Consider the following 57,671-nt stretch of genomic DNA (forward strand, 5'->3'; position numbering starts at 1 on the left):
CAATCAATTTTAGCGATCGCAACACCTGTCTAGTTTCTCATTTTTCATATCTAGCAAGCTTTTCGCCGTTTTCTATCCGTCGAACTCACGTTAAACTTGCTAATTTGGCATGAATGAAGAGAGAATCTATCAGTCAAGTCAAACTAACTCTCCAAAACGCAATAGTGGATGTTACCGAATTAGTCAAAGTTTCAATTATTCTCTTGGTTCTGGCTACAGGAGTAGCTTTGCTATCCCGGCGGTTGGGAATTCCTTATGTTACGGGTTTAGTATTAGCAGGTTTGCCAATTACTGAGTTATTGTCTCGTCGGATTGGTTTAAATCCAACCCTTGTTTTGAATCTTTTCTTGCCAATTCTGATCTTTGAAGCTGGTATTAATACAGATGTCAGCCGCCTACGCAGCACCTTTAAACCAATTGCCCTACTAGCTGGGCCAGGGGCTGTGATTTCCAGTGCGATTATTGCCGTCCTGTTGAAATTTGTCTTGGGACTGAGTTGGATACCTGCATTATTTGTCGGAGTAATTCTGGCAAACACTGATACTGTTTCCATGATTGCTGTATTTAAGGATATACCAGTGCCCTCCCGGCTTTCCACTATCGTTGAAGGGGAAACCCTATTCAATGATGCCGCTGCTCTGGTTTCCTTCAACCTGATTGTGCAAGTATATTCAACAGGCTCACTCACATTTGTAGAGGGAATCCAACAACTGCTATTTATCTCTCTAGGAGGCTGCGTTATAGGGTTAGTCTTGGGCTACTTGAGTATACCTGTATTCGCCCGTTTAGATGATGCTCTGAGCAGTCTTTTGCTGACAGTTGCAGTTGCATTAGGAACTTTTCAGGTTGGGCAATTTCTTGGTGTATCAGGCCCTGTGGCCGTAGTTGTCGCTGGATTGATTTTCGGGAATTTTGGGCTTTCTCGCAATACTTCTGCTTCTAGCCGCATTACCTTGTTGAGTTTCTGGGAATATGCCAGTTTTACTGTCAACACCTTTATTTTTCTGTTGATTGGTGTAGAAATAAATTTGATAACGCTCTGGAAAACTTTACCTGCAATTCTACTTGCAGTTTTGGCTTATCAAATCGGGCGAGTTCTTACGGTGTATCCGTTACTAGCAGGGATTCGTTGGATTGACCGCCCAATTCCGCTGCGCTGGCAACATTTACTGTTTTTAGGCAACATTAAAGGTTCACTCTCAATGGCTCTGGCATTGAGTTTACCTACAACACTGCCAGGGCGAGAAGTTTTGATAGCTATAGTCTTCGGCTGTGTGCTGGTGTCGTTAGTGGGACAGGGTTTAAGTTTGCCTTGGGTGGTAAAACGCTTAAAATTATCTAAATTTTCTGAAGTTCAACAACAGGTTGAAGAGTTGCAAGCCCAGCTGATGACGGGTAAGGCGGCACAAGATGAATTAGATAGCCTGTTAAAATCAGGGGTATTACCAAAAGCCGTTTATGAGGAGATGCGTTCAGCTTATCAGGTACGAATTGCCGGTGCAGAAAAAACACTGCGGGAACTATATAATCGTCGCCCTGATGAGGTGGAAGGTAGAAGTGGCAAGAGCAGTAAACTTGAAGCTATTCGCCGACGTTTACTGCTGGCAGAAAAAGGAGCGCTCAATGAGGCAATGCGAAAGCGAATTCTCTCAGAAGAAATTGTGCGCGGGCGGATACAAACTCTTGATGAACAATTACTGAAATTAGAAGATGATTAAGTAGTTGTTGGATATGGGGCATCCTTGGGCAATTATAGCGTGAACATTTACTCCTGTTTTAAAGGTGGTGAATTTAAGAAACCACTATTGACGAAATATGATAAGTATTTCTCTAGGAGTTTAGCATCCATTGGTGGACAAACAATTGCAGAATCTGCCAATCCATTGAGGGTATTCTGATAGTCATAATCAACTGTGTTTTGATATAACTCCATGATTGTCAAAGAATTTTGATAGACTTTTTCAGACATCATCGGTAAAAGCGGATGTAAAACATTTTCCTGAGAGTGCCTGAAATTTGCAATTAGCTCATCTTTCCACTGAGTATATGGTAACTTCTTGAGTTGATAACCATAAGAACAAATAAATTCAAAAAGCTCCATGATTCCAATATTTTGGTCTGGTGGCGGTACTATATGGAAAGCCCTTCCTAGAGATTCTTGTTTTTTGGATAAATGGACAATTGCTCTGCTGGCGTAATCCACAGGAATCAATTCTTCTTTTTGATCTATGAGTTCTGGATAACTACCAAGCTGTATGCATCCTTTAATAATTCTCGGCACAAAAGCATCTTTTGTATGAGCAATAGCTGTACTGCTATGTCCCATGAGAAATCCTGTTCTGTAAATGCTAACAGGTATTCCCCTAGACTTGGCAACCCATACAAGATTTTCAGCTACCCATTTGGTTTGAGCATAGCCAAGATCCAGAGCAACATAGTCTTTACAAGACTCGATGTTATCATCTTCATAAACTACTTTTTGTCCTGTAAAATGGCTGATTGCACCAAAAACAGCAATAGTAGAAATGTAATGCATTGGTTTAATTTTGCCCATACAAGCTAATCTGAGAACTTCTTGAGTTCCAAGAACATTGGATTCTTTGATTACAGAGTATGGTTTAGCAAAATTGACTTGGGCAGCACTGTGATAAATAGCATCAATTTGCAGAGCCAGTTTTTCAAACTGTTTGTTAGGAAGACCCAAGTATGGCTGTTCTAAGTCTCCCGGAATTGCAATCACATGAGAGCTAAAGTTTGGGTGATGAAGGGAATATTTTTCTAAGTTTTGTTGAATCTTTTTTAATCCTTCATGCTCGTTCGGAGAGCGCACTAGGCAGTATATTTTTGCTTGAGTTTGATGTAGCAATTCATCAAGTAAAAAAGCCCCCAAAAAGCCTGTAGCTCCTGTAAGAAAAACATGACGCAATTCATCGATCTTAGCAACAGGTCTTCCTTGAGCATCGATCGCGGGATCGAGTACTACCTCAGATTTTAGATCGATCGCACTGGTTAAAGCAGAAGCGCCATCTCGACGCACTGTCTCTATTACCTGAGCCAGCGCTTCTATAGTGGATTTTTCAAACAAGCTTTTTAGAGGTAAATCTACTTGAAAGGTTTCTCTCACAAAAAAAATCAACTGAGATGCTAGCAGAGAATTACCGCCAAGCTCAAAGAAATTATCGCGAATCCCAACTTCTGCGATCGCTAGAACTCTGCTCCAAATTTCAGCCATTTGTGACTCAATCAAAGTACGAGGTGCGACAAATGCTGCTTCCAAATCGCTTCTACCTATTTCAGGCTCTGGTAGACTGCGAATATCTATATTGCCGTTGTATACTCGCTTAGTTTGCCGATCGCCAGGGAATGTTAACAGAGGTAAGTTGGAAATTGTCTGGTCTGGGTTAAAGACAATACTCTGTAATAGAGTAGAAAAATTTTCCACCATCAGAGCGATCGTCTCAGCTTTAAATAGGTCAGTATTATATTCCAAGTTGCCCGATATCCCTGCTGCTGTCTCACACAGTTCGAGATATAAATCGAACTTGGATGTCCCGTTATCAATTTCCAGACGGTTCATTGTCAATCCGGGAACAGTCAGCTTAGGTCTTGGGGTATTCTGAAGATGAAACATCACTGAAATCAGTGGATTCTGGTTCAAGTCCCGCTCAATCTGTAGAGCATTAACTAGCTTCTCAAACGGTAAATCTTGGTGAGTATAACCCGATAAAGCTACTTCCCGCACTCGGCCTAACAACTGTCGGAAACTTGGGGAGCCGGACAAGTTGGTTCGCAATACCAAAGTATTGAGCAAAAACCCAATTAGTCCTTCTAATTCAGAACGGTGGCGGTTGCTAATCGGAGCACCTACTAAAATGTCTTCTTGCCCTGTGTAGCGAAATAGGAGTGTCTGAAATGTTGCCAACAAGGTCATAAACAAGGTAGTACTCTCTTGGCGCGAGAGAACATTGAGGGCATCTGTTAGGGATTTGGGGATAACAACCGATTGACGCGCCCCCTGATATGTTGGCTCTAATGGTCGTGGATAATCGGTGGGCAATTCTAATATGGGTAGACTACCACTCAAATGTTGCTGCCAATAAGCAAGCTTATTATTTAAAATTTCACCTTGCAGCGACTGGCGTTGCCAAGCTGCAAAGTCAGCATACTGAATAGCTAAGTCAGGAAGAGGAGAGGGGTTGCCAGTGGAAAAAGCTTGATACAGAGTTGACAGTTCCTCGAACAAAACACTTAAAGACCAATCATCACAAAGAATATGGTGTAGGTTGAGGAGGAATATATGTTCCTCTGAACTCAATTGCAGCAATGTTGTTCGCAGCAATGGCCCTTGAACTAAATCGAAAGGACGTTGGGCTTCTTCAAGGATGAGCTGGCGGACTTGAGATTCCCGATCGTCTGGAGACAGCCCTTGGAGGTTCACCACTAAGAGTTTGATGGGAAAAGTTGAGTGGATAACCTGTATGGGTTGTCCGTTCAAACTGGAATAGGTAGTTCGGAGGATTTTATGGCGGTTGATAATTTCATTCAAACTCTGTTCTAATATTGTGGCGTTGAGTACACCTTTGAGGCGAAAGGCTTCGGGAATATTGTAAAAAGCATGATTGGGTACTAACTGGTCAAGAAACCACAACCGTTCTTGCCCAAAGGAAAGTGGTAAATCGCCATCGCGCCCAATGGATTGTATTGGCACAGAACATCCTATGTCTTCCTGTTGTGCTTGTCTAATGCTGTCAGCTATTTCAGAGATGGTGGGCGCTTCAAAGAAATGCCGCATTGGTAGCTCAACTTGAAAGATATCGCGGATACGGCAGAGGATCTGAAAGGCTAGTAAGGAATGTCCTCCCAACGCTAAGAAATTGTCATGGACGCCAATGTTTTTTAGACCCAATACATTAGACCAAATTTCTGCTACTCGTTCCTCAATAGGAGTGCGAGGAGCGACAAACTTCTCATTTGCATTCAAAGTTTGAACGGGTGCTGGAAGCGCCTTACGATCGACTTTTCCGTTAGCTGTTAAAGGTAAAGCACTCAATTGCACAAAGCGAGAAGGGATCGCGTAGTCGGGCAATTTCTGTTTGAGAAAACGGCGTAAATTACCAACATTCGTATCTGATGATTCTGGCTTGATAACTATGTAAGCTACTAGGCGTTGGTCGCCAGGGGAAAATTCTTTAGCAATCACTACAACTTCTTGCACATCAGGATGTTGCCACAGTGCAGTTTCAATTTCTCCTAGCTCAATACGGAAGCCGCGAATCTTTACTTGTTGGTCAATGCGCCCAATATACTCAATGTTGCCGTCTGGTAAGTAACGAGCTAAATCGCCTGTTTTGTAGAGGCGTTGTTTGTTAACCATTTGCTTGGTGTCTCCACCAGGCTCAGTAATAAATGGGCTGGGGATAAATCGCTGATTTGTCAGTTCTGGACGGTTGAGATAGCCTCTGGCTAGTCCCTCGCCGCCAATGTATAGTTCTCCAGACGCACCTGTGGGTACTATCTGCATTTGTTCGTCCAACAGAAGACAGTATGTGTTGGCGATCGCACGACCAATGGTTACAATGCTGTCACCTTTCTTCACCAAGGCAAATGTGGAATAGGTTGTATCTTCCGTAGGTCCGTATAAATTAAAGACTTTTTGAATATTGTCCAACGTATATATCTGCTGCACCAAACGATTTTGCAGAGGTTCACCTGCTAAGTTAACGATGCGAACAGAAGCGGGTATACCTTGAATTCTCAGTAACTCTGCGATCGCAGATGGCACTGTATTGATTAGAGTGACTTCTTGAGCGGCAGGTAAGGTAGGTAAATACAAGGCATTTTCTGCCAAAATCACCTTACCACCCAAACTGAGGGGAACAAATATTTCAAAAACTGAGAGATCGAAGCAAATAGATGTTGCGGCCAGTACTCCAGCTAGATCCTCTGTTGTAAAAACTTCTCTGGCCCAATGCAACAGAGCGACTGTGCTGTGATGTTCAATAGCTACCCCTTTCGGTTTACCAGTCGAACCGGAGGTGTAAATTACATAAGACAGGTTTTTATCTGTCACTAGACAGGTTAAATTCTCCTGACTTTGTTGAGTAATTGCCTCTTTATCGCTATCTAGACAAACTATATGGGCCTGATGCTCTGGAAGCTTTGAAAGTAAATTTTGTTGTGTCAGCAGTATCGATAACTGTGAGTCCTCTAGCATTAAAGCTAAGCGTTCTGAGGGATAGGCTGGATCTAAGGGGACATAAGCTCCGCCTGCTTTGAGGATGGCTAATAGTCCAACAATCATTTCTAGCGATCGCTCCAGGCAAATGCCAACTAGAACCTCTGGTTTGACATTTAAGGTCTGTATATAGTGCGCTAGTTGATTAGCTCGCTGGTTAAGTTCTTGATAAGAAACTTGTTTGTCTTCAAAAATGACCGCAATTTGCTCAGGTGTTTTTTCTACTTGATATTCAAACAACTGATGGATGCATATATCATTTACATAAACTGCTGGATTTTGATGCCATTCCAGAAGCAGCTGGTCTACTTCTATCTTGGGTAGACTGAGGTCTTGTTGAGAACTTTCAGTAGAATTTTTCATGACAAAATAGTGGTTTTTGATAGCACTACTTTATTCACAAATACCTAAATTGGCTAGTCACAATGAAAAGTTTCTACTTGGTATGAGTTTAGAGGAATGAAAGCAGAGTAGGCATTTCGTAAGAATGAATTGTTCAATAGACCTGTCTTGAAAATAAGGCAGGAGGAAAAGACATTTTCATTAGACCTCTTGCAAAAATATATTTTTGCACTCTTAGGGAAAAGGGACTCATGTTAAAGGGGGAAGGGGAAAATACAAAACCTTTCCCCCTTCCCCCTTACCCTTTTCCCGACTTCTGCAAGAAGTCTAATAGATAGGGAGAACAATCTCAAATTCAGTTCCCTCAGTGGGCTGAGAACGCACAGTTAAAGTACCGCAATGTTGTTGGATAATAGAGTAGCTAACAAATAACCCCAAACCTTGACCACGACCAACGGGTTTTGTAGTGAAAAATGGTTCAAAAATCCGCTCATGCAGACTTACAGGAATCGTACTATCTGTATTAGCGATCGCAATTCGTAACCATTGACGATCTATCACTCCAGTACGAATCCGAATTTCTGGATGTTCGCTGCTTTGGGCATTATCTCGAATCGCATCAATGGCATTGTTAATAATATTCAGGAAGACTTGATTCAACTGACTAGGATAGCAAGTCACCAGAGGTAGATCGCCATACTCCTTAATGACGCGCACTTCGGGTTGATTTTCAGAAGCTTGTAAGCGATGTTGCAAAATTAACAGCGTGCTTTCAATACCACTGTGTAAATCTACAGCTTTGATTTCGGCTTCATCTAAGCGAACAAAGTTGCGTAAACTCTGGACAATTTTGCTGATGCGATCGCTACCAACCTTCATAGATTCTAAGGTTTGATTGGCATCCTCAAACATAAAATCAAGCTCAATTTCCTCCTTCATCGCTTGAATAGCTGCATTAGGTTGGGGATATTCCTGCTGATAAAGCATCAGCAAACTCATCATGTCTGCAAGATAATTTTCCGTATGGATGAGATTACCCTTGATAAAATTCACTGGATTGTTAATTTCGTGAGCAATACCAGCTACCAATTGACCGAGGGATGACATTTTCTCGCTATGAATTAATTGTCCTTGAGTTTGCTGCAATTTTTTCAAGGTCTGCTCTAAATCTTGGGCTTTTTGGTTGAGAGCTTGGGTTTTGTGTTCTACCTCTGCTTCTAGGGTGTAAGAATAGTTTTCGGTTTGTTGATACAGACGGGCATTTTCCACAGAGATGGCGGCTTGACTAGTTAGGAGTTGGAGAATCTCGATGCGATCGCTGGTAAAAGCGCCTAAAGTTAAGTTGTTCTCTAAGTACAAAATACCGCTGAGTTTACCTTGGCGACTAATGGGAGTACATAAAACAGATTTGGGTTGGTGAGTGATAATGTAGCGATCGCTAGCAAATTGCACTGCTGTACTCAAGTTTTCAAACACAGCCGTCTCTTGAGTTCTTGCGACTGCATAAATCAAACTTTGGGGAATTTCTGGGTATTGTTCCAGGGGAATTTCTAAGGTTTTTACCAGTTCTCGATCGGCTTGAGCTACAACTAACCATTGTTCCTCTTGGCAAAGAACTAAATGACCGATTTGGGCGCCAGCATTGGCGATCGCGATCTGCATCAAGGTCGCCAACAGTTTCTCTAATTCAATTTCTTGAGATATGGCTTGTGCGGCTTTCATTACCGCTTGCAAATCTAAGTATAAATTTTGGTTGCTAGAGCTTTTAGTTACACTTCTCATCAAAGTTAAGGGGATGGTTGCCGTAGATGTGATGGCAAGATTAGGCGATTGGAGAATGGCTGTTAGTAGTTGCGGATATTGTTCTTCTAAATGGGCGACTTTCGCCTTTGCACCCCAATGGGCGTAGCAGTAGTAGGCTTCTTGGATATAGTCTGCGGCCACCTTCTCTTTACCCCAAGCAAGGTAGAATTTGGCAGCTAGCTCATTGCTGAGTGCTTCTTCTTGGATATAGCCGTTTTCTTTTGCCCCCTGAATGGCTTTGTCATAGTAGGTCATTGCATCTAAATGACCCAAAATTTTTGCCCGCTCTGCTTCGACTAAATCGTATTTGTGTTGATGATTGGCGGGAGCGTGGAACGCCCACTGACTCATCAATTTCTGGTTTTCTGCAACTTTTTCTAGTGCCCATTGTTGCTCTGCCTCATTGCCATTTGAACAGGTAGCCAGGAGTGCGAGGGAGTAGTAGAAATTATGTTCCGCAAACTGCAAGAAGCCAACCATGTTTCCCCGATATTTTTCGGCTTCTTTAGCATGGATGAGTGCCTGCTCATAGTCCATAAAGATGAACAGAAGAATGGTCTTTGCCAGATGGAGCAGGAACAGAAGAGTTCCGTTTTGAGTTTCAATAAAAATCGGCAGTATTTTTCGCTCGTCGAAACTTTCCCCAACGAGTATTAGGGAATCTTCTGCTGCTCCCATCAAATTCAACACGAGCTGACGACAAATCTGCCCGAAGTAAATTTGATACTCTTGTTTGAATTTCAACAACAGATCGATGTATTTTTGCTGTTGCAGATTCACCTGCTCCAGTGTTTCACCGACGAAGAAAAGATAGTTACAGTAGGAGGCGGCGTTGTAGCAGGCATACTCTACATCACCCATTTCTAATCCAACCTGAATAGCTTCACGTAGGGGAGCGATCGTTTTACGAGCGGGTTCCCGCCAGTGCCGCACAAACACATCAAAAATGTTAATTACTTTTGCATATAATTTCCTGTCATTGAAGCGCTCCAGCAATTTTAATCCTAATTGTCCAAACCGATAGCCTCTTTCAATTCCGGTTGGGCTACCACATAAAACCAGACCATAAAAGGTGTAGCCAAATGCCGAAAATGACGAGTTACCAAATTGAATCGATAGGTTCACTAGTGTGTAAGCAATCGGTGGTAACAAATCTGGTTTAGCATTCAGGCTGGGAGTGACCATTGCGATCGCAATTCGCATGGCTGCCAACTTGTGCGGATCGAGCATCTCTGGCAGGTTCATTAAATCCTCGATCGCTAACTCCTGTGGGGGTTCTTTAAACAGCGGTTCACCCAAAAACTCCAGCACTTGTAGACAGATGTCGATTGCTGCCAGCATTTGATTTTGAGCAATGTAGAAATAGATTTTGATTTCATACATCTTCACCTTTTCCAGCAAATCCTGGGCGTGCTGAAGAACAATTCCTGAAAGCTGTTCTGCCTGCTCGAAATGGGCAGTCAGGTACTCAATTTCAGCTGCTTCTGTATAAAGGGCAAGGGTCAGGTCGTAACTATTTTCCCAACCGTTTTCTGGGAGCGCTGCCAGCCCTGCTGTGAAGTATTTACTTGCGGTTTCATAGGCGGTTGCAGCCTTAGCTTTTTGTCCTGCTTGCAGGTTCAGTTGAGCCAGTTCATGGCGTTGAGCTAGATCCAATTCTTGCAGCCTAGAGATTTCGTCACCATTTTGTGCATTCAACAATCCGGGAGAAGTTTTTTGAGTCGTCAATCTCAGACCGTAATTTAATTGATTGACAATTTCAAAAATTTTCCCTTCCCGTTCTGCTTCAGGCGTATTTGCCCACAGTTGTTGCCCGATTTTGAAGTGGGTAGACTGTTTTTGATCTTCTGGAATCAGACTGTAGGCAGCTTGTTGGACGCGATCGTGCAAGAATTTATAAGAAACGACAATCTCACCACCGCGATCGATGTTGTCTGAGTTATTTGATTGGAAGAACTTGTAGGTTTCACTAATGGGGAGAATCAGCCCTTCTTGTAACACCGTCCATAGGTTGGTCGCCATATCAACAAGTGATGTTTCAGAGATCCTTGCCAAGGTCTTCAAATCAAATTGGTTGCCAATACAAGCCGCCAGTTTCAAAACCTCTTGTGTGTCCACCGGAAGTTTCTGCAACTGCAATGCCATGAACTCTACCACTCCATCGGTCAATGCCAACTGCCGCACCGAAGCCAAGTCACATTGCCAGTAACCCAGTTCTGGCTGGAACTGAATCCAACCTTCCTCGTGCAGTGCTTTGAGAAACTGGGTTGTAAAAAATGGATTCCCTTGGGTTTTCTGATATATCAATTGTGTCAGGGGTTGAGCCAGTTCCTTGGGACAACTTAAGGTATCTGCCACCAACTGATTCACCGTTATTTCTACCAAGGGTTCCAGGGTAATCGTATTGACGGTAGCTTGGGCTTGCTGAATCTGCTCCAGCGTCAGTATCAAGGGATGAGTCGGAAAAACTTCATTATCTCGATACGCACCCAGAATGAGTAAATATCCAGAACTGGCTTCACTCATCAATAATTGCAGTAAGTTCAAAGAAGCTGAATCTGCCCATTGCAAGTCATCTAGAAACATCACCAGCGGATGCTCAGGGGTGGTGAAAACCTGGATAAATTTCTGAAAGAGCAAATTGAAACGATTTTGGACAGCACTGCCAGATAGTTCTGGGAGTGGCGGCTGTTGACCGATAATTCGCTCTAGTTCAGGAATCACATCAACGATCGCTTGTCCGTTTTCACCCACAGCCGCCAAAATTTTCGCTTTCCATGCCGCCAATTGGACATTACTCTCACTCAGCAATTGTCCCATCAGATCGCGAAAGGCTTGCATAAAGGCACTGAAGGGAATATTACGCTGCAACTGATCGTATTTGCCTTTGATGAAGTAACCGCGTTGTCTGACAATCGGTTTATGGACTTCATTGATCGCCGCAGTTTTACCAATCCCCGAAAATCCTGCTACTAGCATCATTTCTGAACTGCCATTAGCGACGCGCTCAAAAGCTTTGAGCAAGGTTGCAACTTCTGTTTCTCGCCCATAGAGTTTTTCGGGGATAATGAAGCGATCGCACACATCGCGTTGTCCCAGGACAAAGGTTTCTATTCTACTCGTTGCTTTCCATTGATCGAGACAGCATTCTAAGTCATGCTTCAAACCCAAGGCGCTCTGATACCGATCTTCGGCATTTTTCGCCATCAACTTCAATACTATCTCTGAGACGATCGCGGGAATTTCTGGATTAATGCTGTGTGGAGCGAGTGGGAGCTTGGCTAAATGACAGTGCAATAACTCCATCGGGTCATTGGACTCAAAGGGTAATTGTCCAGTCAAAAGTTCGTACAATGTCACCCCGAAAGCATAGAAATCACTGCGGTAATCAATGCCGCGATTCATTCGTCCGGTTTGCTCTGGGGAAAGATAGGCAAGGGTTCCTTCCAACACATTGAGATTTTGGATTTCCTGGGTTTCGCGGGGGAGGAGAGAGGCAATACTGAAGTCAATCAGCTTGACTTGTTGCGATTCTGGATGAATCAGAATGTTGGCAGGTTTAATATCTTTGTGGATGACTCGATGCTGGCAGATATCATGGAGAATATCGGCAATTTGTCTGGCTATTTCTAAGATTTCCTGTAACGACAGCGAATAATTTTGGGTATAATCTCGTAGGGAAATGCCGCCAAAGTCTTCCATCACCAAGGCATAGCTGTTACCGTAGGCTTCTAGGCTGTAGGGGTGGGCGATGCCAGAAATGTTGAGATTTTTGGTAATTGTATACTGGTTACGAAACTGTAATAATTCGCTAAAGGTAGGGTAGTCTTGCTGTAATAGTTTAATCACCACTGGACGCTGACTTGACTTCTGCACTGCTCGATAAACTCTTGTCTGAGAACCTCCATAGAGTTGCTCAACAATGGCATAACCAGGGATGTGCGGCAATGAATTTGAGTAGGGGATTGCTGCCAATGTCATAGTGTCAAGTTAAAATGTCTAGAAGAAGGTTACAAAGCTAATATTTCCCAAGAATTTAGCAGACTAAACATTCCGTAACTTGTATACATAATTATCTGTCTCGCCTGTCTCTGCTTCCTAAATATTAGACTTGAATCCTTACGTAAATGCTTCCTTCTTACTGCCTTTAATTTAGGACTTAACTTTTTTAATTACCCTACCAGGACTGATAAAAGAAATTCCTTGTTGAAAGTCAGTGCCAATCATGACTGCTTCCACTATCGGTTCGGATATTTCTGTTTGGGCTACCCACTCGACAATAAAGTTTGCGCCTAAACCTCCACTGGTATCATTTCTATTGATAAAAAAATCTGTAGAAGCCAGCGCATCAAGTTGAATAGGGCGCTCCAAATACTGCTTAATTAGTTTTCCTTCTGAGTTGTAGTAGCGCACAGAAGTAATAATAATCGGATTGGTCAAATCTGTATTCCGAATACTAAGCGTAGCTGCTAACTCAAAAATCTCTTGGCGATTGTGATGATAGATATGAGAGTAGACCGGAACATATAGAGTTTGACCGCTGGCTATCTTAAAATTCTGATCCAGCGTCACTGTTTTTTGCAATGGGGTTGCTGGAATGGCATTGGGTTGTGACTTGGGTGTTGATTCACAAGATGCAAGAATAATAACAGCGATCGCTAAATAAATATATCTATACAGCTTCATCAAAACTCACCAATTTTTTTATATGTGTAGCTAACCCTACCTAATAAACAGTTTAGGTAGGAACCGCGCTCAACATTTTTGTTCAATAAAATCAATGACTTGATGTAAGCATCTTGGTTTAGTCACAATCAGCACAGTTGAATGAGGTTCCAGTATTGTACTGCCGTTAGGAATCATCAAATCTTCGTGGGGATGAGATTGATAGCCAATAATTAGCGAACCAGTAGGAAATTGAGAATCCTGAGCAATTTCGGCAACGCTACGACCGGCAACATAGCAATTGTTGGGGATGGAAAGTTTCAGAACCTCAATCTGTCCCTGCTCAAAATGCATCATTGATTCTACTTGTGGATACTCAATGGCATTCACCATTGTTGAAACTGATAGTTCAACAGTACTGATAATATGGTTAGCTCCAGCTATCCGCAGTGGTTCGGCAAAATCGGGGTGGCGCATCCGACTCAAAATATGGGTGACGCCGTAGTGTTTTGCAAGAGTTACCATTGCTAAGTTTAAGGCATCACTTCTGAGGACTGCTGCCAAGGAACCGGCTTTGCGAATCCCCGCTTCTAACAATACTTCTGTACTCACAGCACTGCCTTCAAAAGCCATTGCTCCTACTTGTTCGCGGGCGTAGCGGCAAGCGATAGGGTCAATGTCAATTACAGCAACAGTATGTCCTAGTTCTACCAGTTTTTGCGCTAAACTTAAGCCGACTAAGCCTGCTCCACCGATGAGTACGTACATGATTCCTGATATTTTTTGAATTTTTACTTCAGTTTACAGGTTAACAAATAGTCATTCGTCATTTGTCATTAGTTATTGGGTATTAATTCTACTTCTACAGCGATTGGAGGTTTTTTAATTGTAATTTTTGAATTGGTATTTTTCGAGCAACTCTTTAACTTGAGCGGACACCAAAGGATGTGGATCTTTTTGTAACTGGGGGAGAATTTGCAGAAGAACGCGATATGAAACCATATTTAAATATGCGATCGCAGCTTCTCTGACAAAGCCGGTGGGATGACGCAAACTCACTAATATCTCAGAACTGGTTAGTCGGATGCGTGTCACTTGAGCATAATGAAAGCAGCAAGCTAGACACCAGTCAGAAAGGAAATTACCCAACATCAGCAATCTGTGGAGGCGATCGCTAACTATCATATTCTCATATTCTACGATCTTGGCTTCGACAAGATATTGCAATTTTTCTGCCTGTGGTCGGTTATCTAAAATATTCAGCAATAAAGATTTTGAAGACAAAGTTACGGTATGCTCTAAGATTTCTAAGCCCCGCGCTAAGTTTACCACTGAAAGCGATCGCAGATTGAAGGATGCTGCCTGCATCTTTTCTGGCGAGTAAAGCAGTTTCAGTAATAGTAGCAGCCGCTCTTTCACATCCAATTCCAATTCTAGAAGGGCGCGTTGCAATAATTCAGAGACAATTACAATCCTTTGATTGGATTGATGATTTTCTTTTTGGTCTAGTGTTTGGAAATCAATATATGCAGCGTAAATTTCACCTAAAAATTTTAATTCCTGCTTAATTAAATTTTCTACCCGACTTTCATAAAATCGATCTACTAAACCTTTAATTCCTGGTTGTTTGTGGATTTTTAGTAAGCTGCGGAGAATATGATCCCTAGTAGTACCCCAGGATATTTCCAAGTTTTCCCATAAAGTCTCTAATGCTTGCTGAGTACCGACTTGAGCAATGGTACGCCAAGCATACATCCGCACTACTTCTGGTTTGTAAATATTGGTAGCCAACCGCAACAGCATTTCTAAAGCTTCATTTTCTAGCCGCACTAGGGCTGACATGGCTGTGCTGCGGGTTGATTTGTAATAAAGTGCTGCAATTAGTGCCGAATAGTACTCTTCTAAATGGGTGGCTGAAATCATTTCTAATACGGCACAGCGCACCCGTAATGACTCATCTTGTAATAAATTCGGGATATGAATCCGCAATGCCTGCAAATAAACTGCTTCTCTCAGCGCTCTGACTCCATTCACCCGTTCCCGTTCTTGCTTATGAGTTAGCATCCGGCGCATGGTTTGAGTAGCTGCTACCTTTTGCATAGGCGTTCCCTGGCGTAAGACTAAAGCAGCGGCGGTAGCGCGGATGAGTGAGTTTTGGCGCGGGTGTAAATATCCTTCTAAAAGACTTAAATTAGGGTTTGGTTCAGCCAGCCAAACGTAGCGTAGTGCTAAAGCAAAAACTTCGGGGTTTGTTTCTTGAGATTCTTCTAACAAAGGACGGATGGCGGCTAAATAAACCGGATTTACACCTCCCATCAGCATCACTTCCAAACTTTGGCGCTGCAAATCTGGGGTTAACTTCACTAGTAGCGGGGCTAAAACTTCTGCCGCGCCTTGGGAGTCAATTTGGGCTAAAAGTTCAATGCAAGAGCGTTTATCAGCCTCACTGCCTTTTTCTGCTAAAGCTTTGACTACACCTTGTTTGAAAAATCGTAAGCCGACATTGGTTGCGCTCAAGTGACCCCGCGCCACACTCAAGACTAACAGTTCCACATAGCGCGATCGCAATTCCCAAACTACTGTTAAACAAGTGCCAGTTATCAGCATGGTTTCTGCTACCAACACCCATTTTTGTAGTGGTTCGGGTACAAACCGTCCACAAAACAAGATAGTTACAAAAATTAGCGCTCCTGTCAAACCTGTGGCGATCGCTTCGGCGGTTCCACCAGATAAAGTCTGCATCCGGCTGCGAATTCCCTCTGGAATCGGTTGGTACAGGATGGGACCGCTACTCATCACAAAGGTGTAGCGCAGAAGTTCATCAAAGAATTTGACAATTATCAAACCCCAGAAAAAGCTTTGCGATTGCATGGCTGGAATTAAATGCAGTAATATCAGCACTCCTGGGAGTGAAAAGCCGACGGTGATTGGTAAAAGTGTTGCAGTGAAAAATACCCCCATCCGTTCGATGAGTCGGCTGGAAAAAAACCACTGCAACAACAACTCACACAGTCCCAACATCCCACCAAACAGACCCAAAAAGCTTGCAAGTTCTCGGTCGCTCAAATTGGATTGGAGTTCGCGCAGATACTGAAAATCTATTAACAACCCAATAACTTGCAACAGTCCCACAAAAGCAAACAACTGCCAGACGTACCGCTTTAGCGGACTTTTAATGAAACGCTCTCGTGAAGCTTGTTGTTCAGGAACTAGTCTTTGTGGGGTTTCAGGGAAAGCTGCTCGATAGTGATGAGTTAAATAGAATAGAATCGCCGATCCTAATAAAATCACGATACAGGCGATGAGGATGATCTTATTCAACGTGGTGTATTGCACTAGCCAAGGCAAACTAAAGCCACTGATCACATCTGCTACTAAAAGACCACTACTCACGAGTGGGTAAGTCCGTTTAATCTCCCGAATATTAAATATTTGGTTGGCGACAATGGAAGTGTTGAGGTCATTGACCACATAAAGTGCATCTACCCACAGCCGCAGCAGAAATGCCGAAATCACTGCCAGGTAGGAAAAATGATATCCCCAACGTAATACAACTAATAAAACTAATGGCATCAACATGCAAGGTGCGATCGCCACAATTACCCGACGTAAGGGAAAAATCTTTTGCAGCCAAGAGTATAAAAAAACCAGTCCGGCACTCATCACCGCACTAGCAATATACATCCACGGCAGCAGGTGCGTTCCATATTCATCCAAAAACAGCGCCACCGTACTGTCTTCTGCCCACCGCAATCCTACACAGACAATTGTGTAAAAAAGAAACATTATCTGGGTTCGTTCGCTCTCCTCTGGCCGGAGATTCACCCACTGTAGTAGTCGTGGTAAAGCAACTTTATTTGCAGCCAACCAGTGATTTTTCAGTTCCATGCAGTTTTATTTTCTGGTAGTATCACCGCGCAATGGGAAGCGGAGGCAGGGGAGCAGGGTGCAAGCTTGCCGTGAGCGTAGCCGAACGGGGGCAGAGGGGAAAGAAATATATCTCCTTGTCCCTCCATGCCCTGGAAATAGCAAAAGTCCTGAGCAACTGAGTATTATGTTTCCCACTCAGCGTTCAGGACTATCGATTTTAGATAAATTTAAACGCTTTCGTAGGAGTACATAGCTAACTGTGCGCTCAAACCGTCTATTGCATCCAAATGAAAGATGAAAAAATCCCCCGACTTCTAGCCAGGGGATTTTCAAACTTGGTCTATTAAACAGTTAGAGAATTATTTTTTAGGCGAAATGAGCATCATCATGTTTCGTCCTTCTTTTTTAGGCGCTTGTTGAAGCTCACCAAAAGGCTCCAAATCCGTTGCCATTCGCTTGAGCAAATCTTCTGCTAGGTCGCTGTGTTGAATTTCTCGACCCCGGAACATCACAGTTGCTTTGACTTTATCGCCATCTTTCAAAAAGCGCTCTGCTTGCTTAACACGCACGTTGTAGTCGTGTTCTTCTATTTTGTAGCGCATCTTAACTTCTTTGACATCAGCCGTGTGCTGCTTTTTCCGGGCTTCCCGCGCCTTTTTTTCCTGTTCAAACTTGTATTTCCCGTAATCCATAATCCGACAAACCGGCGGGTCAGCTTTATCGCTGATTAGCACCAAATCTAGCTCTTTTTCTTCTGCTAGTTGTAGTGCTTCCAGTGGGGGCATAATTCCCAGTTGGGCACCGTCAGTGTCAATGACCCGAATTTTCGGGAAGCGAATTCGTTCGTTAATTTGGGGCAGATCGCGAGTTCTTTTCTTCTCAATCACAGCCATTATGATTAGTGGGAGCTCTTAAATGAAGGATTTGGTGTAGTCTAAATTGGTATGCCTCAGAGGCAAAATACAGAAGTAACTCAGGACTGAAAACATAGTCTCCAGTTCTAGGGTAACTAATCTATAAAATAGTTGCCTCGTTGTATTTGTCATTTTACTCAGTCTGAGAGAATTTCTCTGCAATAGTTAATCTAAATTACACAACCTAGACTCATATTAAATATTATTACAATTATTTAGCAAGACTTTTTGCGATGGCGTAACCGCCCACCATAGGCGACCGCATTGAGCAACATCATCAGGAGTAGCCCTTTCAAGGTGTTGTGTGATGGACTGATTTGTAGTTTGGTAACTTGTACAACGAGAATATAGTTGGATACTCAGAGTGGCTAAAAGCCCTAATTTTCCATTTGATACCGAACAGGCTTGAAAAAATAAAGTTGGAAACTCTAATCCAATTTGTCTTCTATCTGACCTTCGCTGCAAATAATAAAGTTGGAAACTGCCACATAAGTATAAGTACTCATCTGTGTCAGGCAATTGAGCTTTTAGCTGAGAAGATAAAGCGCGATCGCACTCCAATACTTGTCGGTTAAGGGGAAAAGGGTAAAGGGGAAAGGGGAAAGAAAAAACCTTTACCCTTTACCCTTTAACCTTTTCCCCAAACCCAATGCCGAGTTAAAAATACTTAACCGAGCAGTATTGGATCGCACTCACTCTATATCTACAATAGAAAATTCCTTGCCATTACTATCATCTGGTTCAGATTCTCAAAGCTCACCAGCTGAACAATTCAATGCCTTGGCAATCTCGTTTAACTGTTCTGGTGTTAATCTTGGCATTTAGTCAAACTTATACCAATTCTTTATGAAGCTGCGCTAAATAAAGCTTCAAGGATAAAGTCGTAAGAAGTGAGAGAGGCAATCATTTCAGGTGTAATTTCTTTGAGAACATCAGTTAACTTGTGCTGTAGTTGTGTGAGGTTTTTACAATTTTCAAGCTTGGAGTTTAGATTTGAGAAATTCCCAAAACCGCTCAATTAGGTTGAGTTCAGGAGAGTGGGGAGGTTGAAAAATCGGGATAATGTTATCTGGATAATCGAGAGCTTTCGCTTTGTGAAAAGATCCTTGGTCGAATTGGATAACTGCGATATCATTAGCAAGGTCAACAGATAGCAACTCTAAAAAGTTTTGAAAACAATGACCATTGAGGTAGGGGAACTCATAGAAAAAGCTGTATCCACTTAGGGGTTCTACAACTCCGTATAAATAAAAGTTTTCACGTTGCCATTGAGTTAAACCTGTGGGTTTAACTCCTCTAGCCGTAATTAAACGTCCTGCAATTGTCTTTAATCCTAAACGTGTTTCATCCTGGCACAAATACCTCAATTTTTTCCCCTCTCCAAATTCCTCCTGCAAAAATTTGAATGCTAGAGGAAGTTTTTTACGAATCAGCTCTAAAGAAAAATTGAGTGTTTGAAACCCACGGAGGTGGGTAAAGTCTCCTGTAGATGCGATTTATAACCGCCGTTTTAACTATAAAGCCTTCAAATGACGACTTCGCACCCGTTCAGCACTACCAGTAGGAATCGCAGCAATTAATTTTTGCGTGTATTCTTCTTTGGGTTCTTGGTAAATGCTTTCGGCTGTACCTTCTTCAACAATTTGACCGCGATTCATCACTAAAATGCGATCGCTCATAAATTTCACTACACTTAAATCGTGAGAAATAAAAATATAGGTCAGCTGAAAGTCTGACTGTAACTCTTTAAGAAGATTTAATACCTGCGCCTGTACAGAAACATCCAGCGCTGAAACTGATTCATCGCAGATGATAAACTTAGGATTCAATGCCAAAGAACGGGCTATGCAAATCCGTTGGCGTTGACCGCCAGAAAACTGATGAGGATAGCGGTTAATCGCATCTGCACTCAACCCCACTCGTTCTAAGAGTTCGACTACTCGCTGGCGTCGTTGTTGCTTGCTTTTGCCAACAGCGTGAATTAACAATGGTTCCATCACCGCATCACCAACCTTCATCCGGGGGTCGAGGGAACTGAAAGGGTTTTGAAAGACTATTTGCATTTCTCGCCGCAGTTTTTGCAACGCTTCTCCTTTGAGGCTAGTAATATCTTGTTTCTCAAAGATAATCTGACCACTCATCGGCTCAATTAATCGCAGCAAGGTTCTGCCAAGGGTGGTTTTACCGCAACCAGATTCTCCTACCAAACCTAGTGTTTCCCCTGGTTTGACATCAAAGGAAATGCCATTAACTGCCATATTGTAGCGTTTTGTACCACCAAACACCCCGCGCACTGGAAAACCAACTTTCAGGTTGCGGATTTGCAGCAAAGGTTCCTTTTCATTAAAGTTTGCCAATCTTGCCGCAATCTCTTCGGTGGTGACTTCTATGGGTTGTGCAGGTTCTTTCGCTTGAATTACTACTTGTCCCGTCGCTGTCTCTTCTGCACTCATGTAGTCAGAAACGGTGAGTAATTTTTGGGGACGACGGTTGAGTGTGGGGCGACAAGCTATCAAACCTTTAGTATATGGATGCTGGGGAGTGCTAAAAATTTGCCGAGAAGTACCAGATTCGACAACTTTGCCTTTATACATCACCGCTACTCGATCGGCAATTTCTGAAATTAGCCCCAAGTCGTGGGTGATGAAAATCATTGCCATGTCACGACTTTGCTGCAATTCTCGTAACAAGTCCAAAATTGTGGCTTGCACCGTCACATCCAAGGCTGTGGTTGGTTCATCGGCAATTAAAATTAATGGGTTACAAGAAATGGCCATTGCAATCATTACTCGTTGCAACTGACCCCCAGAAAGTTCATGGGGGTAGCGTTCCAGCATGGCTTCTTTGTGTTCTTTAACCAACTGTGACAACTTTGATGGTTCTAGTTTCGATGAAGTTTCGGTATACTGCTGTTGGATCTCCTCATCGCTAGGTAGAAGTTTAACCTCTTGCAGACCTGCGATCGCAATTTGGCGTGCTTGGGCTGCTGACACATTTTGATGTCGCACAATCGCTTCTGTTAGCTGAAACCCAATGTTATAAACTGGATTGAGCGAACTCATCGGTTCTTGAAAAATCATGGCAATATCGCCACCCCGATGTAGCTGCATTTGCTCAGGAGGCAATTTTACCAAATCGATGGGGTTGCCATTCTCCTGCGGACGAAACCAAATTTCACCGCCAGTAACTATACCGGGAGTCTGCAACAAACCCATCACAGCTAGGGCTGTCACCGACTTACCGCTTCCCGATTCTCCTACTATTCCTAGAGTTTCACCTCGATTCAGCCCAAAGGAAATACCATCCAAAGCTCTGACGACATTGCCATCACCGGGAAATTCAACTTGGAGATTGCGAATCTCTAGGACAGTTTCTCTCATAAGAGTTAGGTATGAATATTAACTTAAAATTATTTGGATTTTAACAATAGTTTCGATGTATATGTAAGTAAATTTGGTTTTTACACTCATTGGCGGTTTCTCACATACTTCCACAATATACACGCATTTGCGATGTAGAACTGCTTGCGATCTCTGCAAATTGCGATCGGCTCTTGCTATCTTCGCTTTTGAGAGTTCCAGTTTTTACAAACAGCATAAGCACAGAAAGTTGCCACCACGAACAAAACAGCCAGGAGAGCAAATCCGTAAATTGGTTAAGGAGCGATCGCTAATCGCTGCTTCTGTCCTCCAAAAATATTTGCCGCCGCTGTGCCACATCATATTTTTGCCAAAATTGACCAAATGTAAGAAGCCGAGGCAATGGAAATAGAGATTAAAATAGAGTTAGTAAAGGTAGGATTTACTTGATTAGGAGGTTCTATAGATGACTTTACAAGAAATTATTAATTCTATTGAAAGTTTGCCCACAGAAGATCGAGAGTATTTATTTGAGTTTCTTCGCCAGCAACGAATTGAGAATCGGCGGGTTGAAATTTTGGCTAATGCTCAGGAAGTAATGCAGGCTTTTAAGGATGGTACAGCAAAGAAAGGAAGCGTTGATGATTTGATCGCTGATTTACTCGGAGATGATGGAAGTTGTCTGGAGTAGTGGATTTAAGCGCTCTTTTAGGAAGATTACAAAGAAAAACCCGCAATTAAAAAATCAAATTGTTAATGTATTAAGGCTTTTGGCAGATGCTCCCTTTACACCGTCTTTGAAGTCTCATAAGTGAACAGGAAATTTAGCTCTTTTGTGGTCTTATTCTGTTGCTTATGATTGTAGAATTATCTTTAATTTCTCTGAGGATGATAAGTTGTTAGAAATGGTTATTTTATTGATTGATATTGGTAGCCATGATGAAGTTTATTAAGATGCAAAATAGAGGCTTAAACTTAGAATTTAGAGATTAAAATTATCCATTCCTAACTGTTCGATAGCTAAAGCGATGTGTCACGACAAGACGAAAAGCGTCAACACAGACAAAAAAAATAGCACATCCTCAAGGATGGCTATTTGTGAAGATTGTCTAATCGTAATGTTAGTTAGCAAATTGAATGCACGCTCAACTACCAAATTTAAAAGGGAATATCATCTGGATCTGGTTCTTGCTCTTTTACTGCTGGATAAGTGGTTCGCTCATAATTTGTGGGTTGGGGTACGGGTTCGTAAGTTTTCGCTTGGGGAGCAACACCAACAGGATTTGTAGCTGGGGTAGGCGCTGGACGTGTTGACTCGTAAGTGCTAGCGTCTTTTTGTGCAGGACGAGATGCTGAAGATGGTTGTCGTGGAGTAGTTTCAGTGAATGATGGAGTTACGGTTGCTGAGGGTAATGGATCGGTATCAAAACTACCTCCAACAGATTGAATTTGCTGCACTGTCAATTCAGCGCGTTTTTCTTTAAAACCTTCCATCGCAACAGTATTCATCGTTAAACGTCCTACCAAGATGACGCGATCGCCTTGGTGGTAGTTTTGCTGAATTTCTGTCGCTAAATTTCCCCAGCCGACAACTTTCAGCGTGGCTGGCGGATCTTCTGGTTTCTGGGAATTGGGAAACTGTACCAACATTTCCGTGACTCCCAAACTATCCGCTGTATAGCGCAGTTGCGGTTCGTTAATAATTTCCGCCATTAAAACGCAGCTGTTCATTAAAATTACTCCTGACTGCAAAAAGTACTGATTCAAAAAGAGGGGGTTTTTCTATGTAGTGCCAATTAATATCTAGATATGTTTAATTGTTTGCATTTTTTAATAATGCCTGAGTTTTTAGTTATTTCTAGCATAAAAGCCAAGCGATCGCTTTGAACAGCATTGAGTATACCGTTCGCCACCCTCGCTTGACTAAATTGAGCATTCAATTCTGCATAGAGTAGTATAATTGTACCACTTGTTGATTAAATAGAAAAAATTCTTGGCAAAAATTAAGCCTTGACGTGAACTGGAAAAACACCCAAGGCGATCAATCTGGCTGGAAGGTCGCGCAAGACTGGTAAGCGCAAAAACGCAGGTGGTACAAAGGTGCGATTTGAGGTGATAACCGGGGCCAATACCCGCTTTTGGATAAAAGTTTGAAACGCCTGAATGATGCGTGTGGGCAACTCGCGTTGACCTTGTACTTTTGCTAGGTCACTAAGTTCTACTTGTGCGTTTTTGAGCGGCTTGCTAAGTACATTCGCCGCGACTACAGCATCCTGAATCGCGTAGTTAATGCCAACTCCACCAACGGGGGACATTATATGAGCTGCATCACCAATGAGTAACAGTCCTGGATGATACCAACGTTTGACACGGCTGGACTCCACTGAGAGAAAAGCTACTTGTGACCAATCATGTAAATTTTGGATGCGTTGTTGGAATTCTGGCACTACTTCGACAACAGATTTTTTTAATTCCTCCAAACCCTCAGCCCGCAGTTGTTGATAGCCTCCTTTAGGAATGACATAGGCAACTTGCCACTGATCGCCACGGTCAAGCATGGCGATAAGCTTACCTTGACCAAAGCGCCCCATTCCCCCTTCAGGGTCTTCTGGCTGACGCGGTAGGCGAAACCAGAGGACATCCATTGGCGGCGAGGTTTCGATTGACTCAAACTCACCCAGGTGGCGTAAACGTGAGTGGCGACCGTCTGCACCCACTGTCAGTATTGCCCGAATTTCATGCCAACCACCGCCTCCCCGATAGCGGACACCTTGAATCGCGCCATTTTCAGTAATTAATTCCTGCACATTCGCACCCATCACCAGATGGAAACTAGGATATTTTTGTGCTTCTTGGGTGATGAACTCCAGGAATTTTACCTGGGGAAGCATTGTAATGTAGGGATAATGGGTTTTCAGATGACTAAAATCTGCGAATGTGACAGTATCTTGAGGAGTTTGAATACTAATTTGGCGCATTTTGGTATGGGGAAGTTCTAGCAAGCGATCGCTAAGTCCCAATTCCTCCATAATTTCCATCACTGATGGATGAATCGTATCGCCGCGAAAGTCGCGATCGAAGTCTTTGTGTGCTTCCAGCAGCATCACAGAAATGCCTTGACGCGCTAACAACAGCGCCAATACTGCTCCTGCTGGCCCCCCACCCACAATGCAACAATCTGTGGTTTGTACGTCTACAATGTCATGGACAGGATTAATACTTGGGTCTTGGGAAAGATTTTTAGGTATATCGGTAGTCATCACAACACCTCCTGACAGCCCTAAAATTTAGGGTAATTCGCTTTTGCGGATGCAAACTGTTTTTTTAACTTTTCGTATTTACCCTGAAGGTGTATTATGATTGGCGCTAAACTGTCATTGGTCATTAGTCCAAATCCAATGCCCCATGTCCAATACTTCTCTACGAGAGGCTGCGCCAATGGCTTCTCTACGAGACGCTACGCAAACGCGGTTCCTGAGCGTAGTCGTACCACTTCGTGGAAGCAAGCTACGCGCAGCGTCTCCGACAGGAGAAGGGCAGTACAAGTCCCCAATGACAATAATTAGTTGTGTCCCAAGTTATTTTAGAAAACGTTTATAAAAGTTTTTCCTCGCGTAAAGGCGAAACTGTTAACTCACAAACCCAATCTCCCCTCACCTCTGAGGAGAAAATTGATGCAGCGCAAGAGCGTGCGGGAAGTGTCAACGTCTTGCGGCGGATTAACCTGACGATCGCAGATGGCGAGTTTATGGTGTTGGTAGGCCCTTCTGGTTGTGGTAAAAGCACTCTACTACGGTTAATCGCCGGGTTAGAAGTGATGACTGGAGGCAATATTTGGATAGGCGATCGCTTGATCAATGACCTACCACCCAAGGAACGCGACATTGCAATGGTGTTTCAAAATTACGCCCTCTATCCTCACATGACGGTGTATGACAACATCGCTTTTGGCTTACGCCGCAGACAATCGGGGAATAGGGAAAATCAGCATTCCCCATTCCTCAACTGGGCGGAAAATATTTTTGTGGGGGCGACAAGAAAGTTACCTAAAGGACTGCGCTACACTTCTGACAAAGAACGGGCGGTGGATCAGCAGGTGCGTAGTGTTGCTCAACTGTTGCAAATCGAAACATTGCTGAATCGCTTACCCAAACAGTTATCTGGAGGACAAAGACAACGGGTTGCATTGGGACGAGCGATCGCGCGTGACCCCCAAGTGTTTTTAATGGATGAGCCGCTTTCTAACTTAGATGCTAAACTCCGGGCGGAAACCCGCGCTCAAATTGTGAAATTGCAGCGCCAATTGGGGACAACGACAATTTACGTTACCCACGATCAAACAGAAGCGATGACAATGGGCGATCGCATTGCGATTATGTCTGAGGGTAAAATTCAACAAGTCGCTTCTCCCTTAGAACTTTACAACCGTCCTGCTAATCTTTTTGTAGCAGAATTCATTGGTTCACCACCGATGAATTTTATTCCTGTGGAATTTCATGCCCCGCAGTTGATTACTCATTCCCAGTTGCGTTTCACCCTGCCAGAAGTTTGGGGAAAAGCTTTACAAAAATATGATGGGAAAACTCTAATTTTAGGTATTCGCCCAGAACATTTTAACTTGAGTATGCCTGCTACCAAAAATCTACCAGTGCAAGTAGATTTGGTAGAGAATCTCGGCAACGATTCTTTTCTCGCTGTTAAGATTGCTGAACCAGGATCTCAACCTGCTATTACAGCCAATTACCTACAAGTGCGAATCCCACCAGACCGATTTGTACAACCAGGTGAGCAACTATGGTTATCTCTAACTCCTGAGAAAATTCACTTTTTTGACCCGGAAACCGAGTTAGCGATATTTCCCTAAAATCATCTGCGCTATCCGCATCTAATTGGTAAAATACGCACTCAATATTGGGTTTGATCGACTGTGACCAATACGCTTGTCTCTAGTGAGGACTCTTGCCGAATATACAGGGATGACTAATAAAACCAAGCTGCTCAGGATTTTGATTAAAGAAATAGCAAAATTACTGCATAAATCAGAGTAGTAGAAGCAGTAAAAAATTTCGTAACTTCTGCCTTAAGTCAGTAAGTTAAACTTAGGGTTATTGCTTATATAATAAAAATATTGGCTTTAATTTACACTTCGGTTATAATCTAACGGTCGCTACTGTCAATTCGACGAGTGATTATGTCTTCTACTGTTTTAGGGTTTTCATCTTTTTAGTCTCCCCTGGCGAGGATTTAAGTAAAGTAGTAAGGACTTATCGAGAGGTTGAATGACTTTTATCAGCTCACAACACAATGATAAAGCAGATTTGTTGAATAATGTAACTTAATTCAGCAATAGTATTTTAAATGATTATTTTCTGGTGTGTAAGTAGTAACCGACTCAAAATCTACTTACCACATGCACCAAGCCAGCCCTGGCTACTATTAAGTCAGTGGTCTAGTCGATCGCATTCCTTCTCTATTAAGTAGCGATCGCAGCGTCAACACCAAAGGCGATCGCACCCCATTACACCCCAATTTTCACAAGTGCGTAGCCGTAAGGCTTGTCCTTAGACATCGCACTTTCAAAGTTACTAATTTGTAGAAGTGCTAAAAGATAGTGCAGATGCTTCCAGCAGATGCGGATGGTGGTGTTGCCAAAAACTCAAAATCTGTTCGCCAACCTGTTGAGGATAGAAGTAGTGAAAAAAATGATATCCTTCTGGGCATTCCCAGAGTTTATCTTCTGGCTTGAGCCAATTCAACCAGTCATGTAATACAGTTGGGTTGACTACTGGATCGCTCTTGCTACCACATACCATCATTGGCATAGAAACTCCACCCTTGGGTAAATAAACCAACTTAAATAAAGAGTGTGATGAGGGAGATTGTTCTAAATCTTTATCTAAGGCAGCTACTAACTTTTTAGTAGTATGAGGTGGTTGATTTCCAAATAGACTGCGAACGCTGCTTGCCAAAACTAGCTCACGGCTGATGCTAAAAAGTTGTCGTTGAAAGTAATAGTGAGCTTGCCAATTGTTTGCAGGTTGAGCTGCAACAGCCAGCAGGGTGAGCGATCGCACTTTTTGCGGAAATCGCCGCGCAAAGGTTAAGGCGATCGCACCACTCATCCCATGACCTGCCAAATGCACGGGGCGATCGCGCCATTCTAAAAACTCATATAGCAAATCCACAGCTTGATCTATGGAACTCGCTTCATCTTTGGTTTGCTGGTATTCCCACTGCGCGACACTTGTATACCCAGATAAGTATTCAAGTAATGGTTTATCAAAACGCTGCAAAACAGGACTGACACTTAACCATAAAATATCAAATGAATCAGACATAAATACCTATAACTTCTAAATTAAATTATCAGTTCCAATGAAGGCGTACAGCTAACTGTACGCCCTAAATCTCTACAAACCAAATTCTGTCTTCAACTGAGCAACCCAAGTTTTAATTCGCTCATCTGTTAAATCAGATTGACTACCTTCATCAAGTGCCAATCCGACAAACTTGCCATTTCTCAAAGCTCTAGATTGATCGAATTCATACCCCTCAATTGGCCAGTAACCAACAGTTTTACCACCCCGTTGGGAAATTTTTTCTTCCAGAATTCCTATTGCATCCTGGAAGTTATCGCTATAGCCATATTGGTCTCCATCACCAAAATAGGCAACCAGCTTACCACTAAAATCTATTTCATCTAGATCGGAGAAAAAGCCTTCCCAATCGCTCTGAAGCTGACCAATATCCCAAGTAGGAGAGCCAATAATCAGCAAGTCATACTCATCAAAAGTGCTACTATCCGCCTCATAAATGGGATGTAATGTCACAATATCATCACCAAACTCATCCCGAATTTTTTCAGCATCAGATTCAGTGTTGCCAGTTTGAGTACCGTAAAACAAACCAATTTTTTTTGACATATTGACACCTGATAAAAAATAGTTGTGTGCTCTACTGAAAAGTCGCCCTGAGAGGTTGGTTAATCCAGCGTTCTCTGCCCATCAAGGCATCGACTCCAGTGTTTAAACAGCCACGCAAGTCAAAAGCGTTATCTTTTCAGAACGTTTGCAAATAGCTGAAATACATGGCTCACTTAATGAGTATTAGTCTCAATAACTCTGAGGATATACTACCAGACTTATTGAGAGTCTTTTTCATTTATTTCGGTAAAGTTTTGTTAAGTATTTCAGGAAAAAAGCCGAAAACTAGACGAGGCAGCAAGAATTCTCGTACCTTAATTGGTCAAAAACCTCGCACTTACTCGAATAGAAGTAGTGAGATGAACGCCTGAACAAAAAGCCTTTCTCAGTTACTGGAGTTTAGACTAAAAGCGATACAAGACTTGATCTTGGAAGAATTATGTGATACTTGATATTGTCTTTTGGCTGATTTAAATACGGTAGATACGTAAAATTACCGTACTTTTATATTAAGAGTGAACAACGCACTCTGCAAGAGGATAGTTTAAATTAAACGGAAATTGCCCCTTATGCCAAAAGACTGGTTTGAATCGCTACTACAAATACAGCACTTACGGCAGCTATGAGGTACATCCTCAAATCTGAAAGCTTTGATAGGAGAGGGCAAGGAGAAAAACTGTATTGCATAATAGCCGGAAGTGCTGTATCGATAACGCTTGTAGAGACGCGATTTATCGCGTCTTACGATATCCTCACAAAATATCCATGATAATTACTGGTTTCAAAAATTACTTCTGTAAAGGAAGCTAGAGGGAGTAAGTTTTTTGTGCATTTATGAAATTAATCCAAATACTAAAGCTAGCCGTCGTTCCTATTTTGACTGTATTGAGCTTTGTCTCTACATCAAATACAGCACTAGCTGACTATTTAACTAGTGAGGGTTCAGGAGGTAATTACCGTTATGAATTATGGTCTACAGATGATAATAATTATTACTATTTAAAAATTTGGCTATATGAACCAAGTCCACAAAGTGACCCATACACCACAACTACAACATTTTCCTCTAGTAGAGAAGCTTTAATTTATTTTGATTGTAATTACGCTAAGAAAAATTTAGCAGAATGTTCTCAATGATAATTTGTAATCCCCCTCAATATAATTCGTAATTGTTAATTAGTAGCTCGTAATTAAAGAAATTAATTAACCTGAGTTAGGGATAAGGAAAAGGATAGATAGTAAGCTGAAAATAACAACAAATTCAGTTTCAGTAAACTGTCCGATGTTTAGTTTAGATGCTTTGTTTAGTCTCGTTAATTTTTGCGTTAACGTTCTTTGTGGATTAATCGCTTATTGTCCTGAGCGTAGCCGTAAAGCCTGCGGCATAGCTACGCTTCGGGCGCAACCTCTCGCAGAGAAGGGCGTAGTCGAAGTAAGTCGAGATGCTCGGCAACAAGTCACGGTAAGCCTGCTCCCGTGCTGCTTATTTGTATCAACCTTAAAGTGAAAAAGAATATAGAAACGAGCAGTGCTCAGTCTCTATTAGGGTTCTGTATAACGCATATTTAATTTCTGGAAATGTCTTTTTAGCTTGATGAAGTCCGCATAAGCGGACTTCTCTTGTATAGCCTAGTCATTCCCAGAAATTACGCAACTGACACAAAGTTAAATATGTGATTAAATCAGGTTGCAGTCAACGACTGAAAAGATATTTTACGTAATACGCATTATGGTTATCTCGTATTATGCAGAAGTTCTAAGTGTAATATACTTTTATAGAAAAAATTTGGGTATTATTACTGAATATTTATCAGTACTTTCACTGTATTATCTTCGATTAAAGAGCCAAAACGATAGATTATTAAGAAAATCTAAAGGTATGGATTAATACGTAGAATGTAGTTTAAAACATCCATTAACTCAATCAAAATTTTAAGAGATACAAAGATATGTCAAATAAAGTCGCTAAGGAATTGGCTGATTTTCTGCTGCAAATAGAACAGCGATCGCAGCTTCATGCAGGCTATCCATATAATTTAAGTTGTGATTACAGTGCGATCGCTAAATTTTTCAATTTTCTGTTAAATAATGCTGGAGATCCATATATTGAACCAGATTTTGGTCTCCATTCTCGTAAGTTTGAGCAAGAAGTATTATCTTTTTTTGCCCAACTCTATAAAATTCCAGAAAATGAGTTTTGGGGTTATGTTACTGCTGGCGGAACTGAAGGTAATTTATATGGAATCTTCTTAGCAAGAGAAATCTATCCCGATGGCATTCTTTACTCATCACAAGACTCTCATTACTCGATACTAAAAGCAGCAAAACTATTCCGCATACAACATAATGTTGTTAACTCACAAATTAATGGAGAGATGAATTATGAACATTTTGAAAAACTGATTAGCGAAAATCGTAATTATCCTGCGATCGTCAATTTGAATATTGGGACTACTGTCAAAGGCGCAATTGATAACTTAGACAAAGTTCTCGAAATCTTAGAACGCAATCAGATTAAAGATTACTACATCCATTGTGATGCCGCCCTTTCAGGATTAATATTACCCTTTTTAGATGGCGCTCCACAAATTAACTTTCAAAAACCCATAGATAGTATAGCTATTTCTGCTAAATTCATTGGTTCACCCTTGCCTTGCGGTGTAGTTTTAACCAAGAAAAAATGGGTAGAAAAAGTTGAAACAGAAATTGAATATATTGGATCGTCAGATACAACAATTCTCGGTTCTAGAAACGGTCATACCCCTCTGATTCTCTGGTATGCAATGAAAACAAGAGGTTATGATGGATTAGCCAAAGAAGCAAAGACTTGTATAGATAATGCCCAATATCTTTTCCAACAACTTAAAATCAGAGAATATCCATGTATGCTCAATAAATGTTCTAATACTGTAGTGTTTCAAAAACCTTCTCAAAGGTTAATTAAAAAGTGGCAGTTAGCGATTTATGAAAATTGGGTACACATTGTAGTCATGCAAAATATCGATCGGCACAAAATTGATACTTTTGTTAACGAACTTTTGTTAGAAGAAGGGTTGCTCGATAATGTAGAGAATTTCCAGCTGCAATCAGCGCTACACTAAGAATAGATTGTCAAGTGAAATTTATTGCCCAGTTTGACAAAGTGTTTCTCTAAACAGAATTTGCTCCCAAGATTTTATCTTTTTAAAAAGTTTTTTCCGCACAAATTAGCAGCAAGTAGTATTTCTACTTCTGCCTGTTCCATAGGTGGTAAGAAAAAATACCCTTGCCCATAATCACATTGTAAAGCCTTCAATTGTGCTAATTGGTCTACAGTTTCTATGCCTTCTGCTGTTACAGACATATTTAAATTATGAGCTAATGTCACAATCGCTCGAATAATTTCTAAGTTTTCTCCTCGACTACCTATACTGGTGACAAAAGAGCGGTCAATCTTAATGGTTTTAATTGGTAGGCGATGTAAATAACTCAAGGATGAATAGCCAGTTCCAAAATCATCCATGTGCATTTCAACATTTAGCGCTGTTAACTGGGAAAGCACAGTGGTAGCTAATTCAAAATTATCCATCAACAAGCTTTCAGTAATCTCCAATTTCAAACAGCATGGCTTCAATCCAGTTTGCTGCAAAATATGTTTAACCTGTTTAAACACATCAGGTTGCGTAATTTGTTTACCAGAAAAATTTACGCTAATCGTCAGAGGTTGTGAGGTAGGAAATTGTTTATGCCATTTGTGCATTTGGTGACAGGCTTCATAAAGCACCCATTGACCAATACTAATAATCATTCCAGTTTCCTCAGCCAAAGGAATAAAATCTTGAGGGGAAATAAGTCCTCGTTCTGGATGATACCAACGTATCAGTGCCTCAAATCCAATAATTTTGCCAGTTGTTAGTGAAACAATTGGCTGGTAATCCAGGCGAAATTCTTCTTGCTTGAGCAGCGCATTTCGCAGAGCAGTTTCTAACTCTAAGAGCAAAGCTGCACCCTTGTGCATCTTTGGATCAAAAACCTCATAACGTGCCTTACCAAGTGATTTGGCACAATACATTGCGACATCAGCATCGCGTAAAATCTGCGCTGCTTGTTCATAATCTGCTCTACTTAAAGCAATGCCAATACTAACATTAGTAAACACCCGATGCTCATTTAATTGAAATGGTAAAGCTAGCACCTTTTTAATTCGCTCGGCCACCTGTATTGCGGTGTTGATATCCTCAATTTCCTCAATTAAAATTGTGAACTCATCTCCACCAAAACGTGCTACTATATCTCTGCCTCGCAGAACTGACTTGAGCCGATGAGAAATTGAAATCAAAAGTTGATTTCCTAGTAAATGTCCAAGGCTGTCATTAACAACTTTAAAGCGATCTAGGTCTAAGAATAGTACGGCAAATAAATAATTATTTTGCTGTTTAGACTGTTCTATTGCCTGCTGCACACGCTCCATAAATAATCGTTGATTAGGTAATCCAGTTAGCCCATCATGAAGACTATTGTGCAGTAATTGGTCTTGTGCTTCTTGACGTTTAACAATGTCTTGTTGAAGTTGTTGATTAACTCTAATCAGTTCAATAGTGCGTTCTAGCACCAACTGCTCAAGTTGATAACGATACTGGACTAATTCTTCTTCTGCTAGCTTCCGCTTAGTGATGTCACGGACAATAACAATATACTCACGTAGCAGAGAATTAAATGGCTGGGAAATCGTCGATTCAACAATTCGCAAACCTTGGTTAATTTTCAAGCTTTGCTCACTTCTAATAGACCATTGCTCCGGTTTGCCGCGATAGCATATTAGAATTTGATTCAAGTTTTGCCCAAGTAACTGCTGAATACTTGTTTGAAATAATTCTTCAGCAGCGGCATTTGTCTGAGAAATTTTTCCTTCTTCATCTAATACTAAAACAGTATCTGGAACAGTATCTAGAGTAGTAATAAATAGGTTTCTTGCCTGTTTGCGTGCTTCATCAATAGCAATAATTTGTGGCAAAGTTGTCCAGCAAGCGATCGCAACCCCTGTAAAAGAAAGCGTCACTAATAAAATCGCTAAAAAAGAATTTTGAGGATGATTAGAAAGTCTATCTAAAAAATCGCGAATAACCCAACTAATTGTGGCAGTAATACAAATTAATGATACTAAAATAATCACTTGTAATACTACAAAATCTGGATTATTTCTACTAGACTTAGTATCGTAACGCTGTGCCCACCAATTTGGATCTAATGGTGCAAATCTTAAGCGACGTAGCACTAAATCTCCGATCATCAAAATAATAGGTAATAATAATCCCGCTAAGAAATCTCTCCAGTTCCAAGCTAAACCTCCAACTATTAGAACTACCGCTTCTACCAAGAAAAAACCAAGTGACCACCAAGGCCATAACACGTGTGGTTTGCCACGACACATCCATAATCCTAAATGTAGACCCATAATAGACATGAGATAACAGGTGCCTGCTACTGTGACAAGTTGAGATATATTTCCCAAATTTAGACAAAGCAAACTGAGCAGAAAGGTAACTAAAATAGCAGGAACAAGGACACCTTGACGGGAAACTAATGCAAATATAGGAGAAAGCTGTCTGTCTAAGGCAAGCTGATATAATATCCGAGGAGAATTAGAAACTGCTGTAGCAGAACTTAGAAGGCAAGATATAGTAATTAAAAGTGTTACTAGAAAAGGGGCAGATTCACCCCAAAAAGGTTTAGAAGCTTCTACTAGATTTAAAAACGCATCCTCACCTATTGTTGAATTTGGAGTAGAACACATTAATACCCAAGAACCACCTAGAAATACTGGAGGAATTAACCAAGCAGCTAGGGTTAAAAACTTTAAAGTTTTATATGGGTGGCGGCTATCAGCAATAAAAGAAGAAGTAGTTTCACAAGCATAAATTGAATAGCTAGCTAGAAAAAACCATTTTGCCCATTCTTGAAAGCTCAGGCTATGTGTGCTATTTGCGAGAAAATTAAAATTAGCAGATGAGAAAGCTAACCATAATATGCCTTGAACACAAAATAATAACAGTAATAAAATTGCTGGTAATACAAAAAATAAATGTAGAAGCGCCAAAGCACGGGTGCCACTGAACGCTAAAATAAAAGGAATCGCTGTAAATAAAATTTTTAATAAAGTTTCTGGACAAGAAATACCTAATGTTTCAAAATTGACTTTAATTAGGTTGGTGAGAATAATCGCATACAGTGCAGGTGCTGCTGCCCAGCTAAAAAAGTATCCTAATGCTACGTAACGGCCTAAGCCAGGAAACTTCTTTAATAGCCTTGTGGTATAGTTTGGTGTTCCTCCGGCAACATCTGACCAATGCCTACCTAGACTTTGTACCTGCAAGTTAAGCAAAAATGAAATAATCGTGCCAAAAAACCAAACTAAGATAGCTTTCGGCCCTAACGCTGCATGAATGATAGGGGCAGTACCAATCCATCCAACATGACCAGTTAACCCGAAGCCCCAGGTTTCGAGATAACTCAGAGTCCGTGGTAGGCGCATTAGCAAGTGCTGATTGTTGTCCGCCCGTGCAGAATCGTTACTAACCATTGTTTCTTAGTGAAATTTACTGACCTTTTCACTCAATAGCTGAATCTCACCAATTATAGCTTCCGTATAACTGCTGAACTTTAAAAAAGGATAACTTATTTGTTACTGAATTGGGGATTTGAGATTTTAAATTGACCTCATGCCTAAAGAGTTTTCTTGAATAGAGAATTTTAAATTGGGGATTTGAGATTTATTTCATATAGCTTGTTTCTCACCGAGTAAGTATAAATTTTATTTCTTCAGACCTTTATAAAAATTGAAATGTTCAGATTTGTGACCTACTTAATAGACATAGATATCTCCAAAAATCAATTATTCATTGCCTGAAACCCTTGTAAAGACGTAGGAATACTACGTCTTTACATTTATATCTCTAATTGAATAAATCGAAAATCATGTTGTTCATCAATGATTAACTAGAGCTATAGTTTTTGCAACAATTCTTGAGTTAACTGAAAGAAAGCTTTTGAACCTGCTGATTGGGGAGCATTTAAAACAGCAGGTATAAAACTATCAACAGCCTTAGCAACGTTGACATCAACTGGTATTTGTACCTTACAAATTTTTTCGACACCGAAATCTTCTACAACGCGGTGCATTACTTGTTTATAGTATCTGCCAGTGAGCAGGTTAGCGCTGGACATGCTAAATACAATTCCCAACATTTTTATATCTATCTTGGTTTCATGTCCGTGACTATCTTTTAATTGGGCAATCCGTCTTTCTAGCAGTTGAATACCTACTACAGATAATGGTTCTGGTTTCGCAGGAAGTATGTAGAAATCACTGGCGGCTAAAGCGCTACGAGTCAATAGATTATAGCCAGGGGCGCAATCGAGAAGAATAAAATCATATTCTTGACGTACTGGTTTTAAGATATTATTAATTAAGACCCTTTCAAAGCGATTCCAAATCGTTTCAAAGTCCTGTTCGCCCAAAGCAGTTGCTTGCTGATGCAGCATTTCTGAAACAACAAATTCATCATATAAATCGATGTCTCCCGGCAATAAATCTAGTCCGGGAAGATTACAAACCTGGGATTGAATGATATCCTGAATTTTAAATTTTGCTTGGGGGTCTGGATTGATAACTTCGTCTATCAGATACCTAAATGTCTTACTTTGTTTACGAAGCTTGGCAAAATCTAAAGGCGACATCAAACTGAGTGTGGCACTAATTTGGCTGTCTAAATCAAGAACCAGCACCCGCTTGCCATGATTTTTAGCTAAACAGGTAGCTAAGTTGACGGTGAGGGTGGTTTTACCAACGCCACCTTTCATATTGGCAGTAGCAATTACATATCCCATTGATTGAGTCCTCTATTGACGCATTCCCACTTGTAGTCTGCCAAGAAATAATTGAGGGGTACGGATTGTTTGTAGTTAGCGCTAAAGCACAAACTACGAACCGATCAAATCAAACTTGACAGACTACTAGGTAGCGTACACCTCTGCTGATATCTTAAATCTTCCATTAAATTTAATATTTTTGGAAATTCAAAAGAGTGATTTCAGCGATGTTGACTCGATTGAGGCAGCAATATTTGGATCTTTGCCTGGATTTGAGCTAGCAGCCTCCTTTACTCCATAATGACAATCTTGGGCTTAATGCCGTAATAGCGATCGCTCTCACAAAGCAATTATAGAGGTATTGACAAATACAGTAGCCCTAAATCAATTGTGAGAAAATAATAGCGTTGTGAATATCACTAAGTATTGGGTGCAAAATGTGGATGCATTTGCTAATTGAATTGAACGAAGCCGATCGATAATTTCGTGAAATCAAAGGCGCATTTACACACAAACTTATAAGGTAATTAAAATGACTTACGATTCCGAAGATGTAGAACAAATCCTGCAAAAAGCACTCACTCGTAAAGACAAAGGTGAATTTTCACGAGAACAGCTTTTAGAAATGGCATCTGAGTTAGGTATTTCTTCTAACATTTTGGAAACAACAGAACAAAAGTGGTTGGCTCAACAAGAAGAGGAACGTTTACGACACACATTTAATACTTTCCGACGCAGAGCCTTTTGGACACACTTTGTTTCTTTTCTAGCGGTGAATTTATTCCTCATTCTTTTAAATTTAATCACTAGTCCTAGTTATTTTTGGGCTATTTTCCCAATATTAGGATGGGGGTTAGGATTATTTTTTCATTGGTGGAGTGTTTATCAGAGTAAATCAGAGGATTACGAGATCGCTTTTCAGAAATGGCGTACACAAATTTAACTTCCCCTTTAACGATAAATCTGGGATATTTAGCGATCGCTGTTGTCTAAATTTGTGCCTGCTTCTAGATAAAATCTTCCCATGAAATACTCACATTCACCGGAAGGGGTGAGTGTGAGCTTTGTAATTTATAGGGAATTGCCTGTGACATCGCAAAATAGATAAATTTGGGCAACCTTAAACTTGAGGAGTTGTATAATCACGCCCTTTGATCCTTATCCTTGTGCTTGCCAATTTGCCAAAATAGAGCTGTAGGCTAGAATAACTACGCTTTAAGAAGCTTGATTGCCTAAACTCAGGAGCAAGGGTCGGCTGGTTAATAAGATAAAAGGAAGGGAATATGGACAATAACAACTGGTTGCAACAGCTAATGATGGTGGGTCTTGGCACAACGTCTATAGTCGCAGAAAAACTGCGGCAAGTCAGCGATGATTTAGTTAAAGACGGTAAGCTCAATCCTGAGCAAGCCAAGGCAGTAATAGATGATATTGCCCAGCAGTTAAAGTCGGAGCAGGGAAACTTCGATGTGCAAATGCAACGGCAAATGCGAAATATGATGCAGGATTTGGGGGTGGCTCGCCAGTCAGAAGTGGACGAGCTGAGGGGTAGAATTGACCGTTTAGAGCGGCAATTGCGCGATTTAGAAAATAAGCTTTGGCGTTAGAATGTCCTTTGTGATTTAAACTAAATGTGTCCTGTTGGTAATCTTTTTGCCAGGATACCTAAGTAAGGAGAACTGATTTTGAAACCAATTTTCCTCAGCGTGGCCTTCATGCTGGTGTGTGTTGTGCTTTTGGTTGTAGGGCAAGTAAGCAGTAAACAGAATACTGCCATTGCTGCCGAGTTAACCCAAACGCCGCCAGCCTCCACAACTGTAACTGAAAACAATATCTTAATTGCGAGTAATACTATGTCTGATGCTAATGCCGTAACCACTCCCTCTGGATTAAAGTATGTGGAGTTAAAAGAGGGGACTGGTGCGACTCCTAAACCTGGACAAACGGTTGAAGTTCACTATGTTGGTACTCTAGAAGATGGTACTCAGTTTGATAGTTCACGCGATCGCGGACAGCCCTTCAGCTTTAAAATCGGTGCTGGACAGGTAATCAAAGGTTGGGATGAAGGACTTAGCACTATGAAAGTAGGCGGTCTTCGTAAGTTAATCATCCCATCTGAGTTAGGCTACGGCGCTCGTGGTGCTGGTGGCGTGATTCCACCCAATGCCACTCTAATTTTTGAAGTGGAATTGTTGGGAGTTAAATAGGGACTGGGGACTAGGGATTGGGTACTGGAAACAAGGAGGAGTTATTAACATAAGTTTCTATTCTCTCTGTTCTGAATGCCCAATACCCTATCAGATAAATTAGGTATTTCAGACTACAGATGGGACAGAAGTATAGTTAGAAAAGATGAGAAAAAGTATCTGTAACTTTAATCGGACTGCCGCAACTATACCAACAACCTAAAAGTCAGACTGATACGCCCGAATGTTTCTGGTTGCTTGAGAATTCCATGCTTCCAGTATGAGTAGTTATATGGTGAACCAAAGCTAGCTGTTTTTCGTGCCTGTATACGCTCATCCCAGTTAATTATGGATACAAGACTATTAAATAGAGAATGGCTATTTGGCAAAAAGACATCATTAATGAGTAAATCAGGCTCATTCATTGCTCAAATAATTATTTGGTCTGACTAAATTTTCAAATTTTGAAACTTTGTAAATTGTGGATTAAACAAAAGTTTCGCAGTACCTGTAGGCCCGTTGCGATGTTTAGCTATAATTACTTCTGCAATGCCGCGATCGGGAGTATCGGGAGAGTAATATTCATCGCGGTACAACATGATTACTAAATCGGCATCTTGTTCTATTGAGTTGTGGACGATGATATTGTTTGCAATAAAATTATGCAAACCTGGAACAGTCAAATCAAAGACTTCTTCCTCACCACTATATTCAATTGAAAGTATCTCGTCCCAATAAACATCACTTTTGGCAAGAGCGATCAGTTTATATGATTGAACAACGTTGCCGACTTTTAAAGCTCTTTCTCGACTTAAATTTACTTTATAAAGGGTAGAGCCACAATAGGATGTTCCAATGGAGGAATGTAATAGCCGTGTGGTCAAGCCAACAGATTGCATTGCAGGTACAACCTGTGTTTTCCAAACATCTTTGGGAATTATATCTCTGTTAGTGTTATGAATACACTTTTCAAGGTGTTCAGCAATTTTTTCCAATGAACTTAGCTTATATTCTCCTACTGCTCCAACGTTTTGAATGAATAACTCAAGGTCAGGCTTGCCAGTGATTGTTACATGATATTGGTTTCTACCTTTGCCAACTTGAGGAACTTTCCTTAGTGTTGCATTAATACCAAGCCTTAATAAAAGTGTCTGTACATCAAAAGCTAGTCTCTCGCTACTGCTTGCATAAAATGCAATAGGTCTTGGCTTTTTTCCTGCAATTAAGTTGATACAACCATCTGTACTCCAAAGGTGTCTTAGAAAGCACGCTATTAACTCTTGCGGTTGCGAGAACAATTCTTGAGGTACAAATTTTTCATAAGACTTTAAACCAAAAACACCGAGAGAGTCTAGCCATTTGGCTATTGGATTTTTTACACGATGAGTTAGATTCTGTGCTGCGGATAAGTAAACTTGATACCACCTACGTTCAGGTGAAATTCTAGGAACAATTGAATCTCCAAAAACTTCTGTTGCCAAGAAAGCAACATTCTGAGCTAAATCTATCTCTCTGGTAGTGTACTGTATGGCATGACATGGCAATGTACAACCGTCGCCAATTAAATGTCCTAATAATGCAACTTCCGCATAAGTCATGCTTTGTTTACCATAACTAGGGAGATGTCTTGGTAAACATAGATGTTGTTTAGGAGTTAATTCATCAAGTCTTTTCCAGCCATTAATTGTTAAAAACTTGTGATTACCTGTAGCACGGATTTTTCGCCCCAATCGAGTTGTTAAAGTAAACAGAGGCTTTACACCAGTGGAAAAAGCATTGCTAACAATTGCTTTTTCTACCTGCATTGTAGCTTCGTTCAATGCCCAAACTGCAAAACCAGATTTACCTGCTAATTCCTTAATTGGTACTTGCACTCCGCCTGGAGCTAATGTTACCAAAGTATCACCTGCCAAACAACCTGATTCTCTCAAATCTGACAACATCGGACGTTTGTTAGTACGCGCTTCTACCCCGCGACTCAACTGAGATAAAGCAATTACTGGTACAGATAATTCCCGCGCTAAACCTTTGAGTTGACGCGTAATTTTTGATAATTCTTGTACGCGATTATCACCTGCTCCTTCCATCAATTGCAGGTAATCTATTACGATTAATCCTAATTCAGTTCCAATTTCAGCTTGCAGTCTTCTTGACTGACTACGCATTTGTGTAACTGTAATATTCGGCGTGTCATCAATATAAATTGGCATCTCGGAAAGGATACCAATAGCACGGCTTAAAGGTTCCCACTGCGTTTGACTCAGACGCCCAGTTCGCAAATAACTACTTTCAATTTGCGCTTCACTAGCTAATAAACGTTGCGTCAGTTGCTCTTTGGACATTTCCAAGCTGAAAACAGCAACTGGTAATTTATAAGAAGCGGCGATATTATGAGCAAGGTTTAAGCAAAATGCTGTTTTCCCCATTGATGGCCTGCCAGCAACAATAATCAAATCAGAACGCTGAAAGCCGCTAGTCATGGCATCTAAATCGTAAAATCCGCAGGGAATTCCAGGTAAGGCGATGCCCTGATTTCTATCTTCAATATCCTGGAAATTATTAATTAGAGTATCAGAAATGTGAACTAAACCCGATTGGGGGCGCTCTTGAGTAACGCCGAAAACTTTCTGTTCTGCTTGATCTAAAACCTGTGGTAACTCGGTTTCTGTTTCGTAACCAAGATGTACAATTTCATTGCCAGCTTTAATTAACTGTCGCCGCAGGTATTTTTCCATCACTAACCCTGCTAAGGCGTCGATGTTAACGGCTGACACTGTACGGTCTACCAGAGTTGCTAATTTATTTCTACCACCAATGCGGGCAAGCATTTCATGGTCAGTTAGCCAACTTGTGACTGAGAGTAAGTCTGTGGGTTTACCTTGGGTGTGGAGCCTCACAGCGGCTTGATAAATATCTTTGTGAGCGCTAATGTAAAAAGCTTCAGGAAGAAGGCGATCGCTAACTCGACTAATCGCTTCTGGATCTAGCAAAATACCCCCCAAAATCGCTTCTTCCGCCTCAATATTTTGTGGTGGGAGGCGTAGCTTGCCGCCGTAGGCATCGCTACTATCGCCTTGAAAACTCAATTCTTCAGCCATAAACGATTTTAGTTTTGAGATTTTGCTAGAGACACGATTAATCGCGTCTGTGTAGGATTAGAGACGCGATTAATCGCGTCTGTACAGGAGTTAGCTCCTCGATCCTCATCCCTACCCTACATCTTTGCGTCCCTTTGTCGCTCTCCTGAGTTAGCTAGCGACTACTTGAATATCAACTTGCGCCGCTACTTCTGAATGCAGCTTAATTTCGGCTTGATAAGTACCAAGGTGGTTAATATCGGGGATAGTAATTCCACGCCGATCGATTTCTTGACCGGTGGCTGCCTTAATTGCATCTACAACATCTTGGGTGGTGATAGTACCGAAAATTGCTTCGTTTTCACCAACTGGCTTGGCAATTGTCAAGCTGCCAACTTTTTCTAAAGATTCTTTTTGCTCAAGAGCTTGTTGTCTGAGTTCTAATTGCCGTTGACGCTCTTGCTCGCGACGGCGTTCTACTTGCTTGAGAATACCAGGAGTGGCATTGGTTGCCAATTTCTGGGGAATCAGATAGTTACGAGCGTAGCCAGGAGCTACTTCCACTAAGTCGCCAGATTTTCCCAGCTTGCTGATATCCTGATTTAAAACTAACTGCACGCGTTTCGCCATCGTTTTTCGTTTTTCCGGTAAAATTATGATTAATTTGGGTGGGTTTGAGCAGCATAGCTCACTAAAACAGTGCTGTTAGCTGTAGCGGGGCGTTGAGCCAGTGCTGTTAGCTGTCGCAGGGCGTTGAGCTAGTGCTGAGTAAAGAGTCCTGAATAACTAGTGTTTTTTCAGAACTTAGAACTACTGAAATGAGTATATTGTCCCAAGTAGCTTTGCCCATACCCTAAAGCTTACAGATCCTAGCGAAAGGAAGGGTGCGATCGCAACTATTAGCGCTAGAAAGTTGGAGGAATGGGGGAGCAGGGGAGCAGCACTTCGGCTACGCTCAGTGACCAAGGGAGCAGGGGAGAATAATCAATGCCTAATGCCCAATATCTAAAAGTTATTTTTCATTTCCCGTATCCGCGCAAAGGTTTGCACTCCATCACTACCTTTAACGGTTGATTGTAATGATGGCTGATCCCAACGTAAAAAGGGATTGGTTCGCTTCTCCATTCCCAGCAGCGAGGGTATTGTAGCTTCTCCTCGACTACGATAAGTTTTCACTTCATTGAAGCGTTTTTGTAAGTCGGCATTGTCTCCATCCACAGTAAGGGCAAATTGCAGATTTCCTAAAGTGTATTCGTGGGCACACCAGATACGTGTATTATCTGGTAAAGAGCGCAGTTTGCTTAAAGAATCAACCATTTGAGTTGGTGTTCCTTCAAATAAGCGACCGCAACCGCCAGAAAATAAGGTATCGCCGCAAAATAAATCGCCTGTCTCACCAGCTTTTTCGGGGGGAAAGTAGTAAGCGATGTGAGCGCGGGTATGTCCGGGAACAAAAATAACTTCAGCTATGCGATCTGCAAACTGGACGCGATCGCCTTGTTCCAAAAACACCTGCTGTCCGGGAATTCGCCCGCGATCTTCGACGCCACCGTAGACTGTTAGTTGCGGGAAGTGTTCTATTAATTGCTGATTGCCACCTACATGGTCATTGTGGTGGTGTGTGTTGAAAATCGCTACCAACTCAACTTTTAACTGTGCAAGTTGCTTTAGTACTGGTTCAGCCTCTGCTGGATCGACAACCGCAGCAATTTGTTGCTGGCGATCTACTAGCAAAAATATGTAATTATCTGAGAGTGCCTCAAGCCTGATTACTTGCATTAATATCTCCCTTTCAAGTAAGTACTTTGGAATTTATCAGCAATCTTAAATATCTCAGTGAGAAAAAGTTGAGAAAGTCCATAAATACTATGATAGTACACAACCGTAATAATACTTAAAAATATGATAAGTAACTATAAATTATGATTTGGGTATATCAGTAAAATTTCTCTGGGAAGAAGTGTAAAAGCTAAGTTAGATTTATTCTGTTCTTTTTGTCCTAAATTGTCTTTTTTACTCAAAAATACCAAATCAGTCATCGAAAATTTTTTATTTGTACATACTAACTATTAATACGGATAATACGGAATCTTATAGATTAACTTTGGGTTATTTATAAAAGATAGATGTTAATAACGACAGATATAGCAATTAATCATGGTAAAAAAAGATGAGCTTTCCAATTTTTTCTTTGCAGGTTCATAAATGAAGCTAATCCATACAACTAGCTGGTATTTTCCAGAGACATCGGCCGGTGCTGAAGTATACTTAGATTCACTACTGCATGGCTTACAAGTACATGGACTAGAAAGTATTGTTGCTGCTCCTAAACAAGGTACAGAAGAAGATGCCTACGAATACAATGGCATCTCAGTTTATCGTTATCCTGTTTTTCCCAACCCCAGCAAGATACAGGTACACAAACAGCTACCCCACGGCGGCTTTAAAAATTTTGCTAATTGGCTAGAAAACAATCGAGCCGATGTATACCATCAACATTCATGGCGATTTGACTGCGGTTTACATCATCTGGCTCTCGCCCGCCAGTTAGGGATGGCTACTGTAGTCACCGTCCACATACCTGAGCCTATATGTCTGCGTGGTACGATGATGCGCTGGGGTGAAGAACCTTGCAATGGGTTGATTGATTCTGTTAATTGTAGTCAGTGTTTGGGAGTAGCAAAACAAGTATCGCCTTGGATGCTCAAAGCTTTTAGTCAAGTTCCCTTGGATGTTGGCATCGCAGCAGAAACAAAATTACTTACCTCTAAAAATTTCAAGCTGCGTCTACTTGGTAAAACTCTTGGTATTCCTACCCTAGTGTCTCAACATAGACGCAATTTGATGCAACTAGCAAAACTAGCCGATCGCATTGTTGTAACGAGTAATTGGCAATACAATGCTTTTGTTGCAAACAATGTTCCTCCCGAAAAACTTACTGTCTCTCGACAAGGTGTTGCTAACACTTTCAAACGTGAAGTAACACCAAACAAACTACAAAACTCTACATTAAAAATCGGCTTTTTAGGCCGCTGGCAAGAAACTAAAGGGGTACAAGTTTTAGTAGAAGCGGTACATAGTCTACCAAACGATCTACCTGTAGAGTTAATTCTTCATGCTACTCATCCGGGAAAATACGGTGCTGCCAATCGGGAAAAAGTTATGGCGATCGCTGCTCGCGATCGCCGGATTCGGATTGCTGAACCACTTTCACGCGAAGCAGTACCAGACGCATTAGCCGGTTTCGATATACTAGCAATACCGTCGCAGTGGTTAGAAACTGGGCCCATAGTTGCTTTAGAAGCGCAAGCTATGGGCATTCCCGTACTTGGTTCAAATTTAGGAGGGATTGCGGAGTTAGTCCGTCACGGCATTGATGGTTGGTTGGTTCCAGCCAAAGATGTCCAAGCATGGGCAGAAGCGATCGCAACTTTAGCCAAAGACGCCGATTTACTAGCTAAATTACGTCAAGGTATCCAACCAGTACGTACAATGGATACTGTTGCTTCAGAGATGTTGGCACTTTACCATGAAATCTTAAAAATTCCTCAGAAAAATTTTGTATCTTGATGGATTGACAACTAATTTCTTTAGTTGCTCCGACTCCGACAAAACAAATTAAATTAATATTTGCAGATTTAGCAACAGCTGACAAATCCTGGGAAAATTAAATAAAAATAAGTATAAAAATAGTGAGAAAATTTTCTAAAATATCCTTGTTGGTTTCAGATTTATCAAGTGCAGCGATTTTGCGTGCATACTTGATAGCAAAAGCTCTCAATCAGTTAGGATATGAAGTTGAAATTATGGGTTTTTTATTTGGAAAGAACTTCTATTTAAATTTACCATCCGAATTCAACGTTTATAACTTACCAGGCAAAGACTTTCCAGAGTTTTTTGGAGAAATTCAAAAATTTTTACCAAAAATAAATGGCGATATAATTTATGCTATCAAACCCCAAATAGCAAGTTTTGGAGTTGGACTATTAAGGAAAATATTCACTAGAAAGCCATTAATTTTAGACATAGATGATTGGGAACTCAGCTGGCATGGCGGTGATAACTGGCATTATCATCCTACACCCAAAGAATTAGCTAGGGACTTATTGAAACCACAGGGCGCACTCAAAAATCCTCATCATACTTTATATGTCAAATGGATGGAAGGTTTGGTAAGTCACGCTGATGCTGTGACAGTGCATACTAAATTCTTGCAGCAGCGTTTTGGTGGTACATTTGTTCCGAATGGCAAAGATGTTTCCTTATTCGATCCCGCTAAATATGATGCTGAGTCCAGTAGGAATCGTTATGGTTTATCTGAATATCGGATTTTAATGTTTCCCGGTGCGCCAAGACCTTATAAAGGTTTAGAAGATGTTCTCATCGCGCTCGATAAACTTAATCAACCAGACTTGAGACTAGTAATTGTAGGTGGTAGTCCTTATGATGATTATGATAAACAACTTCAACAAAAGTGGGGACGTTGGATTATCAAATTACCTAAGTATCCAGCTGACGTTATGCCTGACTTGGTAGCAGCTGCTCACATTGTAGTTGTTCCCCAGCGAGATACTCCAGAAACTCGCGCTCAATTTCCCTTGAAGTTGACAGATGGGATGGCAATGGCTAAACCTGTATTATCAACACGCGTTGGAGATATTCCCCAACTTTTAGGTGATACTGGTTATTTAGTCGAGCCTGGTTGTCCTGAGCAAATTGCTGAACAAATTCAATTGATTTTTCAGAATTTAGAGTCAGCAAGCCAGAAAGGTATCAAGGCAAGAGAAAGATGTGTCGAACACTATAGCATAGAGGCTATGGCTTCTACGCTCAAGTCAGTAATTGCTCAGTTGTGAATAATATTAATAATTAAGTTAAATTGGCATAAAAATACCCAATGTCTACCAGAAAACTAATACTAAGATTCGCCAAACCCTATCCAGGTTTAATTGTCCTAACAATGCTGTTGGGATTTTCTGGTGCTTTATTTAATGGTGTCGGTGTGACTTTGATTGTGCCAGTAATTTTGAGAATTGTTGGACAACCAGTAGATTTAACTGGTTTTCCTCCGATTCTGAAAGCTGTGATGTTCCCATTTGATAATCTTCCCGAAAATTATCGGAATTTGGGAATGGCTGGAACAATTATATTTATAATTTTATTAAAAAACTTATCTAGTTATTTTAGTATTTTAACATCGAGTGTTTTCACTCGGAAATTAAATGCGGATATTCGCGAAGCTAGCTTAGAGTTATTGCTAGATATTGATATAGACTATTATTCAAAAACGAAAGTAGGCGATATTATTAATCGCCTTGGTTCGGAAACTGCCCGCACGTCTAGCGCTATCGGGAGTATTATCAATTTAATTATTTTAATAATTACAATTTTAGTTTTCGTTGGTTTATTATTAGCAATTTCTTGGCAGCTAACAATCGCAGCAACAATTTTATTGGGTTTTATAACATTAATCAATCAATACACAATTAGTAGAGCGAAAAAATTTGGTCAACAACTATCAGAAATGTCTACATCTTATTCCATCAGTGTTTTAGAAACATTGAATGGAATTCGTTTGGTAAAGTCAACCGCTAATGAAGACAGAGAATATCAAAAGATTACCAAATTAATCCGCGATCGCGAAAAAGCAGATTTTCAATCTCAGGTAAACTCACAAGCGATCGGGCCGATAAGTGAGGTAATGGGAGTAGTAGCTTTACTTCTGATTGTATTCTTGAGTAAAACTTTTTTTGCCAACCAGGTTTCTTTCATTTCAACGGTACTACTAACATATTTATTAGTATTACTGCGACTGCTGCCTTTGGTCTCTCAGTTAAATAGTCTTCGTAGTAGCTTTGCCAATAGTGCTACTAGCGTAGAAATAGTGAGTGATTTTTTAAGTCGCGATCGCAAGCCGTTTATGAAAAACGGTAATATTATATACACAGAATTAAAAGAAGGAATACGTTTCAATTCACTTACCTTTGCCTACCCTAGTCATGAAAAATTAGTACTGAAAGATGTAAGTTTATTTTTACCCCGTGCTACAACTCTCGCTTTGGTAGGTGGTTCTGGTGCTGGTAAATCCACCTTGGCTGACCTCTTACCCAGATTTTACGATCCGACATCTGGCAGTATCTCTATCGATGGCACCGACCTGCGTGATTTTGATATCAAATCTCTCAGAACACACATGGGAATTGTCAGTCAAGATACATTTCTCTTTAATGACTCGGTGCGAAATAACATTGCTTATGGAAGACCTGAAGCTACAGAAGATGAAATTATCTCAGCAGCCAAACGAGCAAATGCTTATGAATTTATTGATAAATTACCTCAAGGATTAGACAGCCAAATTGGCGATCGCGGCGTCATGTTATCTGGTGGACAAAGGCAAAGATTAGCGATCGCTCGTGCCCTGCTGCAAAATCCAGAAATTTTGATTTTAGATGAAGCCACCAGCGCTTTAGATACCGTTTCCGAACGCTTAGTACAAGCTGCACTCGACGATCTCAGTCGCGATCGCACAACCCTGGTAATTGCTCACCGCCTTTCCACAGTCCAAAAAGCCGATCAAATTGCCGTTTTAGATCAAGGACAGGTGGTAGAAGTGGGAACCCATGAAGCACTTTTACAAAAAGGTGGTTACTACTCACGCCTCTACTCAATGCAATTTGCCGATCAGACTGAAGTTTCCACCAAAACTAATCCTAGCTTTAACCGCATTTCTCACGAACTGCGTACAAGGCTTAATTCAATGATTGGTTTCCTGGGACTATTAGTTGACGATCTAGTAGACAATTCTCAAGAACGCCAGGAATTAATTGACCAATCATACAACTCAGCCTTAAGAGTTCTCAATGCCATCGATCTCTTCAGCGATGTAGTTAACCTGAAAATTAACTGGCAGTTATCGTCAGATATAGACCAAAATCAAGATGAACATAACCAGTATCAAAACTTTAGTCATATCTCAGATGAGTTTCGCACGCGTCTCTATCCTCTGATTAGCTCTCTGCACTTGCTAGTCGATAAATTAGAATCCGAACCCCAAAAACAAAATCTATTAATTGCAGAATCTTATCAATCTGCTATTTACCTATTAGATATATTAAAAATTTTTGAAAATAAAATTTAATTTTAGTTAATGTCAGGAACAAAAATACTTATACCACAATCTTTAAAAACCTATCATCCCCAAAAAAAATGATAAATTCTTCAAAGAAAAATCAATATATTTTTTACACAGGAGAGCTATCATTAAAGCCGGATACAGCACACGAAATTCATGATGTTCTTTGTGCCAACGCCGCAGCTAACTTAGGCTACTCATCAGTTTTAATTTATCAAGATAAAAAAAATTATTCTGTTAATCTTCTATCATTAATTTATCCTTATCAACCCAAAAAACCTGGAAGAGAATTTATCGAATTTTACGATGTGCAAGAAAAGCTCAAAGTTGCAGCATTGCCAATGCCTTGGCCTATCGATCGAATCGGTGGTAAATTTACCAATTCCAGTACAGTAGTAACCAAATATTATTTACCAGTTCATATCCTACCTCATACTAAAGTTGTCCACACGCGAGATTGGAACTTTGTGAAAGCCGCAGTCAAAAATAAAGTTCCTACAATCTATGAACGTCACTACTTTCAAGATCGAAAATTTGAACAAGATATCATCCACAGTCCCTATTTTAAAATAGCCATAACTCAGTCAGAACCCATCCGGCAAAGTCTAATAGAAAACGGAATGCCACCGGAAAAAGTAGTTTGGCTACATAACGGATTCAATCAATCATTTTCAATCAGACAGCCCGAAGAAGCCGAAAATTGGCGGCAAGAATTGCTTATAAATGGACGGAAGCATTTAGTTGTCTATTCCGGCGCTTTGTATCCTTTCAAAGGAGTCGATCTCTTAATTGATTCTGCTAAAGAATTGCCAGAAATTCAGTTTATCATCACAGGAGGAACAGAAGCACAAGTACAAGCATATCAACAAATAGCCAGAGATAAAAATGTCGAAAACGTTAAATTCTTAGGCTGGATACTTCCACGAGAACGATTAGTCAGCTTGTTTCAAGCAGCTGATATTTTGGTTCATCCTCACTGCGCTGGAAAATCAGCAGATTTCACGAATCCAGTTAAGTTTTTTCAGTATATGGCTGCTGGCACTCCTATAGTTGCAACTGAGATTCCACCTTTAATGGAATTCAAAGCATCACCTTTGATTGCCAGTTGGTGTACACCAGATAACCCGCATAAACTTGCCCAATCTATTCAACATACTTTAGAAACTTATCCGAGAAAAATAGAGGGTTATGCAGCTAGTATAGATTTTGCCCAGCAATTTTCTTGGGAGAATAGAATTACCAAAATATTAAGCTACGTAGAAGAAGATCAACGTCCACCAATTTTAGGGTAACGGTACAAAAATAACCGAATAAATACGATTTATGACTATTAAAACTGTTGGCATGATTAGCAGCTATTCAGGTCTGGCTAAAAACAAAGATTGGTTATGGCAACAAACTCCGCACTACTTTGGTGTTTGGAAGAATATGCAAATGTTGAAAATGGCGCAAAAGCCAGATTTTATGTTGCTATACCAATTTGATTTTCCTCAACCATCGCCGCAAAAATCTTGGTTAGATAATTTTCGCAAACAGCAGCAAAAACCAGTAGTAAATGTTGAATCTCTACTGCGTGGTGTCAACAAAGAGCGGATTATTTATTTGCTTAGAGAACCGCCTTTAGATGAGGTTGTAAAAATAACTAATCATAATTATCAAGAAGCCCAGAAGTATTGCGGCTACGTTTCTGGCCCCGATGATTTTGCTCCCATTCCTGACTATATGCCTGCTATTTGGTATCACTCAAATTCATTTCAAGATTTAAATGAAATGCCACCGCCCCCAAAAGTTGCCCCATGTAGTTGGATTACTTCGGGAATTAGCCGCACAGCCAACCATCGCCAGCGTTTAGATTTTTTACAATCTTTACAATCTAGTGGCATGAAGTTTGATTTGTATGGGCGTAACTTACCAGAATGGGCAAACAGTTCGGGAGAACTAGGTAACAAATGGTATGGCATGGCACCATATTATTACAATTTGGCAATTGAAAACTATGCTGATAATAATTGGTATGTGAGTGAGAAACTTTGGGATAGTTTACTTGCTTGGTGTTTACCAATTTACTATGGTGGCCCGGCTGCTGATAAATTATTGCCACCGGGTAGTTTTTTGCGGTTGCCCAGTTTAGATGAAAAAGGCATTGCGTACATCCAAGAAGTGACAGCTACACCTGATGCTTGGTATGCTGCCAAAGATGCGATCGCAGAAGCACGTCAAATCATTTTACACAAATTAAACCTGCTTAACTGGTTATCAAACTTTGTTGAGAAACACTCATAAATTATGAATGGTATTTGTACCCTTGGCAATGATTATGTTTTCGATCAACTGGTGGCTTTGCTCAACAGTATTGATGTTATCTTAGGCCCAGAAACTCCTGTTTGTATCTATCCTTTCGACGATCGCACACAACGGATTGCTGACGAAATAGCTAAACGCCCGAATGTATTTCTTTACGATGACCAAGAATCAATCAACCGCTGGGATCAATTTATGTTGGCAGCAGCGCCAGAACGATTGAATCGGAGTAAATCTCGTCTTTATGGCGCTCACCGTCGTTTTTGCGCTTTTGATGGCCCATTCGAGAAGTTTATCTATTTAGATGCAGACACCTTGGTAATGAACTCACTCGCAGGAGTGTTTGAAAAGCTAGATAATTATGATTTTGTTGTCTACGATTTCCAATTTACAGACGTTAGTAAAATATATAATGTTAATTCTCCTAAATTATTAAAAGTTTTTGAGCAAAAACGCATTGATTCCGAAATATTTTGCTCAGGCTTTTATGGCGCAAAAAAAGGGCTATTTGACTCAGAAAAAAGAGATTGGCTAATATCACATTTACAAAATGGTGAGTCAGAAATTTTGTATGGTGGTGCTGGCGAACAACCATTAATCAACTATATGGTAATGAGGTCTAATCTTTCTATTTATAACTTTGCTCGCCAACTGCCAGATAATCAAAAAACAGGATGTTCTGCTAGCTCTAAACACTTCGAGGAACGAGAACATATTCTTTACGATCGCGGTAATCAACTAACTTATCTCCATTACATTGGGATTCCTCCTAATATCAATCAAGCAGTCTGTGCCGGAGAAAATATTCAGTTTCCCTATCGAGATTTATTTCTCCATTATCGTTACTTACACGAACCAGAAAAGCGTCCAGTATTTACCAATCCTCCTAAAAATTATAATGACGCTCCAGTGCCAAATTTACTTACCAGAGCTTTGCAAAAACTTAAGTTAATTAACCAAGGATAATTTATGAGTAGGGGCATTTATATAGTTGCCAATGACCGCGTTATCGATAATGCTATTGCTTTACTCAATAGCATTCGTTACTATGACCCAGAAGTTACCATTTATCTCATACCTTTTAATGACAATTATCACAAGGTAGCAGAACAGCTTGCTACCTTACACAACGTCCAAATTTTCCCAGATTTAGAACTTATTGAAACATTTACCAAACGCATTGGAGAAATTTTTGACCGAGATTTCCTCGCCTTACCCAACAAAATGCGTAAATTGGTGGCATGGTTTGGGCCTTTAGATGAATTTATTTATATTGATACGGATATTGTCGTTTTTGAAAAAATTGCTGACAATTTAGACAAACTTTCAGAAGTCGATTTCTTCTGCTGTGATTACCATCATGCTAATGAAAAGCTGCGAAATATTTTTTCCCAATTTGTGAAAGAACAGCACATTTTTTCCGATGCCCAACTTCAAGATGTTTTCAACAGCGGTTTTTGGGCTTCGAGAAAAGGAATTATTACCGAACAACAAATGGATGAAGCTTTACGCGAGTGTGCAGCACATCGCGAATATTTCGATTTTTCTGAAGGAGTTACAGACCAACCAATTTTAAATTATCTTGTTCTCAAACTAATTTCTAAACGTGGAAATCTCGTCAAAATTCCTGGGGGAGGGCCTGGTAGTTGGGCAGGTTCGCAAAATTTTCAACAGCAAGATTACGCCCTCTACGACCGAGGACAACGACTAAAATATCTCCACTGGGCTGGTACGCGGATGAAAACTGGTAGTCCCTATTGGCAATTGTGGGAACACTATCGCTATCTTCATGAGGGTAAATTTGCCTTCATTCCCAAACTGACTCGCCGTTTATTTCCCTTTGTTTCTGCGCGTACTTAATATTAGGAGTATCCCAATGATTGATGGTATTTACACCTTAGCGAATGATGTTGTCTATGACCAACTAGTTGCTTTGCTCAACAGCATAGAAGCTAATGCTGGTAGAGAAATTCCTGTTTGTGTAATTCCATATAATGACCAGCTAGAGAAAGTAAAAGCAGAAATTGCATCTAGAGATAATGTTACTTTATTTGAAAATTATGATTCCATAGCCTACTGGGAGGACTTTGGCTCTCGGATCTGGAAAGCCCACCCAAGAGCGTTAAAGCTATGGCGAGAATATGGTTTGCCAGATAATTATCGCATAGAAAGACATCGAAAACTTTGCTGTCTAGATGGCCCATTTGACAAGTATATCTTCTTTGATGGAGATACCTTGTTGATGAAATCACTCGATGATGTATATCAAAAGTTGGATGAATATGATTGGATTACAAATGACTTTCAATATAGATCCGATTTAAATTATATTTTTAACTGGACAGAAGATAAGCTAGCAGAGATTTTTCCTATAGAAGATATTAGGAATCAAATTTTTTGTTCTGGTTGGTTTGCTTCTAAAAAAGGTGTTTTTGACGATGCTAAGTTAGCAAATTTACTAGCAAACTTAGAAGCAGGTGAAGCTGATGCACTGGCATGGGCAGATTCCGATCAAACAGTTCTCAATTATTTAGTTTTACGTAGTGGAATTTCTTACTACAATTACGCTTATCACGGTAAAGCAACTGGTTGCCATTGGACTTCTAAATTTGATGTTGTAGATAATATTCTTTACGATCAAGGGCAAAAATTGACATACTTACACTATATGAGTGTATCTTCTTCAGCTTTTACGAGGCTTTGTGGGGGTGAAGATGTTGATATTGCTTACCGCGATGTTTTCTTATATTATCGCTATTTAAAATCACCTGAAAAACGTCCTCAAAGCTTTAAGCGCCCAAGCAAGCTAACACTTCTGCAAAAGTCCACTAGTAGCTTTATTCAGCAAAGAATAAACAATATTAAGCTAAAGTATCGCAACTTCAAGCATAGAATTGCTCAATAAACATTAAAGAGAGTCTGAAACTCTCTTTAATTTTAAATTATTAATTTCCTACTCTTTTCTAAGAAAAAGAATCTAAATCTAAAGATTGCATACCTTCGCGTTCTATAAAGGTCATCATACTTCCCAACTGCAACCAAACTAGCAAACAAGTAAACAGACTAATTGGTAGACCAACTCCTAAAGCCAAGGATGAGGGAAAGCCAAATATCTCTAAACCTGAAGACATAAATAAACAAGTACCGCCTGTTATGCCGATAAATGGTACAAGTAATTGTTTCAGCGAGGAACGTGGCTGAGTATTTTCTGCTCGTTCATTTGACCAGTTCTGCACAATTACTTTCAAAGTGCCAGATAATGCCAAACCAGATGTTAATGCTATCAAAAAGCCAACAATTAAAAGAAAGTAAGGCGGTTGCTCAGGAAAATAATACATGAAAACTCCTAATTTATATTAAAGATTTTTTACTTTTTATTTGTTGACTGGTTCTCAGCAAAAGACCCAAGTAATGTCGCTTTTGGCAGGATAGCGGCTGCTCCTTCTCTGGATAATTCTGTTAAAATCCCGATCGCTACATTTAATAAACGATCCGGTTTTAAGTCATCTTTAACCAGGTTCCACAGGCGTTGGACATCTTCGGTATGCAATCGGTCATCTTCGGTGAGAGCAAGCACCAACTGTCGCCTTAGAAACTTGCCTTCTTCCGACATTAAGTATTGGAACCCCATCTGAGCTGTGGGCAATACATCAAAGTTGTTATCGGTACGAGCGATCGCAATCAAATTCTCTAACCGCTGCCACTGAAATTTACCATCTTTGAACAACACATTCAATAATCGTCGTCTTAATTCTGGCGATTCTCCTGTCAGCAACCGCCGCGCTATATACGGATAACCCACTTCCACAATTTTGAAATCGGGGTTAAGGCTAAGGGCAATACCTTCTTGGGTAACTAGAGAACGAATAATCAAAGCAAACTTTGCCGGAACTCGGAAAGGATATTCGTACATCAGTTCCGAAAATTCATCGGTAATAGTTTTGAAGTTAAAATCTTTGACATTTTTGCCAATAGCGTTTCCTAACACCGCTTCTAGTGCTGGCACTATCGGGCAAATATTCGTATCTGGAGTCAGAAACCCTAATTTTACAAAGTCTTCGGCTAAGTCGGTATAGTCTTTATTCACCAAATGTACTAGTGCATCGACCAGCGTTTCTTTGGTGCTTTCTTCCAACTGATCCATCATACCGAAGTCAATATAAGCCATACGACCATCGGGTAAAGCAAATAAATTGCCAGGATGAGGGTCAGCATGGAAGAAGCCATATTCTAAAAGCTGTTGCAATCCTGATGTAACGCCAATTTGGATAATCGCTTCTGGGTCTACACCTGCTTCGCGGATGCGTTGAGTATCCGTCAGCTTGAAGCCATCAATCCATTCCAGGGTTAAAACGTGGGTATTGGTGTAACGCCAGTAAATACCTGGAACTTTTACTTGTGGGTCATTGTGGAAGTTGCTAGCAAATTTTTCGGCGTTGCGGCCTTCATTAATATAGTCAATTTCTTCAAATAACTTTGTGCCAAACTCATCCACAATTAAAGTTAGGTCGTGACCGAGATTTAAAGGCAACCAAGGAGCTAGCCAACCGGCTGCCCAACGCATCAGATATAGGTCGCGTGTAATCACCGGGTGTAAGTTGGGGCGTTGCACCTTCACTGCGACTTCTTCGCCGCTAACCAGACGACCCCGGTAAACTTGACCCAAGCTAGCAGCAGCTATTGGGTTAGGTGACAGTTCGCTAAAACTTTCGTGAATTGGACGGCCTAGTTCACTTTCGATAATCTGGTAAGCGATCGCATTATCGAAAGGAGGTAACTGGTCTTGTAACTTGATTAGTTCTTCTAAGAAATCTTTGCGTATCAGGTCAGGCCTGGTGGAGAGGGCTTGACCAACTTTAATAAAAGTCGGGCCGAGGCGGGTGAGCAGTTCTCGCAACTGGATAGCTCGTTTACCCTTGTTCTGCTCAACTTTATCTTGCCACTCGTCCCACTTCAGACCGAATATAAATCCTGCAAAGGAGGAGATAATTCTCAGCACTCGCCCCCAGGCTAGCCAAGGACGGTAACTATAGTAGCGAGCGATCGCATCTGGATTATAGAGTTTTAGTTGAGCAGGTTGATACTGACCCACGCCTTTTTTTGCCTCTTCAACTGAAAAATTTACAATGATTGTTTTTCTCCTAACCCACAAGTTAGTTGCAAGTTCAGGATAGCGGTAGTCTTCTATCTAAAACAACTAGAACTCTACCCTTTGGGGATAGTGTTCGACGCGATTTTAGCATCTGTTACTGCCTAGATTTGTTTATCTTTTTCTTAATTATACTTTATAAAACTACAACTACTTATCCAACTTTTAGATGATTTTATCTTTTCTTAACTTTAATTTATATAAATATAAAGATGTATCTATATATGCAAATTGAAACTCAGTAACTGCTTACAACATAAAGATCCCCGACTTCTGTTAGAAGTCGGGGATCTTGGTACTATGTTTATTTATACCTGTGATTTAAGTGGAAAATAAAATATTTTATGTGTCCACAATAAAATTACAGTATCAACTAAAACCTTGGTAATTGTTAATAGCTTTGCCACAATTACCAATTACCTGCTTTTAATTGTCATGTAGTGCTATTTAGATTTAGCCTCCAAGTTTTCTAAACGGCTTCTCAATTCCTGATTTTGTTGTTTGAGTTGGTCGAAATCTTCACGCAGTTGACGCAGGGTTTTTTCTGAACCAATGTTCTTTTGCACCTTGGAAATTTCTTCTTCAGCAGAGCGACGTACACGCCCATCAGCTGTTTGTTCAGCTAGCGATCGCAAAATTCCCACTGCTTTAGGTGTTTCCATTTGTCCTAATGCTGCGGCTACCGAGACTTGCGTTAAAAAGAAGCTTTCTTTGGCTAGTTCTGTTAATTTTTCTAAAATCCGTTCCAAATTAGCCGGACTTTGACCGACAGAAATCTTTCCTAAAGCGCGAATTGTGGCTAAACGTAGGGGTTGTGGTACACCGAGTTTGGTGTATTCTAGCAGCAGATTTAAAGCTGCTTCCGAGGTTTTGAATTCAGCTAAACCGGCGATCGCCCCACTCCGCACGACTTCATTCCAGCCTGCTTTTTCTTCTAAAACGCCTTTCAGCAGCTTTAAAACCTTGTCTTCCTTGGGTTTTTCCTCCAAGTTTGATGAGGCGATCGCCCCGATTACACGAGAAGCTGCTGCTTCCACGTAATAACTGGGATCGCCCTTTTGCACTAACCCTCTCACAACTTTATAGCTTTCAGCAGTTTTGAATTGAGTAAGTGCTTCCACTACAGCTCGTCGCACATAAGCATTTTTATCTTTTAACCCAGGAATTAAGCCATCAAAGGCTTGATCTAAATTGATTTGGGCTAATTGTTTTGCCACTTCCACACGCACACCCCACAATGGGTCATTTTTTAGCGATGCAGACAGTGCAACGATCGCTTCTAACCCACCTTTTTTCGCCAACGCTGCTGCTGCATAACTACGCGAAATCGGGTCGGGATCGAACTCTAACTGTGCTTTTAACTCCGCGATTGGATATTCCAAAGCTACTGTTTTTAGGTAATTATTTCCAACATCAAAGCTAATAAATTGGGGTTTATTTTCTAGGGGAAAGTAGAAGCTTTGTTCGCGTTCATTCACCTGGACGGTGAAAGTTTTGAGTGCTGAGAATGAAGTGCTGAGTTTTCCGTTACTCCTGACTTCTTCCTGTTGGGTATAGCCAAAACCAATAGGTATTTTTAAATCAAACAAATCCTTACTGCCATTTTTTCCTTCATCAGCTTGGGTTTGAGTGACTGTAATTTTTGCTAAATTAGCATCTCCATCCCAAGAGTAAGCTACTTTAAAATCGGGATGGCCACCACGATAAACGTATTGGTCAAACAGAAATAAAAGATTACGTCCGGTTGCCTTTTCAATCGCCCTGAGTAAGTCTACTGTTTCTACGGTTTTGTGGGCATTATCTTGGACAAATGTTTGAATTGCCTGCCAAAACAACTCATCTCCCAATTGGGCCCGAATCATGTGAT

38 protein-coding genes (1 of these 38 running past the window's edge) are annotated in these 57,671 nt (G+C 40.8%); 16 read left to right on the top strand and 22 right to left on the bottom strand.

Annotated features, from left to right (window positions below):
- The first annotated feature begins 164 nt into the window (after positions 1-164).
- On the top strand, positions 165-1,718 hold the full coding sequence (locus V7K53_RS27210) for a cation:proton antiporter (RefSeq protein WP_335200660.1): 1,554 nt from the start codon (positions 165-167) through the stop codon (positions 1,716-1,718).
- Between the two features lie 47 nt (positions 1,719-1,765).
- Here V7K53_RS27210 and V7K53_RS27215 read toward each other — a convergent pair whose 3' ends face one another.
- The 9 genes from V7K53_RS27215 to V7K53_RS27255 all read right to left on the bottom strand — a co-directional run bounded on the left by V7K53_RS27215 (position 1,766) and on the right by V7K53_RS27255 (position 21,551).
- Positions 1,766-6,598 (bottom strand): non-ribosomal peptide synthetase, encoded by a 4,833-nt coding sequence (locus tag V7K53_RS27215; protein ID WP_335200616.1) that lies wholly within the window; start codon positions 6,596-6,598, stop codon positions 1,766-1,768.
- A 306-nt stretch (positions 6,599-6,904) separates the two neighbouring features.
- Entirely contained in the window at positions 6,905-12,361 is a 5,457-nt protein-coding gene (locus tag V7K53_RS27220; RefSeq protein ID WP_335200617.1) for a trifunctional serine/threonine-protein kinase/ATP-binding protein/sensor histidine kinase, read from the bottom strand.
- Between the two features lie 171 nt (positions 12,362-12,532).
- Entirely contained in the window at positions 12,533-13,066 is a 534-nt protein-coding gene (locus tag V7K53_RS27225; protein WP_335200618.1) for a DUF3124 domain-containing protein, read from the bottom strand.
- Between the two features lie 69 nt (positions 13,067-13,135).
- Positions 13,136-13,813, bottom strand: a complete 678-nt coding sequence (locus tag V7K53_RS27230; RefSeq protein WP_335200619.1) for a potassium channel family protein — start codon at positions 13,811-13,813, stop codon at positions 13,136-13,138.
- A 114-nt stretch (positions 13,814-13,927) separates the two neighbouring features.
- On the bottom strand, positions 13,928-16,933 hold the full coding sequence (locus V7K53_RS27235; protein WP_335200620.1) for an MFS transporter: 3,006 nt from the start codon (positions 16,931-16,933) through the stop codon (positions 13,928-13,930).
- Positions 16,934-17,274: 341 nt separating this feature from the next.
- The gene (gene infC / locus V7K53_RS27240) at positions 17,275-17,808 is read right to left on the bottom strand and encodes a translation initiation factor IF-3 (protein ID WP_099103961.1); all 534 of its coding nucleotides are present in this window, start codon (positions 17,806-17,808) and stop codon (positions 17,275-17,277) included.
- A 995-nt stretch (positions 17,809-18,803) separates the two neighbouring features.
- Positions 18,804-19,226 carry an IS630 family transposase gene (locus V7K53_RS27245; RefSeq protein ID WP_442940517.1) on the bottom strand — a complete coding sequence of 141 codons (423 nt, stop codon included), beginning with the start codon at positions 19,224-19,226 and terminating at the stop codon, positions 18,804-18,806.
- Positions 19,227-19,343: 117 nt separating this feature from the next.
- Positions 19,344-21,209 (bottom strand): ABC transporter ATP-binding protein, encoded by a 1,866-nt coding sequence (locus V7K53_RS27250; RefSeq protein ID WP_335200622.1) that lies wholly within the window; start codon positions 21,207-21,209, stop codon positions 19,344-19,346.
- 204 nt (positions 21,210-21,413) lie between these two features.
- The gene (locus V7K53_RS27255; RefSeq protein ID WP_335200623.1) at positions 21,414-21,551 is read right to left on the bottom strand and encodes a hypothetical protein; all 138 of its coding nucleotides are present in this window, start codon (positions 21,549-21,551) and stop codon (positions 21,414-21,416) included.
- Between the two features lie 103 nt (positions 21,552-21,654).
- Here V7K53_RS27255 and V7K53_RS27260 point away from each other — a divergent pair, with 103 nt between their 5' ends.
- Positions 21,655-21,879 carry a hypothetical protein gene (locus tag V7K53_RS27260; RefSeq protein ID WP_335200624.1) on the top strand — a complete coding sequence of 75 codons (225 nt, stop codon included), beginning with the start codon at positions 21,655-21,657 and terminating at the stop codon, positions 21,877-21,879.
- A 467-nt stretch (positions 21,880-22,346) separates the two neighbouring features.
- On the opposite strand, the gene V7K53_RS27265 is transcribed toward V7K53_RS27260, so the two are convergent.
- Complete coding sequence (locus V7K53_RS27265) at positions 22,347-22,919, bottom strand: single-stranded DNA-binding protein (RefSeq protein ID WP_335200625.1); 573 nt, start codon at positions 22,917-22,919, stop codon at positions 22,347-22,349.
- A 272-nt stretch (positions 22,920-23,191) separates the two neighbouring features.
- Positions 23,192-24,448: an FAD-dependent oxidoreductase gene (locus V7K53_RS27270; protein ID WP_335200626.1), complete on the bottom strand. Its 1,257-nt coding sequence runs from the start codon at positions 24,446-24,448 to the stop codon at positions 23,192-23,194.
- A 308-nt stretch (positions 24,449-24,756) separates the two neighbouring features.
- Here V7K53_RS27270 and V7K53_RS27275 point away from each other — a divergent pair, with 308 nt between their 5' ends.
- The gene (locus V7K53_RS27275) at positions 24,757-26,052 is read left to right on the top strand and encodes an ABC transporter ATP-binding protein (protein WP_335200627.1); all 1,296 of its coding nucleotides are present in this window, start codon (positions 24,757-24,759) and stop codon (positions 26,050-26,052) included.
- Between the two features lie 721 nt (positions 26,053-26,773).
- On the opposite strand, the gene V7K53_RS27280 is transcribed toward V7K53_RS27275, so the two are convergent.
- Positions 26,774-27,526, bottom strand: a complete 753-nt coding sequence (locus V7K53_RS27280; protein ID WP_335200628.1) for an alpha/beta fold hydrolase — start codon at positions 27,524-27,526, stop codon at positions 26,774-26,776.
- A 72-nt stretch (positions 27,527-27,598) separates the two neighbouring features.
- On the bottom strand, positions 27,599-28,111 hold the full coding sequence (fldA, locus tag V7K53_RS27285) for a flavodoxin FldA (protein ID WP_335200629.1): 513 nt from the start codon (positions 28,109-28,111) through the stop codon (positions 27,599-27,601).
- A gap of 834 nt (positions 28,112-28,945) precedes the next feature.
- Between fldA and V7K53_RS27290 the strand changes: the two genes are divergently transcribed.
- Together V7K53_RS27290 and V7K53_RS27295 are read left to right on the top strand one after the other, a co-directional pair.
- A complete protein-coding gene (locus tag V7K53_RS27290) occupies positions 28,946-29,248 on the top strand; it encodes a hypothetical protein (protein ID WP_335200630.1) in 303 nt (100 codons plus the stop codon).
- 812 nt (positions 29,249-30,060) lie between these two features.
- The gene (locus V7K53_RS27295) at positions 30,061-31,212 is read left to right on the top strand and encodes a histidine decarboxylase (protein ID WP_335200631.1); all 1,152 of its coding nucleotides are present in this window, start codon (positions 30,061-30,063) and stop codon (positions 31,210-31,212) included.
- A gap of 74 nt (positions 31,213-31,286) precedes the next feature.
- Here the strand turns inward: V7K53_RS27295 and V7K53_RS27300 are convergent, their stop codons facing one another.
- Together V7K53_RS27300 and V7K53_RS27305 are read right to left on the bottom strand one after the other, a co-directional pair.
- Positions 31,287-34,670, bottom strand: a complete 3,384-nt coding sequence (locus tag V7K53_RS27300) for an amino acid permease (RefSeq protein ID WP_335200632.1) — start codon at positions 34,668-34,670, stop codon at positions 31,287-31,289.
- A gap of 422 nt (positions 34,671-35,092) precedes the next feature.
- Positions 35,093-35,977 carry a ParA family protein gene (locus V7K53_RS27305; RefSeq protein WP_335200633.1) on the bottom strand — a complete coding sequence of 295 codons (885 nt, stop codon included), beginning with the start codon at positions 35,975-35,977 and terminating at the stop codon, positions 35,093-35,095.
- A gap of 514 nt (positions 35,978-36,491) precedes the next feature.
- Between V7K53_RS27305 and V7K53_RS27310 the strand changes: the two genes are divergently transcribed.
- From V7K53_RS27310 to V7K53_RS27320, 3 genes are all read left to right on the top strand, one after another.
- Positions 36,492-36,902 carry a 2TM domain-containing protein gene (locus V7K53_RS27310; RefSeq protein WP_335200634.1) on the top strand — a complete coding sequence of 137 codons (411 nt, stop codon included), beginning with the start codon at positions 36,492-36,494 and terminating at the stop codon, positions 36,900-36,902.
- A 340-nt stretch (positions 36,903-37,242) separates the two neighbouring features.
- Positions 37,243-37,566, top strand: a complete 324-nt coding sequence (locus tag V7K53_RS27315; RefSeq protein WP_094352173.1) for a phasin family protein — start codon at positions 37,243-37,245, stop codon at positions 37,564-37,566.
- A 78-nt stretch (positions 37,567-37,644) separates the two neighbouring features.
- The gene (locus V7K53_RS27320; RefSeq protein WP_335200635.1) at positions 37,645-38,166 is read left to right on the top strand and encodes an FKBP-type peptidyl-prolyl cis-trans isomerase; all 522 of its coding nucleotides are present in this window, start codon (positions 37,645-37,647) and stop codon (positions 38,164-38,166) included.
- Between the two features lie 185 nt (positions 38,167-38,351).
- Here V7K53_RS27320 and V7K53_RS27325 read toward each other — a convergent pair whose 3' ends face one another.
- The 4 genes from V7K53_RS27325 to gloB all read right to left on the bottom strand — a co-directional run bounded on the left by V7K53_RS27325 (position 38,352) and on the right by gloB (position 43,001).
- The gene (locus V7K53_RS27325; protein WP_335200636.1) at positions 38,352-38,570 is read right to left on the bottom strand and encodes a hypothetical protein; all 219 of its coding nucleotides are present in this window, start codon (positions 38,568-38,570) and stop codon (positions 38,352-38,354) included.
- A gap of 24 nt (positions 38,571-38,594) precedes the next feature.
- A complete protein-coding gene (locus V7K53_RS27330; protein WP_335200637.1) occupies positions 38,595-41,243 on the bottom strand; it encodes a replicative DNA helicase in 2,649 nt (882 codons plus the stop codon).
- A 150-nt stretch (positions 41,244-41,393) separates the two neighbouring features.
- A complete protein-coding gene (rplI, locus tag V7K53_RS27335) occupies positions 41,394-41,852 on the bottom strand; it encodes a 50S ribosomal protein L9 (protein WP_094352304.1) in 459 nt (152 codons plus the stop codon).
- A gap of 375 nt (positions 41,853-42,227) precedes the next feature.
- The gene (gene gloB / locus V7K53_RS27340; RefSeq protein ID WP_335200638.1) at positions 42,228-43,001 is read right to left on the bottom strand and encodes a hydroxyacylglutathione hydrolase; all 774 of its coding nucleotides are present in this window, start codon (positions 42,999-43,001) and stop codon (positions 42,228-42,230) included.
- A 426-nt stretch (positions 43,002-43,427) separates the two neighbouring features.
- Here gloB and V7K53_RS27345 point away from each other — a divergent pair, with 426 nt between their 5' ends.
- The 8 genes from V7K53_RS27345 (at position 43,428) to V7K53_RS27380 (ending at position 53,560) form a co-directional block, all read left to right on the top strand.
- On the top strand, positions 43,428-44,792 hold the full coding sequence (locus V7K53_RS27345) for a glycosyltransferase (protein ID WP_335200639.1): 1,365 nt from the start codon (positions 43,428-43,430) through the stop codon (positions 44,790-44,792).
- A gap of 122 nt (positions 44,793-44,914) precedes the next feature.
- The gene (locus V7K53_RS27350) at positions 44,915-46,078 is read left to right on the top strand and encodes a glycosyltransferase family 4 protein (protein WP_334896027.1); all 1,164 of its coding nucleotides are present in this window, start codon (positions 44,915-44,917) and stop codon (positions 46,076-46,078) included.
- Positions 46,079-46,119: 41 nt separating this feature from the next.
- Positions 46,120-48,360 carry an ATP-binding cassette domain-containing protein gene (locus V7K53_RS27355; protein ID WP_335200640.1) on the top strand — a complete coding sequence of 747 codons (2,241 nt, stop codon included), beginning with the start codon at positions 46,120-46,122 and terminating at the stop codon, positions 48,358-48,360.
- 68 nt (positions 48,361-48,428) lie between these two features.
- Positions 48,429-49,646 carry a glycosyltransferase family 4 protein gene (locus tag V7K53_RS27360; RefSeq protein WP_335200641.1) on the top strand — a complete coding sequence of 406 codons (1,218 nt, stop codon included), beginning with the start codon at positions 48,429-48,431 and terminating at the stop codon, positions 49,644-49,646.
- Between the two features lie 31 nt (positions 49,647-49,677).
- Positions 49,678-50,637: a glycosyltransferase family 10 domain-containing protein gene (locus tag V7K53_RS27365; RefSeq protein WP_335200642.1), complete on the top strand. Its 960-nt coding sequence runs from the start codon at positions 49,678-49,680 to the stop codon at positions 50,635-50,637.
- Between the two features lie 3 nt (positions 50,638-50,640).
- On the top strand, positions 50,641-51,621 hold the full coding sequence (locus V7K53_RS27370; RefSeq protein WP_335200643.1) for an Npun_R2821/Npun_R2822 family protein: 981 nt from the start codon (positions 50,641-50,643) through the stop codon (positions 51,619-51,621).
- Between the two features lie 3 nt (positions 51,622-51,624).
- Complete coding sequence (locus tag V7K53_RS27375; protein WP_335200644.1) at positions 51,625-52,515, top strand: Npun_R2821/Npun_R2822 family protein; 891 nt, start codon at positions 51,625-51,627, stop codon at positions 52,513-52,515.
- Positions 52,516-52,531: 16 nt separating this feature from the next.
- A complete protein-coding gene (locus tag V7K53_RS27380; protein WP_335200645.1) occupies positions 52,532-53,560 on the top strand; it encodes an Npun_R2821/Npun_R2822 family protein in 1,029 nt (342 codons plus the stop codon).
- Positions 53,561-53,618: 58 nt separating this feature from the next.
- Here V7K53_RS27380 and V7K53_RS27385 read toward each other — a convergent pair whose 3' ends face one another.
- The 3 genes from V7K53_RS27385 to V7K53_RS27395 form a co-directional block, all read right to left on the bottom strand.
- A complete protein-coding gene (locus V7K53_RS27385; protein ID WP_335200646.1) occupies positions 53,619-53,993 on the bottom strand; it encodes a hypothetical protein in 375 nt (124 codons plus the stop codon).
- A 29-nt stretch (positions 53,994-54,022) separates the two neighbouring features.
- The gene (locus V7K53_RS27390; protein WP_335200647.1) at positions 54,023-55,747 is read right to left on the bottom strand and encodes an ABC1 kinase family protein; all 1,725 of its coding nucleotides are present in this window, start codon (positions 55,745-55,747) and stop codon (positions 54,023-54,025) included.
- A gap of 500 nt (positions 55,748-56,247) precedes the next feature.
- Positions 56,248-57,671, bottom strand: the 3' portion of a protein-coding gene (locus V7K53_RS27395) for a M1 family metallopeptidase (RefSeq protein ID WP_335200648.1). Its footprint extends 1,198 nt past the window's final position; 1,424 of the gene's 2,622 nt are visible here — the last part of the coding sequence; the start codon falls outside the window, past its right edge — the gene reads right to left on this strand; it ends in the stop codon at positions 56,248-56,250.

The organism is Nostoc sp. (genome assembly GCF_036917355.1).
Taxonomy (GTDB): domain Bacteria; phylum Cyanobacteriota; class Cyanobacteriia; order Cyanobacteriales; family Nostocaceae; genus Nostoc.

Coding starts and splice junctions, on each gene's coding strand:
- V7K53_RS27310 (WP_335200634.1), top strand. CDS start 36,492: ATGACTTACGATTCCGAAGATGTAGAACAAATCCTGCAAAAAGCACTC.
- V7K53_RS27260 (WP_335200624.1), top strand. CDS start 21,655: ATGACTTTACAAGAAATTATTAATTCTATTGAAAGTTTGCCCACAGAA.
- V7K53_RS27230 (WP_335200619.1), bottom strand. CDS start 13,813: ATGTACGTACTCATCGGTGGAGCAGGCTTAGTCGGCTTAAGTTTAGCG.
- V7K53_RS27255 (WP_335200623.1), bottom strand. CDS start 21,551: ATGATGTGGCACAGCGGCGGCAAATATTTTTGGAGGACAGAAGCAGCG.
- V7K53_RS27295 (WP_335200631.1), top strand. CDS start 30,061: ATGTCAAATAAAGTCGCTAAGGAATTGGCTGATTTTCTGCTGCAAATA.
- V7K53_RS27305 (WP_335200633.1), bottom strand. CDS start 35,977: ATGGGATATGTAATTGCTACTGCCAATATGAAAGGTGGCGTTGGTAAA.
- V7K53_RS27355 (WP_335200640.1), top strand. CDS start 46,120: ATGTCTACCAGAAAACTAATACTAAGATTCGCCAAACCCTATCCAGGT.
- V7K53_RS27325 (WP_335200636.1), bottom strand. CDS start 38,570: ATGAATGAGCCTGATTTACTCATTAATGATGTCTTTTTGCCAAATAGC.
- V7K53_RS27225 (WP_335200618.1), bottom strand. CDS start 13,066: ATGAAGCTGTATAGATATATTTATTTAGCGATCGCTGTTATTATTCTT.
- V7K53_RS27345 (WP_335200639.1), top strand. CDS start 43,428: ATGAAGCTAATCCATACAACTAGCTGGTATTTTCCAGAGACATCGGCC.
- V7K53_RS27375 (WP_335200644.1), top strand. CDS start 51,625: ATGAGTAGGGGCATTTATATAGTTGCCAATGACCGCGTTATCGATAAT.
- V7K53_RS27215 (WP_335200616.1), bottom strand. CDS start 6,598: ATGAAAAATTCTACTGAAAGTTCTCAACAAGACCTCAGTCTACCCAAG.
- V7K53_RS27290 (WP_335200630.1), top strand. CDS start 28,946: ATGAAATTAATCCAAATACTAAAGCTAGCCGTCGTTCCTATTTTGACT.
- V7K53_RS27365 (WP_335200642.1), top strand. CDS start 49,678: ATGACTATTAAAACTGTTGGCATGATTAGCAGCTATTCAGGTCTGGCT.
- V7K53_RS27385 (WP_335200646.1), bottom strand. CDS start 53,993: ATGTATTATTTTCCTGAGCAACCGCCTTACTTTCTTTTAATTGTTGGC.
- V7K53_RS27300 (WP_335200632.1), bottom strand. CDS start 34,670: ATGGTTAGTAACGATTCTGCACGGGCGGACAACAATCAGCACTTGCTA.
- infC (WP_099103961.1), bottom strand. CDS start 17,808: ATGGCTGTGATTGAGAAGAAAAGAACTCGCGATCTGCCCCAAATTAAC.
- V7K53_RS27280 (WP_335200628.1), bottom strand. CDS start 27,526: ATGTCTGATTCATTTGATATTTTATGGTTAAGTGTCAGTCCTGTTTTG.
- V7K53_RS27360 (WP_335200641.1), top strand. CDS start 48,429: ATGATAAATTCTTCAAAGAAAAATCAATATATTTTTTACACAGGAGAG.
- fldA (WP_335200629.1), bottom strand. CDS start 28,111: ATGTCAAAAAAAATTGGTTTGTTTTACGGTACTCAAACTGGCAACACT.
- V7K53_RS27220 (WP_335200617.1), bottom strand. CDS start 12,361: ATGACATTGGCAGCAATCCCCTACTCAAATTCATTGCCGCACATCCCT.
- V7K53_RS27250 (WP_335200622.1), bottom strand. CDS start 21,209: ATGAGAGAAACTGTCCTAGAGATTCGCAATCTCCAAGTTGAATTTCCC.
- V7K53_RS27270 (WP_335200626.1), bottom strand. CDS start 24,448: ATGACTACCGATATACCTAAAAATCTTTCCCAAGACCCAAGTATTAAT.
- V7K53_RS27265 (WP_335200625.1), bottom strand. CDS start 22,919: ATGAACAGCTGCGTTTTAATGGCGGAAATTATTAACGAACCGCAACTG.
- gloB (WP_335200638.1), bottom strand. CDS start 43,001: ATGCAAGTAATCAGGCTTGAGGCACTCTCAGATAATTACATATTTTTG.
- V7K53_RS27315 (WP_094352173.1), top strand. CDS start 37,243: ATGGACAATAACAACTGGTTGCAACAGCTAATGATGGTGGGTCTTGGC.
- rplI (WP_094352304.1), bottom strand. CDS start 41,852: ATGGCGAAACGCGTGCAGTTAGTTTTAAATCAGGATATCAGCAAGCTG.
- V7K53_RS27235 (WP_335200620.1), bottom strand. CDS start 16,933: ATGGAACTGAAAAATCACTGGTTGGCTGCAAATAAAGTTGCTTTACCA.
- V7K53_RS27380 (WP_335200645.1), top strand. CDS start 52,532: ATGATTGATGGTATTTACACCTTAGCGAATGATGTTGTCTATGACCAA.
- V7K53_RS27330 (WP_335200637.1), bottom strand. CDS start 41,243: ATGGCTGAAGAATTGAGTTTTCAAGGCGATAGTAGCGATGCCTACGGC.
- V7K53_RS27370 (WP_335200643.1), top strand. CDS start 50,641: ATGAATGGTATTTGTACCCTTGGCAATGATTATGTTTTCGATCAACTG.